A 56,021-nucleotide genomic window follows, 5' to 3' on the forward strand; every position below is an offset into this window, starting at 1 on the left:
GCGGGCTGCGACAGCAGGCGGCCGTTCTGGTCGACAATCGACACATTGTTGACCGTCAGCTCGGGCACGCTCGACGCCACCAGCCAGGCGATCGAGGAGACCTGGCCGTCACCCAGGCTGCGGCCCGGGTACAGATTCAGCAGAACCGACGCGGTGGGGGCCTGGCGATCGCGCACGAACAGCGTCTGGCGCGGGATGGCCAGGTGCACGCGGGCGTGTTGCACCGTGTTCACCGACTCGATGGAGCGCGCCAGTTCGCCTTCGAGGGCGCGCTGGTAGTTGATCTGTTCAGTGAACTGGCTGGCGCCGAACTTGTTCTGATCCAGCAGTTCGAAGCCGACCGAACCGCCGCGGGGCAGGCCTTGTGCGGCCAGCTGCAGACGCGTGTCGTAGACCTTTTCCTGGGGCACCAGCAGGGCCGTGCCGCCATCGTTGAAGCGATAGGGCACGTTCATCTGGTTCAGGGACGCCACAATGGCACCCCCGTCGCGGTCGTCCAGATTGGAGAACAGCACTTTGTAGTTCGGGTCTCGGCTCCACATGGTCGCGGCGACCACCAGAGCGGCGACCGCGGCGATGGCGCCGATCAGCGCGGGTTTAGGAATCGCGCGCAGCCGTTCCAGCACGGGGAATCGGGCCATGAGGGAGGAGGATAGAGTCGCCTGCTGATTCATCGGATGCCCCCGCTCGCCGTGAGGCGCGAGTGACGGGGAATGCTGAAGGTGGGCAAGTTACACATGCAACGTGCTTCTGGTCTGGGAGCGTGGATTATTGCCTTGTATGCGACAAGCCCAAATGCCGAAAAAACCGCATTTTTGGTGCTATTTGTTTTCTATGAGTACCAAGCGCTATGACCATTGGGTCAAGCTGGCGAAATATCGGGATATTTGCCGTCATTTGTCGGCTATGCGCGACAGCATGAGGCGTTAGTCTTGCGAGCATTCATAAGCGTCCCTGACAATAAGGAAAACTTGCCATGGCAGTATCCGGAATGACTGGCATCGAATCCATGCTCGCGCAGATGCGCGCGGTAGTGCATGCCGCTGAAGGCGGAAGCGCCACTTCGTCTGTCGGCATGGCTTCGAATCCAGCCGCTGGAAGTTTCGCTACCGAACTCAAGGCATCGCTGGAACGTGTATCGTCGGCACAGATGTCGGCGAAGGCGCAAGCCAGCGCCTATGAGTTGGGTGCGCCCAATATTTCACTGAATGACGTAATGATCGACCTGCAAAAAGCGAATATCGGTTTCCAAACCGCGGTGCAAGTGCGCAATCGCCTCGTGGCGGCATACAAGGAAATCTCGTCGATATCGGTGTGATACTTGCTATCTTGTGCAAGAATCCAGGCGCTGCGGCACGCTTCGGACTAATTCCGTTATCGCCGTTTACGGTGTGCGATGCTTGACACTCTTACATTGCTGGTCGTAGCCGTAATCCAATTCGAGATAATTGGCGTCACGATGCTGATGACCTGGTTCATTTCCCGGCGTGCCCGGGGAGTGCTGGGCGGCGGCGGTGGCGTTGCGGTGGTGGTGGCCTTGTGCCTGCTGCCTGCCTGGTATCTATGGGATACCGGGACCGCGACCATTGCTGGTTTTCATTGGATACTGCTTACGCTCATTGTGCTGGTTCCCACCGGCATACTGCTGTTTTTGGCCATCCAGCTGGTACGCTCGGAAGCCATCCTGCGGACGGTGCGCATTACGCGCAGCGGCCAGAGCGTGCTTGGCCTGTCCCAGGTGGCCGACGCCGAAGCCCTGGAAGACGACCTGCGCGAAGCCATGCAGGAAGCCGGCCAGCTGTATGTGCACTATCAGCCTATCTATAGCGCCGAGACGCGTAGCGTCGTGGGTTTCGAAGCGCTGTTGCGCTGGAACCATCCCGTGCGCGGACTGGTTGCGCCCATGCAGTTCATTCCGCTTGCCGAACAGACCGAACTGATCGTGCCCTTGGGCGCCTGGGTCCTGGAGACCGCCTGCGCGGAAGCCGCGACCTGGCCCGAGCCCTGGTATCTGTCGGTCAACCTGTCGCCGGTGCAGCTGGAAAAGATCCATCTCGTGCGCGAAGTGCGCGGGGCGCTGGACCGCACCGGCCTGGCCGCCGAACGGCTGGAACTGGAAATCACCGAAGGCGTGCTGGTGGCGGCCGAAGGCGGAGAGATCTCCCGCCTGGCGGAATTGCGCCGCGCGGGTGTGCGCATCGCCATCGACGATTTCGGTACGGGTTATTCCAGCCTGGGCTATTTGCGCCAATTGCCGTTCGATACCATCAAGATCGACCGTTCCTTCGTGCGCAACCTCGAAAGCGATTCCAGCGCGCAGGCGATTGTCGGTACCATCGTCGAGTTGTCGCGCCGCCTCAATCGCGAGATCGTCGCCGAAGGGGTGGAGACCGAAGGGCAGTTCGCGATCCTCAATGCATTGCAGTGCCATCGCGTGCAAGGCTGGCTATTGGGCAAGCCCATGCCACCGGAGGAAATCGCCTCGACCTACTTCCCCCCGTTGTTGCAGGAAGGCGCCGCGGATCGCGTGCTGTCGTGGGCAGAGAATCCCGGCGCGGCAGAATAAGGCCTCCCGGGGGGGGGCGGCACCGGCTGGCGCGGTGTCCCCGATCTTCGGCGTTCTTCCGTCAGGCCGGTTCGATATGAAACGACAAGGGCGGCCACATGTGGGCCGCCCTTGTCGTTTGCGGGTTGACCGTTCGCGCTGACGCCGTCAGTTAGGCACCGCCCGTGCCTTTTCCAGCCGCCAGACCACCTGTTGCAGCCAGGTCTCCTGACGGCCATCCAGGATCAGAAAGGCCGCGCCGATGTGGGTGAGGGGATCCTCGCCCTTGGCGCGCGCGGGCGTTACCGGCGCGGGTTTCGGCGCCACTGCCGGCGCTGCCGCCGCCGCATCATCCGCCTGTGCCGCCTCTTCGTCCTGCGCCGGCTTGAGCGGCTGGCCCGCCAGGGGAATCAGCGTGCGGATTTCCAGGTCGGTGGTGATGTTGCCAAAGTCGCCGAAGTCCAGGTAGACGTCTTCCATCTTCGACCCCGGAGCGGGCAGATCGGCGACCGCGCGATTGATGCGCAGTCCGACACCATCCACGGAAATATCTCGCAGCGTGAACATGGTGGGCTTGGCGCCGGGTGTCGAGCGCCAATGGCCGCCACAGCGCACGCTGTTGCCGGAGATCGACGCGCGGAACATCTTGCGGCGCTGGATGCGCGACAGGCGTTCCGGATAGGGCGATACCAGCGCGGCGCTGCCGTCGCCGAAGTTCACCACTTCGGGGCGCGGCACGCGGAAATGGATCTGCACGCCGCCGTAGCCATTCGCATGGAACTGCAGCACGCTGCTTGAACGCAGGCCGTTGGCGTCGCTTTTGTCGAAGTCGGCGCCGGCGTAATCGCGCGGCCGCCAGAAGAAATGGCGGGTCTGCTTGTCGGCACCCAGCACGACGACCGCCATTTCGCGATCGGCGGCATCGCGCACGAGGATCTGGCATTCCGGGTGGGTCAGCTCGAACAGGGCGGAGCGGATTTCTTCCGGGCGCGTCAGCAGAAAATCGGGATCGGACTCTTTGGGGCTCATGATGCTTGTGGGTTCTCGCCGACGGGGGGATGCGCGTTTTCGGGGGGGGCCGAGCGTTGGGCCATGCCAGCGAGCAGGGCATGCTTGGCCGCTTCGGCGCCACCGGACTCGACTCGATACAGCCAGGCCAGCAATTCCGCCACCGCGACGTACAGTTGCGGGGGGATTTGCGCGTCCAGATTAACCTGCATCAGCAGGCCCACGAGCTCGGGTGATTGGTGGACGTACAGGCCGTTCTCTTGCGCCGTGCGGATGATGGTGTCAGCCAGGGTACCGTAGCCCTTGGCCACCACGCGCGGCGCGGCTTGCGTGTCGTCATAGGACAGCGCAACGGCAACCTGGCGTTCGGCGCCGGCATCCTGCTGCTTGGTGGCGGCGTTCAAAACAATTCCTCCAGGGCCGGTGCATGCGCGGCCACCGTCAGGTCGGACAGGGTCAGCCCGGCGGCATGCATGCGTTGGCGCAGCGCGATGCCGGCCTGGGATATTTCGGTGTCGCTTTGCGGCGCGACGATGTTCATGACCAGCTGGTTGCCGGCCAGGTTCATGCGCACTTCCACCGTGCCCAGGCGGGGCAGGTTCAGCACCAGGCGCGTAGCCCAGCTTTGGCCGGCTTCCACTGGATTGCTGCCCGGTATCGTGTCGTCCTGCTCACGGCGGATTTCCCACCACATGGGCGCGCCTTGCCAGGCCGTGCCTTCCCAGGCCAGGGTCTGGTTGGCGAAGACTTCCAGCTGCTGGCGCACCAGCAGCGCGGCGTCCGGATGGATGCCGGGCGGCGTCGTCGGCGCCTGGCCGGGCTGCGAGCCGGACCACGTGACGGCGGTGCCGTGGGTGGGCTGGCCATCGGCCTGGAAGGTCATCGGCGATGACGTGGTGGGCAGGCCGAAGCGCAGATTGTCCGCCAGCAGCGAACGGTTTTCACCGGCCGGATTGATGCGCGGCATGACGTCCGGATTCAGGCGGGCTTGCGGCTCGCGCGCCAATTCAGCGGCGTCGCGTTGGCCGAAGGCCATGTCGGCCAGATGCGATTCGTAGAACAGGCCGCTCTGCTGCAGGGTCTGCTTGAGCGCCTGCGCCAGCTGGGCCGGCTGCGGGCCGGCGCCGGGCATGGCGGGCGCGCGGCTGGCCAGTGTCGCCAGCGCGGCATCGGCCAGGCGGGCGCGGCTGGCGGCAGCGGCCTGTGCACCGGCTTGTGCGCCGTCGGCGCCCTCGGCGGCTTCGCCTGCCAGGGCGGCCGTGTTGGCACGCGTGGCCGCGGCTTCGTCCTGCGCATCGGCGGCACCGGCCTGGCCGGCCGGATTGCCGGCGACGCCGCGGCCATTTGCATTCGCGGTTGCGTTTGCATTCGCGGCCGCTGTTCCAGCCGCCGGCGCCGAGGCAGGAGCCTGGCCGCGCGTCGCCCCGCCACCTTCGGCCTGGCCGTCGGGGGTGTCCAGCGCGCCTTCAGGGGCGTCCTCGCCTTCGGCCCAGAGCGCATTCTTGCCGGCCAGCGCCGGCGCGGTGTCCGGGTACTGCGCCAGCAATGTCAGGATGGTGCGAGCGGTCTGCCCCAGGATGGTGGGGGCCGAACCGGTAATGTCGGCGCTGAGATAGCGCGCGCGCGTGGCGGCATTCAGTTCCGCCTTGGCGACGATTTCCTGAATGGCCTTGTTCTGCGGGCCTTGCTGAGTAACGTCCCCGTCCGCGCCGATATCGACGGCGCTGCCCGGCGGGGTGACGGCGTCCAGGCGCGTATTGTCCTTGCCCTGCTGTGCCAGCTGGGTTCCAAGAACCGCATCCAGCCGCTGCACCAGTACCGAACTGAGCGCGGTGGGACCGATGCTCATATGGCGCGCGCCTTAAGGCCGCCATAGGCGCGCAGGGCACCTTGCTGGCGCTTCATGCGGCCCAGCAGGTCGCTCATGCGCGCCAGTTCGGGCATGGCCAGGTCACGCGTATGCGCATCGTTTTCCAGGATCTGGACCAGCATGTCGTGCTTCAGGCGGCGCTCGTCATCGTCCAGCGGTTCGCTGATGCCGATGTGGCGAAGCCGTTCCACGACCTCGCAGTAGGACTGTCCATGGGTCAGGACACTGTTCCAGTCTTCTGTTCGCGCCGCGTTGAGCATCGAAGCAGTTACGGCAACGATCTCCCGATAAAGCTCCAGTATCTGCGGGGAATGGGCAGTCATAAAAGACCTTGTGCCGGTCGGCGGCGTAATTCTTACTAGTGTGGATAAAACAACTTATACGGCGGCGGCGGGTTGATCGACCGCCGTCTGCCAGGCATCTTGCAGATCGGCCAGCAGGCGGTCGGCCTCGTCCAGCCCGGCCACGTCACCCTTGATGTTGGCGGTGACGAGTTGACGCAGGATGTAGTCGTAGAGGGAATCGAGATTGGCGGCCAGCTTGTCTTCCTGGGGATTGGCCAGGGCCTGCTTCAGTCCTTCGTCGACCAGGCGCATGGCGTGGCTGATGGAGCTGGCGCGGCCCGTCACATTGCCTTGTTCCAGGTGTTGCTTGGCCTGGCCGATAGCAACCCGCGCGCCACTATAGAGCAGGGAGATAAGCCGTTCCGGCGAGGCGCTGAGGACCTGGGTCTCCAGGCCCACGTCCTTGTAGGAACGGACCGAATAGGTAGCGTCGGGGCGGCGGGATGCGTAAGACATGATGGCTTATGAAGTCGATTTGGTCAGCGCTTCGAACTGCTGGGTCAGGTAGCTGCTGGTGCTGTTCATCTGTGCGACGAACGCGTCCAGGGCAACGAACTGGGCGCGCATGGTGGCGATGTCGGCATCGATGCGGTCCTTCCTGCTGTCGTAGGTGTCCTGCAGGGAGTCGTACGTCGATTGCAGGCCGTCCGTACGGTTGTCGATCAGGCCGCCGGTCTGCAGTATCGAGGTGGTGGACGTGGTGAACGTCGCGCCCAGGCCGCTGGTGCCGAACAGCAACGTCTTGACGTCGTCGGGGTGGTTGACCAGCGCCTCCGTCATGACGTTGACGTCGAGCTTCAGCGTGCCGTTCTTGGCATCGGCGTCCGTGGTGATGCCCAGATCGGCCAGGGAGGCGATGTCGCCGCCGCTGTTTGTCACGCGCAGGGCGGCCGCCAGCGACTGCTGGATGGTGCGTACCGTGCTGTCGCCGGTCAGCACCGACCCGCTCTCGGACGTCGTGTCGTAGGCGGTGGCGGTGGAGATCAGCGAGGCCACGGTGTTGTAGGCCGTGACGAAGGACTGGATTGCGGTGGCCTGGGCCGTCGTGTCGGTGGTGATGCGCAGCGAGCCGGCCGTGTCGGTGACTTCGTTCAGCGTCAGCGTGATGCCGTCGATGGCGGAATCCACGGTGTTCGAGGCGCTGGTCACCACGATGCTGCCGTTGATGGTGATCTGCGCGTCGGTCGCCGGGTCGCCCACGCGGCTGACGTTGGAGCTGGTGACGCCGCTGCCGTAGTTCAGCGCGGTCGCCAGGGTGGCGTTGCCGGTCACGTTCAGGCCCGTCACGGCGGCCTTGGTGCCCGTCGCGCTGGACGTGATCATCAGGTAGCTGTTGCCGCTGCCATCGTTGATGATGGAGGCCTTGATGCCCAGCTTGCTGTTGCCGTTGATGGCGCTGGCGACGCCGTTGAGCGACGTGTCGCTGCTCAGGTCGACCGAAGCCGTGGTGCCGTCGGCCAGCGTGACCGTCAGCGAGCCGCCCGTGCCATTGGCATCCGTGCGGCTGCTGAAAGCGCCGGTCTTCAGCGTTTCCGCGGTGGCCAGCGCGTCGACCTGGATGCTGTAGGTGCCCGTGATGGCGCTGGACTGGGCGGTGGCGGTGAAGCCGTCGCCCGTCACGACGGCCTTGGCCGCGTTATACGTATCCGCGCTGGTCAGCGCCTTGGCGGCGGTCTGCAGCGTCGAGATGGCACTCTGGATCGTCCCATAGGCGGTGATCTTGCTCTGGATCTCGCTCTGTTGGGTCTGGATATTGGTAAGCGCTACTTCCTCGTTCGCCTGCAGCTTGTCGAGGATGTCCTGCAGGGGAAGGTTCGACCCTGATCCCAGCGACGAGACGGCGGGGAGGGCGGCGCTGGAAGTTGAACTGGTTGTAGCCATGGAAGTTTCCTTCTTTAGATGCGTATTCTGGCAAATTCCCGGAACTGCCTATGCCTCGGGAAATGGGCATAACTCGGTCTAGTTTGGCGCTTTCGTACCGCCTGCGCGCGCCCGGCATCGGCCCGGGGCGGCAACGCCTGCACGAAGGCGTCCGGTGTCAGGCCGAGGTCCTGATGGCGGAGCCCTGGAATTCAGTGATCATCTTGGCGATCTGCAGGACGGTTTCACTGGGTATCTTCTTGATGGTGTCCCCGGTTTTGGTGTCCTTGATCGAGACGACCACGCGCTTGGTGTCCTCATCGATGGAGAAGGACATCTGGGTGGACCAGGCTTCCATCTGCTCGTTCATCTTGTCCAGGGCCTGATCGATGGGCAGCTTGCTGGCGCCCTGGCCGGACGTGGACGTGTCCGTGCTGCCATCCTTGGCCGCGGCGCCGATGGGCAGGACGGGGATGTCCGCGGCGACGGCAGCGGTGGGCGAGGGGACCTGCGCGGGTGCTACGGGGGCTTGCTGCACGGGCAGGGCCGCGGTACCGATAGGGCTGACAGCCATAAAGACTCCACTTACGCTGCGTCGCGTCGACGCGTTGATCTGGTTTTCCGTACTGCATAACGGCATCCTGAACAGGAACTTTAGGGGGATGGCCGTGCTCGGGTTTTCCCGCCTCAGGGCTGCTAAAATTCGCGGGCCCGATTTCGTCCCGCCTTTGTGTTGCGCCTTGATGTCATCCGACCTTTCATCCAACGTTCCACCCAACTCGTCATCGAATTCCCCGACGAATTCGCGACTGGATGCCTCCAGTTCGCTGGCCGCCTGGCTGGCTTACCTGGAAGCCCTGCATCCCAAGACCATAGAGCTGGGCCTGGACCGCGTGCGCGCCGTCGCCGAACGGCTTGGGCTGTCCCTGGATTGCGTGAAGATCGTGGTGGGCGGCACCAACGGCAAGGGTTCGACCTGTGCCATGCTGGAAGCCATCCTGCTGGCGGCCGGTTACCGGGTCGGCCTGTACACCTCGCCGCACCTGATCGATTTCAATGAGCGCGCCCGCGTCAACGGTGAAATCGCCAGCGACGCCGCCCTGGTCGAGCAGTTCGTCGCGGTCGAAGCCGCCAGGGGCGATACGTCGCTGACCTATTTCGAATTCTCCACGCTGGCCATCCTGCGCCTGTTCGCTGGCGCGCGGCTCGATGCGGTGGTGCTGGAAGTGGGCCTGGGCGGCCGCCTGGACGCGGTCAACCTGGTGGACGCCGACTGCGCCATCGTTACCAGCGTGGACCTGGACCATACGGATTGGCTGGGCGATACGCGGGAAAAGATCGGCTTTGAGAAGGCCCATATCTACCGCGCGGGCCGGCCTGCCATCTGCGCCGACCCCGTGCCGCCGCAGACCCTGCTGGACCATGCCGCCGCCATCGGTGCCGATCTGTGGCTGTTCGGCCGCGATTACAACTACTCCGGCGATCGCCAGCAGTGGAATTACGGCGGGCGCGAGCAACGCCGCGGCGCCTTGGCCTATCCGGCATTGCGCGGCGCCAACCAGTTGCTCAACGCCTCCGCCGCGCTGGCGGCGCTGGAAGCCCTGCGTGAACGCATCCCGGTGCCGCAACAGGCCGTGCGCCTGGGGCTGTCGCAGGCGACGCTGCCCGGCCGGTTCCAGATCCTGCCCGGCCAGCCCACGGTAATCCTGGACGTGGGCCACAACCCGCACGCCGCCGCGGTGCTGGCGCAGAACCTGGACAATATGGGCTTCCATCCGTATACCTACGCGGTATTCGGCATGTTGGGCGACAAGGATGTGGCCGGCGTGGTGGCCAAGCTGGCGGGCCGTTTCGACCACTGGTATTGCGCCGGCTTGCCGGGCCCGCGGGGCGGTTCCGGCGAGGGGCTGGCGCAACAGGTACGCGCGGCGCTACCCGCGCCGGCGTCCGAATCGGCCAAAGGAGAAGAGGCCGTCGGCATTTCCGCCTGCACCGACGCGGTCGAAGCCTATGCGCAGGCCCGTGCCCGGGCGGGCGAGGGTGATAGAATCGTGGTGTTTGGATCTTTCCTTACCGTGGCCGCCGTGCTTCAGTCGCTGGGCCGGAAATCCTAGTCCGGCATGGCCTTGAAATACGCGATGCCGTCTCGAAATACAGCTCAGCGCCGCAGCTTATGCGCGCCGACTGCAAGGAATTAGCTCTTCATGGGTTTGTTTACACGGAAAGACCCCGCCCCCGACGCTTCCGCGGGCAAGCCACGTCCATCCGTATCCAGCGAAGCGCAAGCCGCGCAATTACGCGCGCGGGCGCGTCGCCGGTTGGCCGGCGCCGTGGCGCTGGTACTCGCGGCGGTGATCATTCTTCCCATGGTGCTCGATTCAGAGCCTGCCCGCGTCAGCGACGACATTCCCATTCGCATCCCGGATCGGGGCTCATCCTACCAGCCGTCCGTGTCCGATCCGCAGGCGGCCCCGCCGCAGTCGGCCGACGCCGGCCAGGGTGGCAACGTGGCGCAACCGCCCGTGCCCGGGAATGGCACGGGTGCAGCGGGTGGGAACCCCGCGGGCAATGTGGCGGGTAGCGGCGCGGCCCAGGGCAATGGCGGCCAGATCGCCGCGGCGCCTCCGGTCACCGAGCCCACGCCGGGGACCCCGGCGCGCCAGCCCGCGAGTCGGCCTGAAACCCGGCCGGAGCCGACGCGTCCGGAAAGCCGCCCGGAATCCAAGCCGGAAAACAAACCCGAAACCAAGCCGGCCGCCAAGCCGGACGTGCAGCGTACCGATGACGGCGCGCGTGCCATGGCTTTGCTGGAGGGCCGTTCCGTCCCGCCCAAGGCGCCGGCCAAGCCGGCTGCCGATGCCAAGGGCAATTTCGTACTGCAGGTGGCGGCTTACACGTCGCAGGCGGACGCCCAGGCGCGCCGCGACAAACTGCATGCGGCGGGTGTGACCAATGCGTTCCTGCAGGAATTCACGGCCGGAGGCAAACAGCAGTACCGCTTGCGCGTGGGCCCGTTCCCGTCGCGCGAGGCGGCCCAGGCTGCCCAGGCCAGGTTGCGTACGCTGGGTTATGACAACGGCTTCATCGCTGCGCAGTGACCGGCTTCGATTTCGTCTTGCTGGCGATCCTGGGCGTTTCGGCGCTGCTGGGGCTGGTGCGCGGCCTGTTGAAGGAGGTGCTGTCGCTGCTGGCGTACGGCCTGGCCTTCGTGGCGGCGATCTGGTGGGGGCCGACGGTTTACGGCTGGCTGGCCAGCATGATCGAGACCACCATGCTGCGCATGGGCGTGGCGTATGCGGCGGTGTTCATCGTGGTGCTGCTGCTGGTGGGATTGGTCAATATGACGCTGGCGGCGCTGATACGCACCACCGGCCTGACGCCGGCGGACCACGGCCTGGGTGCCTTGTTCGGCTTGCTGCGGGGTCTGCTGATCGTGCTGGTGCTGGTCGCCGTCGCTGGCTATACGCCGCTGCCGCAGGAACCGTGGTGGCGCGACGCGATGTTTTCTCATGCGGCCACAGAAGCCGTCATACATACCAAGAGCTGGCTGCCGCCGTCGTTGGCGTCATTGCTGCCTTATTGAATGCGTTCGAGGCAACGCATCCCTGAACGCATTCGGATCAACAGGAAATTGCCATGTGTGGAATCGTAGGTGTCATGGGGCGCGGCCCCGTCAACCAGTTGCTCTATGACAGCTTGCTGCTGTTGCAGCATCGGGGTCAGGATGCGGCGGGGATCGCCACCGCGCAGGGCAACCAGTTCAATATGTACAAGGCGCATGGCCTGGTGCGGGACGTGTTCCGCACCCGCAACATGCGTTCGCTGCCGGGTACCAGCGGCGTCGGCCAGGTGCGTTATCCCACCGCCGGATCGAGCGATTCCGAGGAAGAGGCGCAGCCCTTCTACGTCAATGCGCCGTTCGGCATCATGATGACCCACAACGGCAACCTGACCAACTGGCGTGAGCTGCGCGAGTCGCTGTTCCGCGTGGACCGTCGCCACATCAACACCAATTCCGACTCGGAAGTGCTGCTGAACGTGCTGGCGCACGAGCTGCAATCGGCCGCCAATGGCGTTTCGCTGGATGACGACGCCATCTTCCGTGCCGTCGGCTCCGTTCACCGCCGCGTCAAGGGCGCCTATGCGGTGATCGCGCAGATTGCCGGCTACGGCCTGCTGGGCTTCCGCGATCCCAACGGTATCCGTCCGCTGTGCCTGGGCCGCACTGAAACCGACGAGGGCGTCGAATGGATGCTGGCGTCGGAATCGGTGGCGCTGGAAGGCAGCGGCTTCAGCTTCGTGCGCGACATCGCGCCGGGCGAAGCGGTTTTCATCGACCTGGACGGCCGCATGGTCAGCCGCCAGTGCGCCGAGAACGCGCAATTGGTGCCCTGCATTTTCGAATACGTGTACTTCGCCCGTCCCGATTCGCTGATGGATGGCGTGTCGGTCTACGACGCGCGCCTGCGCATGGGCGAATACCTGGCCGACCACGTCGCCCGCAGCCTGCGCCTGGGCGACATCGACGTGGTGATGCCGATTCCCGATTCCTCGCGTCCGGCGGCCATGCAGCTGGCGGCCCGCCTGAACCTGGACTATCGCGAAGGCCTGATCAAGAACCGCTACGTCGGCCGTACCTTCATCATGCCGGGCCAGGCCGTGCGCAAGAAATCGGTGCGCCAGAAGCTCAATGCCATCGGCATGGAATTCAAGGGCAAGAACGTGCTGCTGGTGGACGACTCCATCGTGCGTGGCACCACCAGCCGGGAAATCGTCGACATGGCGCGCGCGGCGGGCGCCAACAAGGTGTATTTCGCGTCGGCGGCGCCTCCGGTGCGCTATCCCAATGTGTACGGCATCGACATGCCGACCCAAAAGGAACTTATCGCCACCGGCCGCAGCGATGAAGAAATCGCCCGTACCATCGGCGCCGACGCGCTGGTCTACCAGGACCTGAAGGATATGCAGCAGGCGGTGCGCGACCTGAACCCGGCGATGGCCCGCTTCGAAGCATCCTGCTTCGACGGCGACTACGTTACCGGCGACATCACGCCCGAATACCTGGAACGCCTGGGCCAAAGCCGCAGCGAGAATTCCGACCCGGAGAGCGGCGGCCTGCAGTTCAACATGGGCTACGCCGCGAACGACGCGTAATCGGTCAGGCAAAGCAGAAAGCAAAATGGGACGCCCATCTTGAAGATGGGCGTCCCATTTCTTTTCCGATCATGCCCGCTTGAACAGTGCCGCCAGTGACAGCAGTGCCAGCACGACGAACAAGGCCAGGCTCCACAGGGCGTATTCCACGCCCAGCACCTTGACCACGGCTTCCGCGCAGGTGGCGTAGGCGCCGAAGACTTGCGGCAGCAGGGTGTCCAGCCCCAGGCTGGCAATGAAGCGATCAGCGAAAGTCTGGGCGCAGGACAGCAGCTTGGACGCCACGGTGTATTGGTAATACGCGGCCCACACGCCGCAGGCGGCCAGCGCCAGGCCCAGCAGGGCTCCCAGGCGGCGCAGCACGCCGCTCCCCAGGGCCGTGAGCAGGCAGACCACACCCACCGCCAGATAGATCAGGCGCTGCAGCACGCAGTAGGCGCAGGGCTGCATATCGAACACGTATTGCGAAATCAGCGCCACGCCGACAGCGGCGAAGGACAACAGGGCAATCAGGATCAACAAACGTCGATTGGAAGCGAACATGGGGTTCCTACGTGGGGTGGCGCCTGGAGGGCAATGCCATGAGAGCGCCTTAGTGCGTCCGGAGTTCCAGAAGCACGCCGAGCAACAGCTCATGGACGCCGTCCCAGACGATTTGCACGCCCAGGCACAGCATGATGAAAGCAGACAGGCGCATGAACACGGAGGTGCCACTCTCGCCCAGCCGGTAGAGAAATTGCGCCGCGAAGCGCAGGCAAATATAAAGAATGAACGATACCAGCAAGACGCCGGGTAGCGAGCCGGCCAGGCGCACCAGGCTGGCCAAATGGTTCTGGTCACGCAACTGGGCGCCCACCGTGATGGCGGCGGCGATCGAGCCCGGGCCGCAGCTGATGGGAAAGGTGAGCGGATAGAAGGCGCGCGCCTTGGCCATTTCCGGCGTGAAGGATTCGGCCATGCGGGCGGCGCGTTCGTTGCCGCCGTCGGCGGAGTTGACCAGGCGCCACGCGCTGGCGATCACCAGCATGCCGCCGCCCACCCGCACGATGGCCAGTGACAGACCGAAGAAGGACAGCAGCACGTTGCCGGCCACCATGGCCACGATCAGCATCAGGGCCACGTTGACGGCCACGCGCTTGGCCAGCGCCAGGCGGGTGGCGCTGGACGCACCTTCGGTCAGGGTCCAGAAGATGGGGGCGATGGACGGCGGATTCAGGAAGGGCAGCAGGGTCGCCAGCGCGAACAGGAAACTGCGGCTGAAAACCAGCACATATTCGTTCGTCAGCATGGCCGGCAGGCTCTCTTCTTGGAAACCCCGGATTGTATGCGGGCCAGGCTATCCATGGATGGGCAGAAGGGGGCGGCGGCGCGGGCTATTTTGCGTCCATTTGTCGCAACCCCCTGCGGCAACCGTGCAATTCAGGCGGCCGCCTTTTGCGTGTTCTCACCCGCCAGTGCTTCCTGCACGTCCTTTTCAAACTGCATTTGCGTGCGCGGCCGTTCCAGTGCCGTGCCCTCCAGGATGAAAACGTCCTCCACGCGGTCGCCCAGCGTCATCACCTTGGCCATCTGCAGATTGACGGCGTGGCGCGCGAACACGCGTGCCAGCGCGTGCAACAGGCCGGACCGGTCGGTGGCGGTCACCTGCAGGCGCCACGACTTGCTGCGCTCGTCCGGTTGCAGTTCGACCTGCGGGGGCACCGGGAACATGCGCGACATGCGCGACAGGCGCGCACGGCCATACACCGCGCCCTGCGTAAGCGGCGCCTGGGCAGCCGCGCGGGCATCGCGCAGGCGCTCGGCCAACTCGTGCTCGACCAGGGTGGCCTGGGCGCGCAAGTCCTGCTGGCCGTCCGGCAGCAGCACGATGAAGCTGTCCAGTGCGTAGCCATGCCGGGTGGTATGGATGCGCGCGTCCTGGATGCTGAGCGACCGGGCGTCGAAGAAACCGCAGATCACCATGAACAGTTCAGGCACGTCGCGCGTGTAGACCATGACCTGCAGGCCTTCGCCCTGTTCGGTGGGGCGCGCCTTGACCACGGCGTCCGCGGGCGCGGGGCGATGATAAAGATGGCGCGTGTGCCAGGCGATGTCGGACGCGTCGTGGCGCAGGAAGTAGGCCACGTCCAGTTGCTTCCAGAACGCTTCGCGGGCGTCGTCGCGCAGCCCGGCCAGGCGTGTCAGGCGCGCGGCTTCGGCCTTGCGGTCGTTCAGCACGGTATGGGCGTCGGCCTGGCCGCCGCCCAGTGCGCGCAGCGTCAGCCGATAGAGGTCTTCCAGCAGCTTGCCCTTCCAGGCGTTCCACACCTTGGGGCTGGTGCCGCGGATATCGGCCACGGTCAGCAGGTACAGGGCTGTCAGGTGGCGCTCGTCGCCCACCGCGGCGGCGAAATCGCGCACCACGTCGGGATCGGACAGGTCGCGTTTCTGCGCCACCGTGGACATCAGCAGATGCTGGCGCACCAGGAACTCGACCAGCTCGGCATCGGCCGGCGCCAGGCCGTGATCGTGGGCGAAGCGACGCACCTCACGCGCACCCAGTTCGGAATGGTCGCCGCCGCGGCCTTTGGCGATGTCATGGAACAGGGCGGCTACATACAGCAGCCAATTATTGTCCAGTTCGGCAATCAGCTGGGTGGCGAGCGGATATTCCTGCGCGTGCTCGGGCATGGTGAAGCGGCGCAGATTGCGGATCACCTGCAAGGTATGCTGGTCCACGGTATAGACGTGGAACAGGTCGTGCTGCATCTGGCCGACGATGCGCCGGAACACCGGCAGATAGCGCGGCAGGATATTCAGCATCGTCATGCGGCGCAGTTCGTGCACGATGCCCGCGGGCTGCTGCAGGATCTGCAGGAACAGCTTGCGGTTGACCGGATTGCGGCGGAACTGCGCATCGATGCGGTCACGCGCATGCCAGATGGCGCGCAGGGTGCGTGCCGACATGCCCTTGAGCTGCTGATGCTGCTGCATCGTCAGGAAAGCCCGCAGCAGCAGGGTGGGATTGCGCTCGAAAGCGTCGTCCAGAATGATGTCCAGGCGGCCGTGCAGGCTGCGGAAATCGTCATCGATGGGCTGCGCGTCCTCGGCGGGGCGGGGGAACAGCCTTTCCTCGATGTTCTGCACCAGGATGGTATTGAGCTGGGTCACCAGGCGCGCGGCCCAGTAATAGCGCTGCATCAACAATTCGCTGGCGCGTCGTGTCGCGTTGGCCTTGATGCCATAGACCTCGGACAGCGCCGGCTGCAGGTCGAACAGCACGCGGTCCTCGCGGCGCTTGGCCAGTAGGTGCAATTCGATGCGCAGGCGCTTGAATGCCTGTTCGGCCTTGCGCAGGTCGCGCGCTTCGGACTCGGTGAGCAGGCCGGCCTTGGCCACCTCGCGCCAGCTTTCGCCGAAGCCGGCCGCGCGCGCCATCCACAGGATCACCTGCAGGTCGCGCAAGCCGCCGGGCGACTCCTTGCAGTTGGGTTCCAGCGCGTAGGGCGTGTCCTGGTAGCGCGCATGGCGCTGCTGCATCTCGATGCGCTTGGCGCGGAAGAACACGGCCGGGTCCAGGCGCGCGTGCATGGCGGCGTCGAAACGCTTCATCAGCGGACGGCTGCCCGCCAGCCAGCGCGATTCCAGCAGCGCGGTTTCCACCGTGATGTCGGCTTGTGCCTCGCGTTCGCAGTCCTCGATGGTGCGCACGCTATGGCCCGGTTCCATGCCCAGGTCCCACAGCGCCGCCACCAACTGGCCGATGGCCTCTTCGTCGGCCGCGGCGGGCGGGTGCGGCAGCAGGATCAGCAGGTCGACGTCGGAATAGGGATATAGCTCACCACGGCCATAGCCGCCCACCGCCGCCAGCGTGGCGCCGGCGGGCAGGGGGCATTGCTTGACCAGGTCCCGCAAAACGTTGTCCGTGATGCGGCGCAATTCATGCAGCAGCGTATCGGGCCGCTCGTGCTCGCGGAAGGCCTCGATGGCTTTCTGACGGCTTTCGCGCAGGCGCTCGCGTAGCATCGGGATGTCCGTGGCGGTCATGGTATATCGGTGAGTCGGTGTATCAGGGCTGCGGCGCAGGTACCGTTTCGGTAATGAACGACGGCGGCGCCGGCATTTCCGGCGACACGGTCAGTACCTCGTAGCCGGTTTCGGTCACCAGCACGGTGTGTTCCCACTGAGCCGACAGGCTGTGGTCGCGCGTCACCACGGTCCAGCCGTCGGACAGCTGGCGGATTTCACGGCGGCCGGCGTTGATCATCGGCTCGATGGTGAAAATCATGCCCGGCACCAATTTCACGCCGGTGCCCGGCTTGCCATAGTGCAGCACCTGGGGATCTTCATGGAAGCGCCGGCCGACACCGTGGCCACAGAATTCGCGCACCACCGAATAACCCTTGCCTTCGGCATACTTCTGGATGGCATTGCCGATGTCGCCCAGGGTGGCGCCACCGCGCACCTGCTGGATGCCCAGCCACATGCATTCATAGGTGGTTTCGGTCAGGCGGCGCGCCAGCACAGACGGCTCGCCCACGTAATACATGCGGCTGGTGTCACCGTACCAGCCGTCCTTGATGATGGTGACGTCGATATTGACGACGTCCCCGTTTTTCAGGACCTTGTCGCCAGGAATGCCATGGCAGACCTGATGGTTGACCGAGGTACAGATGGCGCCGGGGAAGGGCGGGTAGCCGGGCGGGGCGTAGCCCACCGTGGCCGATTTGGCCTGCAGCGTGTTGGTGACGTAATCGAGGGCCAGGCGGTCGAGTTCGCCCGTGGTGACGCCCGGTTTGACGAGTGGGGTCAGATAATCGAGTACGCGTGCGGCGCCCTGGCAGGCCAGGCGCATTTTGTCCAAATCGGTGGGGTCGGTGACTATGCCCATGTATCAGCTTGAGTTCGGTCGGCGAAAAATAGTAGAATTATAGGCTTACCCGAAAAACCAAGGGTAAGAGCGTCAAAGTAGTGAAGCAGTCGAGCGGCATTGGAAGGGCTTTAAACCCGAGAAGGGGCATTAAACCCGAAGACCGCTGCTCATCCAAATCGCGTGCTGTTGCCACCCAGGGTGTCGCAGGCGAGGCAGGTTCCGGTGTGTGCTGGCAAGACCAGACCCCAGGGCCGCCCGCTTTTCGATACAGGCGCAGTGCAAGACCCAACCCTCGGAGAGAACATTATGTCCCTCATGCGTGAAATGCTGGAAGCCGGTGTCCACTTTGGTCACCAAACCCGTTACTGGAACCCCAAGATGTCGCAGTACATCTTCGGTCAGCGTAACAAGATTCACATCATCAACCTCGAACAGACGGTTGGTAAGTACCAGGAAGCCACCAAGTTCGTGAAGCAGCTGGCTGCTCGCGGCGGCAACATCCTGTTCGTCGGCACCAAGCGCGCCGCCCGTGAAATCGTCGCGGCCGAAGCTGCCCGCGCCGGCATGCCCTACGTCGACGCCCGCTGGCTCGGCGGCATGCTGACCAACTTCAAGACGGTCAAGACCTCGGTCAAGCGCCTGAAGGACATGGAAACGGTCGTGGCCGAAGGTGGCGCCGAGCGTATGATCAAGAAGGAAGGCCTGCTGTTCCAGCGTGAACTGGACAAGCTGAACAAGTCGATCGGCGGTATCAAGGACATGAACGGCCTGCCCGATGCCATGTTCGTCATCGACGTCGGCTACCACAAGATTGCCATCGCCGAAGCGCGCACGCTGGGCATCCCGGTCGTGGCCGTGGTCGATACCAACCACTCGCCCGACGGTATCGACTACGTCATCCCCGGTAACGACGACTCCGCCAAGGCCATCGCGCTGTACGCCAAGGGCATCGCCGACGCCGTGCTGGAAGGCCGCGAACAGAACATCAACGGTCTGGTCGAAGGCGCTGGCGAAGAAGGTCAGGAAGAGTTCGTGGAAGTGCAGGAAGGTCAGGCCTAAGCCGTCCTTCGTCCAAGACGGCGTGGCGCCAGTGCGCCGCGCCGCCGTGGTGCCGGGTGTGAGCCCGGCCACGCTTCCAGCAGCAAACCCACATGCCCCGGCCCGCCGGGGCGTGTTTTAGAAAGAATGGAGCAAGCAATGGCTGAAATTACCGCTTCGATGGTCAAGGAACTGCGCGAGAAGACTGACGCGCCCATGATGGAATGCAAGAAGGCGCTGACCGAAGCCGAGGGCGACCTGGCCCGCGCCGAGGAAATCCTGCGCGTCAAGCTGGGTAACAAGGCGAGCAAGGCTGCCGCCCGCGTCACCGCCGAAGGCCTGATCGGTCTGTTCATCTCGGCCGATGCCAAGCAAGGCGCCGTCATTGAAGTCAACTGCGAAACCGACTTCGTGGGCAAGAATGCCGACTTCGTCGATTTCGTCAACAAGCTGGCCGAACTGGTCGCCGTGAAGAACCCGGCTGACGTGGCTGCCTTGGGCGAGCTGCCTTTCGCTGACGGTACCGTCGAATCGACGCGCGCCGGCCTGGTCGGCAAGATCGGCGAAAACATCTCGGTGCGCCGCTTCAAGCGCATCGAAACCACCGACAAGCTGGCCAGCTATGTGCATGGCGGCCGTATCGGTGTGTTGGTCGAGTTCGCCGGCGCCGACAGCGTGGGCAAGGACCTGGCCATGCACATCGCCGCTACCAAGCCCAAGGCCCTGAACGCCGAAGGCGTCCCGGCTGCTGATATCGCCGCCGAGCGCTCGGTTGCCGAGCAGAAGGCTGCCGAATCGGGCAAGCCGGCTGAAATCGTCGCCAAGATGGTCGAAGGTTCGGTGCAGAAGTTCCTGAAGGAAGTCGCGCTGGTGTCGCAGCCCTTCGTCAAGAACGACAAGCAGACCATCGAGCAGATGCTGAAGGCCGAGAACGCCAAGATCTCCCAGTTCGCCCTGTTCATCGTCGGCGAAGGCATCGAGAAGAAGGTTCTCGACTTCGCAGCCGAAGTGGCCGCGGCGGCGGCTGGCACGGCCTGATAGGCACTTAGTCCGGCTTTTCGCGTATCTTTACCAGCAGGCCGGCACTAGGCATAGTCTAGGCCGGCCTGTTTCTTGTCTTACACTTTCGTCGGATCGAACCTCAAAGGGATATCGCCTATGGCAACCAGATCGTACAAACGGGTTCTTCTCAAGCTTTCCGGCGAGGCCCTGATGGGCGAAGATGCCTTCGGGATCAATCGCGCGACCATCGCGCGCATGACCGAGGAAATCGCCGAGATCGTTGCCATGGGCATCGAACTCGCCATCGTCATCGGCGGCGGCAATATTTTTCGCGGCGTGGCGCCGGGTGCCCAGGGCATGGACCGGGCCACCGCCGACTATATGGGCATGATGGCCACCATCATGAACGCGCTGGCCCTGCAGGATGCGCTCAAGCATCGCAGCGTAGACACGCGCGTGCAATCGGCCCTGAACATCGAGCAGGTCGTCGAACCCTACATCCGTCCCAAGGCGCTGCGCTACCTCGAAGAGGGCAAGGTCGTCATTTTCGCGGCGGGCACCGGTAATCCCTTCTTCACGACCGATACGGCCGCTGCCCTGCGCGGCGCCGAGATTGGCGCGGAGATCGTGCTCAAGGCCACCAAGGTCGACGGCATCTACAGCGCGGATCCCAACAAGGATCCCGAAGCGACGCGCTATGCCCGCATCAGTTTCGATGAGGCCATCGTGCGCCGTCTGGAGGTCATGGACGCCACCGCCTTCGCCTTGTGCCGCGATCAGAAGTTGCCCATCAAGGTCTTTTCCATCAACAAATCGGGAGCCTTGAAGCGCGCCGTTAGCGGCGAAGACGAAGGCACGCTGGTCCACGTTTGAATATAAGGAGTCGCCATGAGCGTCGCAGACACCAAAAAATCGGCTGAATCCCGCATGAGCAAGTCCATCGAGACGCTCAAGGTGAATTTGTCCAAGATTCGCACCGGGCGCGCCCACACCGGCATCCTGGATCACGTGCAGGTCGAGTACTACGGCTCGCCCGTGCCCGTCGGCCAGGTCGCCAACGTCAACCTGGTGGACGCCCGCACCCTCAGCGTGCAGCCCTACGAGAAGCAGATGGCCGGCCCGATCGAAAAGGCCATCCGTGAGTCGGACCTGGGTTTGAACCCGGTGTCGATGGGTGAAACCATCCGCGTGCCGATGCCCGCCCTGACCGAGGAACGTCGCCGCGACCTGACCAAGGTCGTGCGTAACGAAGGCGAGGACGCCAAGATCGCGGTGCGCAACCTGCGCCGCGAGGCCAACGACTCGCTGAAGAAACTCGTCAAGGACAAGACGATTTCGGAAGATGACGAGCGCCGCGCCCAGGACGACGTGCAGAAGCTGACGGACCGTTGCGTCGCCGACATCGACAAGATGGTCACGCAGAAAGAAGCGGAGATCATGACCGTCTGACGACGGCGTGCCTATCATGGGTTTACTCAGCTCCACCCAGGCCGTGCCCGAGATCTCGGCGGTCCCCAATCACGTTGCCATCATCATGGATGGCAACGGCCGTTGGGCCACGCGGCGGCATTTGCCGCGCACGGCCGGCCACGCCAAGGGCGTGCAGGCGGTGCGCCGCGTTGTCGAAGGCTGCGGGCGGCTGGGCGTGCGTTACCTGACGTTGTTCGCGTTCAGTTCCGAGAACTGGCGCCGGCCGGCGGAAGAAGTATCGCTGCTCATGCGCCTGTTCGTGCAGGCGCTGGAGCGTGAGGTCGACAAGCTTGATGGGCAGGGCGTGCGCCTGCGCGTGGTGGGCGACCTCACTCCGTTCGAGCCGCGCTTGCGTGATCTGATCGAGCAGGCGCAGGCGCGTACCGCCCACCATGACCGCCTGCATCTGTCGATCTGCGCCAATTACGGCGGCCGTTGGGACGTCTTGCAGGCGACCCGGCGCATGCTGCTGGACAACCCCCAGTTGGCGCAGCAGCCCGAGGGCATAGACGAAGCCACGCTGTCGCGCTACCTTTCCATGGCCTGGGCGCCCGAGCCCGACCTGTTCATCCGCACCGGCGGCGAGCAGCGCATATCCAATTACCTGATCTGGCAATTGGCGTATACGGAACTTTACTTCACCGACCGTTACTGGCCGGATTTCGGCGCGGCCGAACTTGAAGCGGCCTTCGAGTGGTATCGCACCCGCGAGCGCCGCTTCGGTCGCACCAGCGCGCAGTTGGACAAGCGCTGACGCCTCTGTCGGCGGTCCGCGATCACCAGGAGATTTCCCCCGCATGCTAGGTCAGCGTATCGCCACCGCCATCGTCTTATTGATCGTGCTGGGCTTGGCCATGAGCCTTGCCACGCCTTGGCCTTTCCTGGCTTTGCTGGCCCTGGCCACCGGTTGCGCCGGCTGGGAGTGGCTACGTTTGACCTTGCCGGGCACGGCCAGGCGCGCCGGCGCGGAGGGTGCCGGTGGCGCTGGTGCCCGTGACGCGAACTACGGCGCCGTCCTTGGCGGCGTGCTGCTGGCGCTCATCAGCCTGGCCCTCGCTTTCCTGTGGTTGCAGACGCCCACGGCCGAGCCCAGCTTGCGCTCCCTGGGCGTCATGTTCCGTTTCGTGGTCCCCCTGGCCGTCATCCTGTGGATCGTCGTCGCCATCCCGACCGTGGTGCGGGGCCGCGCCGACGCCGCCCCGGGCAGCATCGGCCTGAGCCTGTTCGCCGTGCCGGCGCTGCTGGCGGCCTGGGCGGTGCTGGCCATTCTTTTCGTACAGCGCGGGCCGTGGTTCGTGCTGTCACTGCTGGCGGTGGTGTGGGTGGCGGATATCGCCGCCTATTTCACCGGCCGCGCCTTCGGCCGCCGCAAGCTGGCGCCCCGTGTCAGCCCGGGCAAGACCATCGAGGGCGCCCTGGGTGGCGTCCTGGCCGTGCTCGTCTGGATCGCGGTCAGCAGCCTGTGGGCACCCAGCTTCGGCGCGGCCCTGGTGGCGCGCTGGGGGTGGGGCGGCGCCTTGCCGCTGGCCGCCGTATTGGCCGCGCTGTCCATCATCGGCGACCTGTTCGAATCCCTGCTCAAGCGCCGCGCCGGCCGCAAGGATTCAAGCGCCTTGCTGCCAGGCCACGGCGGCGTATACGATCGGATCGATGCCGTCCTGCCGGTCGCGCCGCTGGCATTCATTCTTATCGGAGTCTGGTCTTGAGGGCATTTCAACGCATCGCCGTACTGGGCTCGACGGGCTCCGTCGGGGATAGCACGCTGGACGTCATCGCGCGTCATCCTGAGCGCTTGGGCGTCTATGCCTTGTCGGCGTTCAGCCGCATGGACAAGCTGGCCGAGCAGGCCGCCGCGACCGGCGCCGCCGTGGTCGTGGTGCCGGACGATGCCGCCGCGGCCCGCTTCCGGCAAGCGTGGCGGGGCGCCGGTGCCCGGCCGGAGATCCGCGTCGGCGTCCAGGCCCTGGCCGACACCGCCGCCGACCCGGCTTGCGATACCGTGGTGGCGGCCATCGTCGGCGCCGCCGGCTTGCCGTCGTCCTTGGCGGCAGCGCGGGCGGGCAAGCGTATCCTGCTGGCCAACAAGGAAGCCCTGGTTGCCGCCGGCTCCCTGTTCATGGCCGCGGTGCGCGACAACGGCGCCGAACTGCTGCCTATCGACAGCGAACACAATGCCATCTTCCAGTGTATGCCGCACGGTGCCCGCGCCAGCGCGCCCACCGAGCCGGCCGCCGGGGTGCGCCGCCTGCTCATCACGGCCTCCGGCGGGCCGTTCCGCGGCCGCGATCCCGACACCCTGCATGAAGTAACTCCCGACCAGGCCTGTGCGCATCCGAACTGGAGCATGGGCCGCAAGATTTCCGTCGACTCCGCCACCATGGTCAACAAGGGCCTGGAAGTGATCGAGGCGCACTGGCTGTTCGCCATGCCGGCGGACCGCATCGAAGTGCTGATCCATCCGCAAAGCGTGGTGCACTCGATGGTCGAGTACCACGACGGCTCGGTGCTGGCGCAGTTGGGCCAGCCGGACATGCGTACACCCATCGCCTATGGGCTGGGGTTTCCCGACCGCGTTGAAAGCGGGGTGGGGATGCTGGACCTGGTGCGCTGGGGGCGGCTCGATTTCGAAGCGCCCGACCTGCGCCGTTTCCCCTGCCTGGGGGTCTGTTTCGACGCCTTGCGCGCGGGGCAGGGCGCCTGCATCGCGCTGAATGCCGCCAACGAGATTGCCGTGGCGGCTTTCCTGGCCGGCAAGCTGGCCTATACCCGCATCGCGCCGGCCATCGCCCAGGCCTTGCAGTGGCAGGCCGGCCAGCCATCTGTTACGCTGGGCGGCCTGGAAGATGTCCTTGCCCTGGATGCGGAAGCCCGCGCCCTCACGGCCGAATGGATAAGCCGGGCAGCGCTGACCCCGGCAGCCCCTGCAGCCTCTGCAGCCCCGGTCTCCGCTCAGTCCCTGGCTGGCGGTGCCCGACTGCACGCCGGCCAGCATTCCCTTCCCCGGAATACTTGAAATGCTCTTGACCCTGCTCGCCTTTGCCGTTGCGCTCGGCATCCTCATTACATTCCACGAGTTGGGCCATTACTGGGCGGCGCGTGCCTGCGGTGTCATCGTGCACCGGTTTTCCATCGGTTTCGGCAAGGTCCTGTTGCGCCGCACCGACCGGCACGGCACGGAATGGGCCATCTCGGCCATCCCGCTGGGCGGCTACGTCAAGATGCAGGACGATCCCGCGCCGGGCGCCACGCCCGAGCAGGCGGCCCGTGCCTTCAATGTCCAGCCGGTGCGCAACCGCATTCTCATCGTCGCCGCCGGTCCCGTTTTCAATCTGATCCTGGCCGTACTGCTGTACGCCGGCCTGAACCTGGCTGGCGTGCAGGAACCCGCGCCGCTATTGGGCCAACCGGCCGCCGGCACGCCCGCGGCGACGGCCGGCTTCCAGTCGGGCGATCGCATCATCGCCATCGACGACAAGGCCGTGGCTTCCTGGAATGATGCGCGCTGGGCCCTGATGGACCGGGTCAGCGAAGGCGGCAAGGTCGAAATCGAGGTGACGGCGGCAACCGGCGGCACGCAACGCCGTTCGCTGACGCTGGATGGCAGCCGCATGGACCCCTCGCAAGGCGATCCCCTGGCCGCCAGCGGCCTGCGCCTGCTCGAACCCAAGCCGGTGGTGCGCGGCGTGGTGCCTGGTGGCGCCGGCGAGCGCGCCGGCCTGCGCAATGGTGACGTCATCGTCGGCGTGGGAGGGCAGAGCACCCCCGATGCCGGTCGCGTGGTGGAGATCGTCCAGCAATACGCCGACAAGGCGCTGCCCCTGCAGGTGCGGCGCGATGGCGCCGAGCTGACGCTGTCGGCGGTGCCGCAGGCCGATCACGATGCCAGCGGCCGCGTCATCGGCCGCATCGGCGTGCAACTGGGCGCCGACATCCCCATGGTCACGGTGCGCTACGGCCTGGGCGAAAGCCTGTGGCAGGGCGTCACCCGTACCGCCGACACCGCCTGGTTTTCCCTGCGCATGATGGGCCGCATGGTCACCGGCGCCGTGTCCTGGCGCAATATCAGCGGCCCGGTCACCATCGCCGACTACGCCGGCCAGACCGCCCGGCTGGGCCTGGCTGCCTATATTTCCTACCTGGCCCTGATCAGTATCAGCCTGGGGGTACTCAATCTGCTGCCGATTCCCATGCTGGACGGGGGGCACCTGCTGTACTATCTCATCGAAATTTTGCGCGGCAGCCCGCCGCCATCGCGTTGGCTGGATATCGGGCAGCGCGCGGGGCTGGGGTTGCTGGCAGGTTTGATGGGGCTTGCGCTTTTCAATGATTTTGCGCGGCTTTTCACATAGCCGCGTGCCACACATACGCTTTGTGCCTTAAAATCCTCCGCCATTCGTACGACCAAGGACTATCCAGGATGCTTTTCCGCAGGCTGTTTCAAAACAAGAAGGGATTGTGGGCGAGCCTTCTTGCCATGCTGCTGTTGCCAGCGCTGGCTCACGCCTTCGAACCCTTCGTCGTGCGGGACATTCGCGTTGAAGGCATCCAACGGATCGACGCCGGTACGGTCTTCGGTTATCTGCCCGTGAAAGTCGGGCAGAAATTCACCGAGGACGACGCCACCGAGGCAGTGCGCCGCCTGTACGGCAGCGGCTTCTTCAGCGATGTCAGCGTCAATACCGATCGCGATGTCGTCGTCGTGAACGTGCAGGAACGCGCAACCATCGCATCCATCAGCTTCAACGGCATGCGCGAGTTCGACTCCAAGGCGATCACGACCTCCCTGCAGCAGGTGGGTTTTGCCGAAGGCCGGATCTTCGACCGCTCCATGCTGGAGCGCGCCGAGTTCGAACTCAAGCAGCAGTACATGACCAAGGGCAAGTACGGCGTCGAAGTGACCTCGACCGTCACGCCGCTGCCGCGTAACCGGGTCGGTATCAGCTTCGATATCTTCGAAGGTGAAGTGGCGCGCATCCGCGAGATCCACTTCGTCGGCAACAAGGCCTTCTCCGAAAGCGAGCTGCTGGACCAGATCAAGCTGACCACGCCGGGCTGGCTTACCTGGTACACCGATACCGACAAGTACTCGCGCGAGAAGCTGGAAGGCGATGTCGAAAGCATCCGCTCCTTCTATCTGGACCGCGGTTTCCTCGAATACACCGCCGAACCGCCCCAGGTGACGATTTCGCCGGACCGCAAGGACATCTTCATCACTTTCACGGTGCATGAAGGCCAGCCCTACAAGGTGCGCAGCGTCAAGCTGGCCGGCAACCTGCTGGGCCTGGACACCGAAATCAACAAGCTGGTCAAGGTCAAGGCCGGTGACACGTTCTCCGCCGCCGAAGTCAACGACACCAACAAGGCCATCACGGACTACCTGGGTGAGTTGGGTTATGCCTTCGCCAACGTCAACCCCAACCCGCAGATGGACCGTGCCAAGCACGAGGCCGACCTGACGTTCTACGTCGACCCCAGCCGCCGTGTGTACGTGCGCCGCATCCAGATCGGCGGCAACACCCGCACCCGCGACGAAGTGGTGCGCCGTGAAATGCGCCAGCAGGAAGCCGCGTGGTATGACGCCGGCGACATCAAGATGTCGCGTGACCGGATCGACCGCCTGGGCTACTTCAACGACGTCAACGTCAAGACCGATCCGGTCCCGGGTTCGCCCGACCAGGTCGACGTCAACGTCGACGTGAAGGAAAAGCCCACCGGCATGATCAACCTGGGTGTGGGTTACGGCTCGACCGACCGCGCCATCCTGTCCGCCGGTATCAGCGAAGACAACGTGTTCGGCAGCGGTACCAACCTGACGCTGCAGTTGAATACCAGCGCCACCAACCGTGCCGCCGTGCTGTCGCACACCGATCCGTACTGGACCAAGGACGGCATCAGCCGCACTACGTCGCTGTACTACCGCCAGACCAAGCCTTTCCTGGACAACGACGGCGAATACCGCGTGAAGTCGTACGGCCTGGGCATGAACTTCGGTATTCCCATTTCGGAATACGACCGCATCACGCTGGGCGGTACGTTCGAACGCAACCAGATCTACCTGTACGACGATTCGCCCGCTGCCTACCGCAACTTTGTCGACCAATACGGCGACAAGACCGACGCCTTCATCCTGTCGACTGGCTGGCAGAAGGACACCCGCGACAGCGCCCTGGCGCCGAACAAGGGTTACTTCAGCAAGCTGCAGGCGCAAGGTTCGACGATGGACCTGAAGTACACCATGCTGTCGGGCCAACAACAGGTCTTCCTGCCGCTCAGCCGCAACTACACCCTGGCGCTGAATGGCCAGGTGGACTGGGGCAATTCGTACGGCAGCAAGGACTTCCCGGTCATCAAGAACGTGTACGCGGGCGGTATCGGCACGGTGCGCGGTTACGAAGGTTCGTCCTTGGGGCCGCGTGACTCGCTCACGGGTGACTACCTTGGTGGTGCGCGCCGCATCGTGGCCAACGCCCAGCTGTACCTGCCTTTCCCGGGCGCCAACAAGGATCGCACGCTGCGCTGGTTCATCTTCACCGATGCGGGCCAGGTCAAGCCGGGTTCCGGCATGACTTGCACCACCGGCAAGGCCAGCGATCCTGTGACCGATCCTTGCGGCTGGCGTTTCTCCGCTGGTGTCGGCCTGTCGTGGCAGTCGCCGCTCGGCCCGCTGCAGTTGTCTTACGCTCGCCCGCTCAACCAGAAGCCGGGTGACGATTCGCAGAGCTTCCAGTTCCAGATCGGTACTGGTTTCTAAAAGCTAGCCAGTTACGGCTAATGGTGGCCGGATGTTTCCGGCCGCCTGTTACGACTCTGGTTTAGTGGCACAATACCGTTTTGCTTTACCTATCGAAGGTGAGATTTTCATGATGTCTGATTTCGCACGCAAACTGTCCCGTATCTCCCGCGCGGCATCCGTCAACCTGATGGGCACGCTGGTGGTGGCGGGCGCGCTGCTGGCGGGCGGTGCTTATGCGGCTCCCGCCGCGGCGCAAAGTACCAAAATCGGCTTCGTCAATACCGAACGCATCCTGCGTGAATCGGGTCCGGCCAAGGCTGCCCAAGCCAAGATCGAAGCTGAATTCAAGCGCCGTGACGACGACCTCCAGCGCGCTACCTCAACGCTGCGCGCCCAGGCCGAAAAGTACGACAAGGACGCGCCCGTCCTGTCCGAAGGCGATCGCGTCAAGCGCCAGCGCGACCTGAGCAACAGCGATGCCGATCTGCAGCGCCGTCGCCGCGAGTTCCAGGAAGACTTCAACCGTCGCCGCAACGAGGAATTCTCCGCCATCGTGGAGAAGGCCAACGCCGCGATCAAGCGCATTGCCGAAACGGAAAACTACGACCTGATCGTGCAGGACGCGGTGACCGTCAACCCGCGCGTCGACATCACCGACCGCGTGATTCAGGCATTGGGCAAGTAAGCTTCACGTATGCCCATCCTGCTGGATCTCGACCATGCACCGTCGCTCGACGAGCTGTTAGGCGCCACCGACACCACGGGTCTTGAATGGCGGCTCAGCGCCGCTGCCGGCAGGACACTTCCTCGCATCCAGGGGCTGGGCACCTTGTCCAGCGCCGGTGCGACGGAAATCAGCTTCCTCGCGAATCCCCGGTACCAGAGCCAATTGCCAAGCACCCAGGCGGGTGCGGTGATCGTCACTCCGGACGTGGAGCAGGCCCTGGCGGCGGCGGATGCCGCGGGCGACGGGGTTGCCCCGGCGACTTTCGCCCGGGTGGTCTGCAAAAATCCTTATTTGCTTTATGCGCGGGTGGCGCAGTGGTTCGAGCGTGCGCGCCGTCCCGCGGCCATCGCATCGATACACCCCAGCGCCGTCGTGGCGGCTGACGCGGTGATCGGCGCCAACGTCCGCATCGGCCCGCATTGCGTGGTGGAAGCGGGCGCGCGTATCGGCGCCAACAGCATTCTGGGCCCAGCCTGCGTCATCGGCGCCGGCTCGGCCATTGGGCCGGACAGTCTGTTGCATGCCCGGGTTACCTTGTATGCGGGCGTAACCGTGGGCGCCCGCGCCATCCTCCATTCGGGCTGTGTGCTGGGCGCGGATGGCTTCGGTTTCGCGCCCGATCCGGCGCAAGGCAGTCGCGGAGCCTGGGGCAAGATCCCCCAGTTCGGCGGCGTCAGCGTGGGTGACGACGTGGAAATCGGCGCGAATACGACGATTGACCGTGGCGCGTTGGAAGACACGGTCATCGCCCACGGCGTCAAGCTGGACAACCAGATCATGGTCGCGCACAACGTGCGTATCGGCGCCTACACCGCGGTGGCGGCCTGCGTCGGTATCGCCGGTTCGACCACGATCGGGGAACGATGCACGATCGGCGGTGCCTCGATGCTGTCGGGGCATCTGACCTTGGCCGATGACGTCCATATCTCGGGCGGCACCGCCATCACGTCGAATATCTCCCGACCGGGCCGGTACACTGGCGTGTATCCGTACGCGGAACACGGAGACTGGCAACGCAACGCCGCCGTGATACAACAGCTGGGACAATTACGTCGCCGTTTGCGCGACGTTGAGAAAAAATAGGGCAGGATGCCGCCTGTGCCGCCGGGGATAAACTGGCGCCGGCGGGCGCCAGCCCACATCACCCTTCGTACTGCAGGAATATCAAAGACATGGAACTCGATATAAAGGGGATCCTGGACCGTTTGCCGCACCGCTATCCGATGCTTCTGATCGATCGCGTGCTCGACATCCAGCCTGGTAAATCCATCGTGGCGCTGAAGAACGTCTCGATCAACGAGCCGTTCTTCACGGGCCATTTCCCCCACCATCCCGTCATGCCCGGCGTCCTCATCCTGGAAGCCATGGCGCAGGCCGCCGCGTTGTTCTCGTTTGCCGACGAAAAGGCGCTGCAGAAGGACGACAACTCGACGGTCTACTATTTCGTGGGTATCGATGGCGCGCGTTTCCGCCGCCCGGTGGTGCCTGGCGACCAATTGCGCATCGAAGTCGATGCCGAGCGCCTGAGCCGCTCGATCTGCAAATACTCCGGCCGTGCGCTGGTCGATGGCCAACTCGTGGCCGAGGCCAAGCTCATGTGTGCCATCCGCAGCCTGGAAGTTTAAATGTCCGGAAATATCCATCCCACCGCCGTCGTCGACCCGGCGGCCGATATCGACAGTTCAGCCGTCATCGGCCCGTACAGCGTAATCGGACCCAATGTGCGCATTGGCGCGGGGACGGAGATAGGGCCGCACTGCGTCATCGATGGCGTCACCACGATCGGACGTGACAACCGTTTCTACCGGTTTTGCTCGATCGGCGGGATGCCGCAGGACAAGAAGTACGCCGGCGAAGCGACGCGCCTGGAAATCGGCGATCGCAACACGGTCCGTGAATTCGTCACCTTCAACACGGGGACGGTGCAGGACGGCGGTGTCACGACCATAGGCAGCGACAACTGGGTCATGGCCTATGTCCACGTGGCCCATGACTGCCACATCGGCAGCAACACCATCCTGGCCAATGCGGTGCAACTGGGCGGACACGTACGCGTGGGCGACTGGGCCATCATCGGCGGCCTGGTGGGCGTGCATCAATTCAGCCGCATCGGCGCGCACAGCATGACCGGCGGCAACAGCTCGCTGATGCAGGACACGCCGCCCTACGTGCTGGCCGCGGGCAATCCCTGCCGGCCGGTGGGCATCAATACCGAAGGCCTGAAGCGACGCGGGTTCTCCCCTGTGATGATCTCGGCGCTGCGCGACGCGTACAAGTCGATCTACCGCCGTGGCCTGTCCTTGCAGGAAGCCTCCGCCGAAATCCGCGCCCGCCAGGACCAGGAGCCGGAGACGCGCGAGTCGCTACAGGTGCTGCTGGATTTCATCGATGTCAGCAACCGCGGCATCATCCGGCCGTGAGTGTCGACAAGACGCCCGTGGCAACACCGGCAGTGCACGGGGATGGCCGCTCCAACCATATCGGCATGGTGGCCGGCGAACCGTCCGGCGATATGCTGGCCGCCCGCATCATGCAGGGGCTGCAGCAACGCACCCCTGGCGTCATCTGCCAGGGCATAGGCGGGCCGCGCATGCAGGCCCAGGGTTTCGAGTCCTGGCACCCCATGCACGCGCTGACGGTGTTCGGCTATGTCGACGCGCTCAAGCGTATTCCCAGCCTGCTGTCGATATACGGTGACACCAAGCGGCGCCTGCTGGCCGCGCCGCCTTCGGTGTTCGTCGGTATCGACGCACCGGATTTCAATCTGAAGCTGGAGCTGCAATTGCGGCAGGCCGGCGTGCCGACGGTGCATTTCGTCGGGCCGTCGATCTGGGCCTGGCGCTACGAGCGCATCCACAAGATACGCGAGGCGGTCTCCCATATGCTGGTGCTCTTCCCGTTCGAGGAAGAGATCTACCAGAAGGAAGGCATTCCGGTTACCTACGTCGGCCACCCCCTGGCTGGCACCATTCCCATGCATCCCGATCGCGCCGCGGCGCGCGCGCGCCTGGGCCTGGAGCAGGGCGCCCGCGTCCTGGCCATGTTGCCGGGCAGCCGTTCGTCCGAGATCAAGGTGCTGGCGCCGCGTTTCCTGCAAGCCCTGCAAAAGCTGCAGCAGCGTGATCCGGCCCTGCAATGCGTGGTGCCCATGGTCAATGCGCAGCGTCGCGCCGAATTCGACGAGTTCTTGCGCCAGTATCCGGTCGCCAATCTGCGCATCGTTACGGCGGACGACGTCGCCCCGGGCGGCCTGGCGGCCGCAGGCAGTGAACGGCGCAACGGCGCAGGCAACGGCCCGGTCAACGGTGCAGCCGATGGCCAGGGTGCGCCCGCGCCGGTGGCCTGGAGCGTGATGGAGGCGGCCGATGCGGTGCTGGTAGCCAGCGGCACGGCCACGCTGGAGGCGGCCCTGTTCAAGCGCCCCATGGTGATTTCGTACTACCTGCCGACGTGGATGCGCCGTATCATGTCGTGGAAGTCGAAACAGCAGCGTCCCTATCTGCCGTGGGTGGGCCTGCCCAATGTGCTGCTGCGCGATTTCGCCGTCCCGGAACTGTTGCAGGACGACGCCACGCCGGAGAAGCTGGCCGAGGCCACGTGGACGGCGCTGACCGATGACGCAAACGCGGCACGGGTCGAGGCGCGTTTCACGGCCATGCACCAGGAACTGTTGCGTGACACGCCGGCGCTGGCCGCGCAGGCGATCATCGAGGTGTCTTCCCGTGGATCAGTCTGACTTTTTCGGCATGGATGGCCTGGCCGACGTCATCGTGGCTGGTGTGGACGAGGCGGGCCGTGGCCCCCTGGCCGGCGCCGTGTATGCCGCCGCCGTCATCCTGGATCCCAACCGGCCGGTCGCCGGGTTGGCGGATTCCAAGATATTGACCGCCGAACGGCGCGATGAGCTGGCGCCGTTGATCCGCGCGAATGCCCACGCCTGGTTCATCGCCAAGGCCAGCGTGAAGGAAATCGACAAGCTCAACATCCTGCGTGCCACGATGCTGGCCATGCAGCGCGCCGTCGCCGGCCTGGCCATCAAACCGGGCCTGGCCCTGGTCGACGGCAACCAGGCGCCCAAGCTGAAGTGCGGCGTGAAGACCATCATCAAAGGCGATGCGCTGGTGCCGGCGATCTCGGCGGCTTCCATCCTGGCCAAGACCGCGCGCGATGCCGACCTGGTGCGCCTGCATGGAATGTATCCGCACTACGGGTTCGACCAGCACAAGGGCTATGGCACCGCCATGCATCTTGAGCGTTTGCGCGAGCACGGACCTTGTCCGGAACACAGGCAGAGCTTCGCGCCGATCAAGGCGTGGGCAGGCGGCAGGGTCGATGTGACCATCGTCGAGACGTTTACCTCGCTCATCGCCGACTGATTCGCAACCTGGTTCCTGACTCAGGCGCGGCGTCTGCTCCGCGCCACGGTTACGCTTCTGTTTTCTCTTTCGACGTTTATGAAACACATCGCCTCGCGCGACAATCCGCTGGTCAAGGATCTGCACCGCATTGCCACTGCCGCGGGGCGGCGCGACGCGCCTGCCTTGCTCGATGGCGTGCACCTGTGCCAGGCCTGGCTGCAGCACCAGGGCTTGCCGCAGCGGGCGCTGTTCGATGCCGCGCGCCTGGACAAGCCGGAACTGGCGGACCTGGCCGCCCAGTTGCCGCCCGAGCTCTGTGTGTCCCTGGAGCCGCGTCTTCTGCATGGCCTGGCCAGCGTGGAAAGCGATCAGGGTGTGCTGTTCCTGGTGCAGCCCCCACGGCCCGAATTGCCGGGGCGGGTGGGGCAGGGTTGCGTACTGCTGGACCGTGTGCAGGATCCCGGCAATATCGGCACGCTGCTACGCACCAGCGCGGCGGCGGGTATCCGCCACGTGATGCTGTCCGAAGGTTGCGCGGCGGCGTGGTCGCCCAAGGTGCTGCGCAGCGCGCAGGGTGCGCATTTCGCCCTGCAGGTCTACGAAAAAGTGGATCTGGCGGCGCTGGTCGCGCGCCTGGACGTGCCGCTGGCCGCCACCACCCTGGATCGTTCGCAATCGCTGTACAAAGCCGCGCTGCCGCCTGCCTGCGCATGGGTCTTCGGTCACGAAGGGCAGGGCGTAGCGGCGGACCTGCTGGCCGCGGCGACCCTGCGCTTGCACATTCCCCACGACAGCGCGGCCGTCGAGTCCCTCAATGTCGCCGCCGCCGCAGCGATCTGCCTGTTCGAGCAGAAAAGACGTCACCTGCCGCGCGCGTAGGCGCTTTTGCCTGGAGCACTGGCCTTCCTGGTCGTGGACACCGCGGAGCTGGCTTTGCCAGTCCGCCGGTGTCGCCCCCTGGGAGCCGCTTACAGCGCCCGATCCAATCCCACTTCCTGCAGCACCGTCGTGGAAATTTCCTCGATGGACTTGGTCGTGGTCGACAGCCAGTCGATCCCTGCGCGCCGCATCATGCGCTCGGCTTCCATCACCTCGTAGCGGCACTGCTCCAGCGACGCGTACTTGCTGTTGGGCCGGCGTTCATTGCGCACTTCCGCCAGGCGATCGGGCTGGATGGTCAGCCCGAACAGCTTGTCACGATAGGGCGCCAGGGTCGAGGGCAGGGTGCCACGCTCGAAATCGTCCGGAATCAGCGGAAAGTTGGCCGCCTTGACGGCGTATTGCATCGCCAGATAAAGGCTGGTCGGCGTCTTGCCGCAACGGGAGACACCCACCAGGATCACGTCCGCCTCGGCCAGATTGGTGATGAATTGGCCGTCGTCGTGCGAAAGGCTGAAATTGATCGCGTCGATCCGGTTGCGGTACTTTTCGCTATTGGCGGCCATGTGCGAACGGCCGATCGAGTGGCTGGACTTCAGACCCAGGGCTTGTTCGATATGGCTTACAAACGTGCCAAACAGATCCAGAAAGATACCGTTGGCCTGGCGCACGCGCGCCATGATCTCGGGATGCACCAGCGTGCTGAACACGATGGGCTGCATGCCGGTTTCGGCCGCATTGCGATCGATGCGCAGGGCGGCTTCCTCCGCCTTTTGCAAAGTGTCGACGAAAGGCAGCCGAATCTGGCGGAAATTGACTTCCTCGAACTGCGCCAGGACCGAATGGCTGAAGGTCTCGGCCGTAATGCCGGTGCTGTCCGAGACGATGTAGACGGTGCGTTCGGTAGGGGTTGTGGACATATGTAAAAAATTCCGACGGGGCTGGAGGTAAGGAGAAGCTGACCGGGTACAATCGGACCCCGATAAGTCACCCCAAAAAGCGGTCCCAAGGCCAGTTTGGTCAGGGTATGTGGATGTCCTGACCAAACTCGCTTTCATTCCATTGTAAAAGGTGACTTCAATGTCGTATGTCGTTTCTTTCGAGCAGCTCCGCATGACGGACGTGGACTCGGTAGGAGGTAAGAACGCTTCTCTCGGCGAAATGATCAGCCAGCTGGCCGGCGCGGGTGTCCGCGTCCCGGGCGGCTTCGCCACGACCGCCCAGGCCTTCCGCGACTTTCTCCAGTCGTCGGGCCTGGACAAGCGTATCGCCGATCGCCTGTCCACCCTGAATCCGGAAGATGTCCGTGAACTGGCCCTGGCCGGCGCGGAAATCCGCCAATGGCTGGTCGACGAGCCGTTCTCGGCCGAATTCGAGAAGCAGATCCGCGACGCCTTTGCCCAGCTGGACAGCGACGGCAAGGGTACTTTCGCCGTGCGTTCTTCGGCCACCGCCGAGGATCTGCCGGACGCTTCCTTCGCCGGCCAGCAGGAAACCTTCCTCAACGTCGTCGGTATCGATGACGTGCTGGACAAGATCCGCCACGTGTTCGCGTCGCTGTACAACGACCGCGCCATCTCCTATCGCGTGCACAAGGGCTACGCCCACGCGGAAGTCGCCCTGTCGGCCGGCATCCAGCGCATGGTGCGCTCCGACAAGGGCAGCGCCGGCGTGCTCTTCACCATCGATACCGAATCCGGCTTCAAGGACGTGGTGTTCGTCACGTCGTCCTACGGCCTGGGCGAAACCGTGGTGCAGGGCGCCGTCAATCCCGACGAGTTCTACGTCTTCAAGCCCACGCTGGAGCAGGGCCACTATCCCATCGTCAGCCGCCGCATCGGTTCGAAGCTGATCAAGATGGAATTCGATCCCGAGCGTCCCGAAGGCCGCGCCGTGCGCACGGTCGACGTGCCGGTGTCGGAACGCAACCGCTATTCGCTGACCGACGAGGAAGTGATCGAGCTGGCTCGCTACGCCGTCATCATCGAAAAGCACTACAAGCGCCCGATGGACATCGAGTGGGGCCGCGACGGTGTCGATGGCAAGATCTACATCCTGCAGGCACGCCCGGAAACGGTGAAGTCGCAGCAATCGACCGCCGACGTGCAGCAGCGCTATCGCCTGAAGGCCACCGGCAAGGTGCTGGTCACCGGCCGTGCCATCGGCCAGAAGATCGGCTCGGGCCCGGTGCGCATCGTCGCCGACGTGTCGGAAATGGACAAGGTGCAGGCGGGCGACGTGCTGGTCACTGACATGACGGACCCCAACTGGGAACCGGTCATGAAGCGTGCCTCGGCTATCGTCACCAACCGTGGCGGCCGTACCTGCCACGCCGCCATCATTGCCCGTGAACTCGGTATTCCGGCCGTGGTCGGTTGCGCCACCGCCACCGACGACCTGAAGGAAGGCCAGTCGGTGACCGTGTCCTGCGCCGAAGGCGACGAAGGCCGTATCTATGACGGCCTGATCGAAACCGAGGTCGAGGAAGTGCGCCGCGGCGAAATGCCGCCGGTGGACGTGAAGATCATGATGAACGTCGGCAATCCACAGCTGGCTTTCGACTTCGCCCAGATTCCCAACGAAGGCGTGGGCTTGGCGCGTCTGGAATTCATCATCAACAACAACATCGGCATCCACCCCAAGGCGGTGCTGGATTATCCGAACGTTGACGGCGAGCTGAAGAAGGCGGTGGAATCGGCCGCGCGCGGCTATGCCAGCCCCCGTGCCTTCTTCGTCGAGAAGCTGGCCGAAGGTATCGCCACCATCGCCGCCGCCTTCTGGCCCAAGTCGGTGATCGTGCGCATGTCGGACTTCAAGTCCAACGAGTACCGCAAGCTGGTGGGCGGTTCGCGCTACGAGCCCGAGGAAGAGAACCCCATGCTGGGCTTCCGCGGCGCGTCGCGCTACATCGCCGCGGAGTTCGAAGACTGCTTCCGCATGGAATGCGAGGCGCTCAAGCGCGTGCGCGGTGAAATGGGCCTGACCAATGTCGAGATCATGGTTCCCTTCGTGCGTACCGTCAGCCAGGCCGAACGCGTGGTGGGCCTGCTGGGCAAGCATGGCCTGAAGCGGGGCGACAACGGCCTGCGCCTGATCATGATGTGCGAAGTGCCGTCCAACGCCATCCTGGCCGACGAGTTCCTGGTGCACTTCGACGGATTCTCGATCGGTTCGAACGACATGACCCAGCTGACCTTGGGCCTGGACCGCGACTCCGGCATGGAACTGCTGGCAGCCGACTTCGATGAACGCGACGAATCGGTCAAGTTCATGCTGCGCCGTGCCATCAAGGCTTGCCTGGCCGCCAACAAGTACGTCGGTATCTGCGGCCAGGGCCCCAGCGACCATCCGGACTTCGCGCAGTGGCTGATGGCCGAAGGCATCCTGTCGATGTCGCTGAACCCGGATACGGTGGTCGACACCTGGCAGCTTCTGGCCAAGGGATGACGCGGGGGCGGCGCTGGTGATTGCCAGCGCATCGCTCCGGCGGACACTGCAGCGGTAAATACAAAAAGGGCTGCCTCTTGCGAGAGGCAGCCCTTTTTTTTCGCCGCGACTATGCCGGCTGGGTGATTTTGTTTTGATTTTCGGTACTGGATAGTCCGGATGCCGTCCGGACGATCTTCCCTTCGCGCGTGATCAGTTCAAGCTTGCGGGCGACGCCCCAGCGGTAGCCGGCCAGGGCGCCGCTCTGCCGCACCACCCGATGGCAGGGAATCACCAGCGCCACCGGGTTGGTGGCGCAGGCGCGTGCCACCGCGCGCACGGCCGAGGGCGCGCCGATGCGCTGCGCCAGTTCGGTATAGGTAATCGTGGTGCCGGGTGGAATGGCACGCAGGGCCTGCCAGACCCGCTGCTGGAAGGCGGTGCCGCGCACGTCCAGCGGCAGATCCAGCCCTTGCGCCGGGTTTTCCACGTAGCCCACCACGGCGGCTACCCAATGTTTGAATTCGGCGTCCGCGCCTTCCAGGGTGGCCTGCGGATAGCGGTCCTGCAGCTCCCGTACCAGCATCGGGGCGTCGTCGCCCAGGGCAATCTCGCAGATGCCCTTGGCGGTGGCGGCTACCAGCAGGGCGCCCAGCGCGCACTGGGCGACCGCGAAGCGGATGTCCAGGCCGACCCCGCCACGGCGTCGCTCGGTGGGCGTCATGCCCAGCATGGCGGTGGTGTTTTCGTAGAAGCGGCCGCTGGAATTGAAGCCGGCGTCATAAAGCGCCTGGGTAATGCTGGCGCCCTGGTCCAGTTCGCGCCGGGCCCGCGCCGCGCGCAGGGCGCTGGCATAGGCCTTGGGCGTAATCCCGGTCATGGACTTGAAAACGCGGTGGAAATGGAAGCGGCTCAGGCCGGCCTGATCGGCCAGGGCCGCGAGGTCCGGCGTCTCGCCCGCCTCCATGGCGCGGCAGGCCTGTTCGACCAGGGCGGCATGGCGGGGGACGGGCATGGCGTTGTCGTTCATGGTTGAACTCCGTGCGGGCGCATGGTCATGCGCGATGGACACATCTTCGCAAACCGCGTCCGCCCCGGCACTCCGCTTATTGCGTTCAGGCCGCCAGGGGCTCGCGGGCGGCGTAGATATGGAGGAAACGGCGCAGCAGGCTGGCCGATTCCGGCGTCGGGCGCAGGTCGTCGGCCACCGCGCCGGCATCGATTTGCTCCCCGGCATAAAGGTCGGCGTACTGGCGCAAGTGCTCGCGCATGAAATCCACCGCGAACTCCGGATGGAACTGGGTGGACACGATATTGGGGCCCAGGCGCAGCAGTTGGCGGCCGTCCATGGCCGAACGCGCCAGGACCTGGGCGCCGGGCGGCAGATCCACCACGGTCTGTTCGTGCATGGTCTGCACCGGGAACGCCCGCGGCAGGCCTTCCAGCAGAGGATCGTCAGCGACGCATTCCAGCTGGCGGGTGCCGATTTCGCGGCCGGCGGGGTTGTAATCGACCCTTCCGCCCAGGGCATGCGCCAGCAATTGGTGTCCGTAGCAGATGCCGAACATGGGCAGTCCTTCCTGGGCGGCCTGGCGCAGCCACTGCGCCGTATCCTCGCCCCAGGGCGCGCGATCGGTCACATTGGCCGGCGATCCGGTGATCAGCGCGGCGCGGTAATGCCGCGGCGCATCAGGCCGTTCGCCCAGGTGGACGGCGACGATCCTGACGTCGGCGTCGTCCAGGCCGGCGGCCGCTTGCATGAATGCGGCATACCCGCCGAAGCGCTGTGTGAGGCTGGGGTTGGGATCGCCGGTATGGAGGATGAGAACGGGTAACACTGCGCTAACCTTTATAGTCTTCCCAAGTCAACGCCATGATAATCCAGCCATCGCATAGAGGCCCACAGGGATTAGCCCAAAATCGTACAATCGCTGACGATCGGGCCGGCGCCCGGTCTCGATGTCTCGCGGAGAAAAGAGCTATGTGGATCTGGTTCGGCTTGGCCGTCCTCGCGCTGATCGGGGAAATCGCCAACGGGACCACCTTTTATCTATTGCTGGTGGCTGTTGGACTGGCGGCAGGTGGGTTGGCCGCGCTTGCGGGTTGGAATATCGAAGCGCAGCTGTTGATCTGCTGCGGCGTCGCGCTGGCGGGCTTGTTGATCCTGCGGCGTACCGGTGTGTTGAAAAAACGGGAAGTGGATGCCACGCGCAATGCCGATGTCAATCTGGACATCGGCCAGGTGCTGCGCGTCGATGCCTGGGATGCGGGCGGTACCGCCCGTGCGCAATATCGCGGTGCCAGCTGGCAGGTGGAGCTGGCGCCGGGTTATCCGCCCCAAAGCGGTGAATTCGTGATCACGGCGGTACGCGGCAGCAGCTTGATCGTGACGCCCCGTCCGCTGGTCGCACGGTCCTGAATCCATACACATAAGGTGTTCCGTATGCTCGATCCCTCTTCCATCGTCCTGATCGTCCTGGTTCTGCTGGTGATCCTGATCATCGTGCGGGCGATTGCCATCGTGCCCCAGCAGCATGCCTGGGTGGTCGAACGCCTTGGCAAGTTCGACCGGGTGCTGTCGCCAGGGGCGGGCTTCGTGATTCCTTTCGTCGAGCGCGTGTCCTACAAGCATTCCCTCAAGGAAATCCCGCTGGACGTGCCCAGCCAGGTTTGCATCACGCGTGACAACACGCAGTTGCAGGTCGACGGTGTGCTCTATTTCCAGGTCACCGATCCGATGCGCGCCTCCTACGGGTCGTCGAACTATATTTCCGCCATCACCCAACTGTCGCAGACCACCCTGCGTTCGGTCATCGGTAAACTGGAGCTGGACCGCACTTTCGAAGAGCGCGAGTTCATCAATACCACCATCGTGGCCTCGCTCGACGAAGCGGCGCTGAACTGGGGCGTCAAGGTCTTGCGCTACGAGATCAAGGACCTGACGCCGCCCAATGAAATCCTGCGCGCCATGCAGGCCCAGATCACCGCCGAACGCGAAAAGCGGGCGCTGATCGCGGCGTCCGAGGGCCGGCGCCAGGAACAGATCAATATCGCCACCGGCGAGCGCGAAGCAGCGATTGCCCGTTCGGAAGGGGAGAAACAGGCCCAGATCAACCAGGCGCAGGGTGAAGCGGCTGCCGTGTTGGCCATCGCCGAGGCGACGTCGAAGGCCATCTCCCAGGTAGCGGAGGCGGTGCGCCAGCCTGGCGGCATGGAGGCCGTGAACCTGAAGGTGGCGGAACGGTACGTGGAGGCGTTTGGCAACGTTGCCAAGCAGGGCAATACCCTGGTGCTTCCCGCCAATGTGGCGGACATGGGCAGCATGATTGCCGCCGCCATGTCCATCGTCAAGGCGGCGCCGCGCTAGGGTCCCGCCCCCCGCGCGCACCACCATGATCGGAGTCACGACGCTATTCATTGTGATGGGGTTGGCCAGCCTGCTCATGCTGGGCGTGCTGGGCTCGCTCACGCGCAGCGGCATCCCGGGCGTCAAGGCTTGCATCCAGGCTTCCTTCACCACCGCGCTGGGTATCTTGCTGATTGCCGCCCAGCCGGTGTTGCCTCCGGTCATTGGCGTCATCGTCGCCAATATGCTGATGGGCCTGGGCATGGTCATGTACCTGGTGGCCGTGCGGCAGTTTTTCGGCCAGCGCCTGCCCGTGGCCAGCGCGGCCGCGCTGCTGTCATTGGAACTGATCGGGCTGGTGGTGCTGTGGTACGTGTGGCGCGATTTCACCAGCCGTGTCGTGCTGGTGTCCGTCATCTACTCGATACTGGCGGCGGCAGTGGGCATTACCGTCCTGCGCAACCGGCCTTACCACCGTCCGGGCTATCCCTATATGTTCACGGTGGGTGTGTCGATGTTCGTGGCGATGGGCTACGCCGTGCGGGCCGTGGTCTATCTTCTGCGTGTCGATAGCGTCGACTCGCTGGCGCAGTCTTCACCGGTGCAGGTCGCCTTTCTGGTGGTGGGCATCATGGCGCTGCCGGGCCTGACCTTGGCCATGATCCTGATGATCCACGACAGCATGCTGTCGGAGCGCGAGACCGAGGTGAACACGGATTACCTGACCGGGGTGCTGTCGCGCAAGGCCTGGTGGCTGCTGGCGGAAAAAATCGTGGCCCGCGCCGCGCGCAATGACCAGAGACTTTCCCTGTTGATGCTGGACATCGACCGGTTCAAGCAGATCAACGATACGTACGGGCACCTGATGGGCGATGGGGTGCTGCAGCACTTCGGCGCCACGGCCGTGGAGGTGCTACCCGACGAAGATATCGTGGGGCGCATCGGCGGAGAGGAGTTCGCCGTGCTGTTCCCGGATACCCGCATCGATGCGGCGCTGTTCGCCAGCGAGAGACTGCTTCATGTGGTGCGGGGGCGCCCATGCAACTACGGCAATTGGTCCATAGGCTATACGTTCAGCGCAGGCCTGGTGGAGTGGGATGGGGAGGAGAGCGCGCAGGCGATGGCCCAGCGCGCCGACCAGGCTTTGTATGCCGCCAAGGATGGCGGCAGGGATTGCATCGTGGCTAGCCGCTAGGCGATCGAGGTAGAACATGCCGACACCCGCGCTCCTGCTGGCTTCCTCGGCCCTGGTCTGCCTGCTGATGGTAGGGGTGTTGTGGTCGCTCGCGCGCAACAACGTTCCGGGCGTCAAGGCCTGCGCCTTGTCGGCGCTGCTGTTCTGCGGCTCCGCCTTGCTGCTGGCGGTGCAGCCCCACCTGCCGTGGCTGCTCGGCGTCATCGTTGCCAACACCATGCTGAGCACCGCCATGGCGCTGTATGTCGTGGCGATGCGGCAGTTCTTCGACCGTTCGGTGCCTGTCGTGGCCCTGGCTGCCGTGATCGTGGTGCAGATCGTGGGGCTGTTGTTGTTCTGGTGCGTCTGGCGTGACGTTGCCCTGCGCATCGTGCTGGTGTCGGGCGTGCTCAGTGGCCTGGCATGCGCCGCGGCGGCGACCGTCGTACGCTATCGGCCCCTGCATCGCCCGGCCTATCCCTACGTGCTGGCCGTGGCGATGCTGCTGTTGCTGGCGCTGATCCACGCCTTGCGCGCGACGGCCTATCTGTTGCACCTGGATCCCATCGAGTCGGTGGCGCAGGCGTCGATGTTGCAGACGGTGGTCCTGTCCATCGGCCTGCTGGCCAGGCCAGGGTTGATCCTGGCCATGATACTCATGGCTTACGACCGCATGCTGAGCGAGCGCGAGAGCGAAGCCAACACCGATGCCCTGACGGGTGTGCTGTCGCGCAAGGCGTGGTGGCTGCTGGCCGGCAAGACGGTCGCGGGCGCCGCGCGCAACGGCAGACGGCTGTCCTTGCTGGTCCTGGATATCGACCGCTTCGCCCACATCAACGAGACGTATGGCCCCCAGTTGGGCGATGCGGTGCTACGGCATTTCGCGATCCTGGCGACCGACGTCCTGCGGGAAGAGGATTTGATCGGACGCGTCGATGGCGAAAAATTCGCTGTGCTCTTTCCTGATACGCCCATCGATGCCGCTCGGCTGGCCAGCGAAAAATTGCTGCGGGCGGTGCGTGGGGAGGCCTGCTCCCATGGCAGCTGGTCCATCGGCTATACGTTCAGCGCCGGACTGGTGCAGTGGGATGGACAGGAGAGGGCGCAGGCCCTGGTGGAGCGTGCCCACCGGGCGCTGGCCGAGGCGAAGAACGGCGGACGGGATCGCATCATTGCACAACAAGAAGTAGAACCAGGCAAAAACCGGAGATAAAAATCATGCCTACACCTACGCTATGGCTCAGCATCGCTGTTTGCATCTGCCTGTTGATGACGGGGGTATTGTTCTCCCTCTACCGCAGTGGGATCGCGGGTGTCAAGACGAGCGCGTGGGCGGACGCCATCAGCCTGATCGCTGTGTCGTTCAATATGTCGATGCCGCTGAATCCCCTGATTCCGTGGCTGCCGTTCAATCTGTTCGGCAATACGCTGCTCGGCCTCGGCATGATGCTGACGTTCGTGGGCTTGCGGCAGTTCTTTCGTTTGAGCGTGCCGTGGCTGGCGCTGGGCGTGCTGGTGGTGGCGTATGTCGTGCCCTTGATCCTGCTCTGGTACGTCTGGCCGAATTGGCCCGTGCGCACGGCCATCGTTTCCGGGACGCGCGGGGTGATGTCACTGATCATCGCGGCGACGGTGTGGCGGTATCGGCCCAGGGATCGTGGGGCTTTTCCGTATCGCTTCATGGCGGTGATGGCGACCGGCCTTGGCCTGACGCTGACGTGGCGAGCCGCGATGTACCTGTTCGGCGTGGATTCGATCCTGACACTGCAGACGCCGTCCACGATCCAGAACATCTATTTCATCCTGGGCCTGGTGACATGGCCAGGCTCACAGCTTGGCGTCGTCATGATGGTGCACGATCGGCTGCTGGCTCAACGCGGCCCCAAGGTCCGTCTGGCCAACTGAACCGGGGGGAAAAGGACAATGCCTACACCGACCCTGTGGCTCATCGTCGTCCTGGTCATCTGCCTGCTGATGACGGGCGTGACCTTTTCGCTTTACCGGACCGGCATCGCCGGCGTTCGAATGTTCGCGTGGGCCGCAGCCGTGTCGTCCGCGGGGGTGGCGTTCAACACGGCGATACCGCTGAGCCCGGGCTTGCCGCTGGGGCTGGCGGGTAGCACGCTGTTCGGCGTCGGCATGCCGCTTTCCTTCGTCGCGTTGCGGCAATTCTTCGGCTTGAGCGTGCCGTGGCGGCCGTTGATCGCCTTGACGGTGGTATTCGTGGCCGCGCTGGTCCTGTACTACTACGTATGGCCGGATTGGGCGACGCGCACGGCCACCGTATCGGCCTTGCGCGGGCTGATGTCGCTTTTGATCGCGGTACTGGTGCTGCGACGCCGGCCCCGGCACCGCCCGGCCTTCCCCTATCTGTTCACCGTGGTGATGGCGGCCGGGCTGGGCCTGATGCACACGTGGCGGGCCAGCGTGTATTTTCTGCGGCTGGATGCGATCAACGCCTTGTCGCAAGGGTCGACGGTGCAGAACATCTACTTCATCGTGGGCCTGGTGACGCTGCCGGGCGTCTTGCTCGGCATCGTCATGATGGTCCACGACCGGATGCTGGACCAACGTGCGAACAAGGCTGCGACAGGGAGCACTGCGGGGGGGACCGGCGCAGCCGCGCGGCGCTGAAGCGGCTGTCAGTCGTCGCGGCGCGCGTTGCGGGTGTCGTGCTTCATGAGACGCTCTTTTTCGCGCGCCCAGTCCTTGTCGCGCGAGGTGTCCCGCTTGTCGTGCAGCTTCTTGCCACGGCCCAGCGCGAAATCCAGCTTGATGCGGCCGTTCTTGTAGTGAAGATTCAGCGGCACCAGGGCGTAACCGCGCTGTTCCACCTTGCCGATCAACTTGCTTATTTCCTCGGCCTTGAGCAGCAGCTTGCGCGTGCGCGTGGCATCCGGATGGACGTGGGTGGACGCCGTCGGCAGCGGGCTGACGTGCATGTTCAATAAAAACAGTTCGCCATTGCGCACAATGACATGGCTGTCGGCCAATTGGACCCGGTTGTCACGGATCGACTTGACCTCCCAGCCCTCCAGGACCAGGCCCGCTTCGTAGCGGTCCTCGATGAAGTACTCGTGGCTTGCTTTGCGGTTATCAATGATGCTCATGGGGGTCCGGCGCATGCCGGCGCGTATAGCCGGTAAAATCCTGTCATTCTAGCCATTTGCGATAGTCGATGCACAAAGTCCAAAGAACCGTCCTCGTGCCGTATAGCGACGCCCAGATGTTCGAACTGGTGGCCGGGGTGGAAAAATACCCTGAATTCATGCCCTGGTGCGGCGGCGCCGAAGTTCGTTCGCGCGACGAACACGGCATGGAGGCATCCATCGTGATCAGTTTCGCCGGCCTGAAGCAGCGATTCACTACGCGGAACAAGCACGATTTCCCCAAACAGATCGACCTGGAGCTGGTCGACGGGCCGTTTTCCATGCTGGTGGGGCATTGGTACTTCCAGGCCCTGTCGCCGGACGCCTGCAAGGTGCTGTTCACCATGGAATACGAATTTTCCAATCGCGCGCTGGAGCTGGTGGTGGGGCCGGTGTTCAACCGTATCGCCACCAGCTTCATCGACTCCTTCACCAAGCGGGCCCAGGCGGTTTATGGCGAATAAGCCGGAGCAGGGCGCGGGGAGCACCGGCGCTGCCGCGGCGGTAGATGCTGCACCCACGGTATCGGCAGCCGCGCAGGCAGCGGCCGCAGCATCGGCCACAGCATCGGCCACATCGGCACCCGCGGGCGCGGCGCCGCTGGTTTCAGTGGTGGTTTGCCAGGTCTGGCCGGGCCGCGTCTGGCAGGCCAGGCTGACGTTGCCGGCCGGCGCCAGTGTGGCCGACGCCCTGGCCGCGAGCGGCTACGAGCAGGCTTGCCCCGGCCAGGATCCCTGGCAGCACGGCGTCGGCATCTACGGCCACGCGGTGCGGGCGGAAGACGTCTTGCGCAATGGCGACCGGGTGGAAATCTATCGGCCGCTGACCTTCGATCCCATGGAGTCGCGCCGCCGCCGGGCCGCGCATCGCGGACGCAAGATGCCCGTCGCCAGGCCGCAGCGCACCCCCAAGGCCCGCCGCTGAAAGTCGTCCGGACGCCAGTTCGGCGCCTTGCCACCGCGTATGCTGTCCCTCATTCGGCCGATGTTTGACGTTTACGTCAACGTAAAGGCGAAGCTGGCGTAATATTCCAGCGTCACATTCCGACGTAAAAATGCAGCGTGGCCACGAGCCGCCAGAGGAGACGAACGTGGATATGGATCTCACCGAGGAACAGCAGGCTTACGCCCAGGCGGCGCGCGAATTCGCCCAGGGCGAGCTGGCACCGCATGCGGCGCGCTGGGATGCCGAGGGGATATTCCCCAAGGAGGTCTTCCACAAGGCGGGTGAGCTGGGATTTTGCGGCCTGTATGCCAGTGCGGATATCGGCGGCCTGGAGCTGCCCCGGCTGGACGCTACCTTGATATTCGAGGAAATGGCCGCCGTGGATCCGTCCACCACCGCGTTTCTGACCATCCACAACATGGCCACCTGGATGGTGGGTAAATGGGGCGGCGCCCGCTTGCGGGCGGCATGGGGCGAGGCGCTGTCGTCCGGCGTGAAGCTGGCGTCCTACTGCCTGACCGAGCCCGGCTCGGGTTCGGATGCGGCGTCGCTGCGTACCAGCGCCACGCAGTCGCCGGACGGCGCGCACTACCTCCTGAACGGCGCCAAGGCCTTCATCTCCGGCGGCGGTGACACGGATCTGCTGATCGTCATGGCGCGCACGGGCGGCAATGGCGCGGGCGGTGTCAGCGCTTTCGCCGTGCCGGCCGGGACCGCGGGCATCACCTACGGGCGCAAGGAAGACAAGATGGGCTGGAACAGCCAGTCCACCCGCGCCATCACCTTCGAAAACGTCCAGGTGCCGGCCGACTACATGCTGGGCGAACCCGGGCAGGGCTTCAAGCTGGCCATGAAGGGCCTGGACGGCGGCCGCATCAATATCGCCACCTGCTCGGTGGGGGCGGCCCAGGGCGCGCTGGACGCCGCCCGCCGCTATATGCTTGAGCGCCAGCAGTTCGGCACGCGCCTGGCCGAGTTCCAGGCCTTGCAGTTCAAGCTGGCCGACATGGCCACCCACCTGGTGGCGGCGCGCCAGATGGTGCGCCTGGCCGCCTGCAAGCTGGACGCGGGGGTGGCCGACGCCGGCACCTACTGCGCCATGGCCAAACGCTTCGCCACCGACATGGGTTTCCAGATATGCCTGGACGCGCAGCAGATTCATGGTGGTTACGGATATTTGCGGGACTATCCTCTGGAGCGTCTGGTGCGCGATACTCGCGTGCACCAGATTCTGGAAGGGACCAACGAGATCATGCGCGTGATCGTGGCCCGCCAGCTGTTGGAAAAAGGAGCTGAACTACGATGAGCGATTCCGTGTTGTATGAGGAACGCGCGACCCGCAATGGCATGAAGATCGGGGTGGCCACGCTGAATGCGCCGCAGACCCTCAACGGTCTGTCGCTGGAAATGGCGCGCAGCCTGACACACCGCCTGAACGAATGGGCGCAGGACCCGGACGTGGTGCTGGTGCTGCTGCAGGGGGCCGGCGACAAGGCGTTCTGCGCCGGCGGCGATTTGCACGGGCTGTACCGCAGCATGCGCGAGACGGCCGGGCAGGGTGCCTGGGCCAATGTTTATGCGCGCGAGTTTTTCGAAGTCGAGTACCGGCTGGATTATCAGATCCATGCCTATCCCAAGCCTATCCTGTGCTGGGGCCATGGTTACGTGATGGGGGGCGGCATCGGCCTGATGATGGGCGCCAGCCACCGTGTGGTCAGCGAACATTCGCGCCTGGGCATGCCGGAAGTGTCGATCGGCCTGTTTCCGGACGTCGGCGGCAGCTGGCTGCTGAATCGGATGCCGGGCAGCACCGGGGTGTTCCTGGGCCTGACCGGTGCCCAGTTGAATACGTCGGACGCCTTTTTTGCGGGCCTGGCGGATTTTTATGTGCGCCATCAGGATTGGCCGGCGCTGCTTGAGTCCTTGCTTGAGCAGCCGTGGGCCGGCGCTCGTGGCGGCGCCAGTACGGGCACGGAAGGGTCTTTCGCGCCCCGGTCGATCAACGACGGCCTGCTCCGCCGCGCCTTGATCGCGCTGGAACCCAGCGAGGGGCTGGAGCCTGGTCCGCTGCGCCAGCACTCCTACATGATCAACAACCTGTGTTCGGGTACGCGGCTGGATGAGATTTATGCCGAGGTGGCGGCGTTGGCGGATCATGCCGATCCCTGGCTGTCCAAGGCGGCCAAGACCATGCTGGCCGGATCGCCCGGTACGGTGCGCCTGGCGTTCACGCTGCAGCAGCGCCTGCGCCAGCGTTCGCTGGACGATGTGTTCCGTGCGGAGTACATAGCGGCGCTGGTGGCCACGGCGCATGGCGATTTCGCCGAGGGGATACGTGCGTTGCTGATCGACAAGGACCGGCAGCCGCGCTGGAACCCGGCGACGCTGGAAGAGGCCAGCGAGGTATGGGTCCAGAAGTTCTTCGACGAACCCTGGCCCTCGCACCTCTCCCATCCGCTCGCTGACCTGGGTACGTAAAGGGATGCCTTCCTTGTAAGGCTTCCCGTCGATCCTGGGGGAAGGTAGAAATAGAGGAAAGGGTCCCTTTTGGGATTTTTCCTTTGCTTGTTCGTTGTGGCTTCAGGGAAGTATCGGGCACAGGTAAAGGGAAAATCCCTTCAGGGATTCTTCCCTTTTTCCAACCGCCTCTGCGCAAGAAATCATTATAGAAAGCGTGCCGCGCCCTCAAGCGCGGACGCGCCTCCGACCGCAGCATGACATCGAGGAGACAAAACATGAGCAAGATCGCTTTCATCGGGCTGGGCAATATGGGCGGCCCGATGGCCTTGAACCTGATCAAGAGCGGACATGACCTGACGGTCTTCGATCTGGTGCCGGCCAGCATCCAGGCAGCCACGGCGGCAGGCGCGCATGCCGCCACTTCGGCAAGCCAGGCCGTGGCTGGCGCCGAGATCGTGATCTCCATGCTGCCGGCCAGCCAGCATGTGGAAAAGCTGTACCTGGGCGACGACTTGCTCCAGGCCATCGACGCGTCCGCGCTGGTCATCGAATGCAGCACCATCGCGCCGGACAGCGCGCGCAAGGTAGCGGCGGCGGCGCAGGCGCGCGGTATCGCGATGATCGACGCGCCCGTGTCGGGTGGAACGGGTGGCGCGGTGGCGGGCACGCTGACCTTCATCGTCGGCGGCGAAACAGCGGCGCTGGAGCGCGGCCGGCCCTTCCTGGAAAAAATGGGCAAGAACATCTTCCACGCGGGGGCGGCGGGTGCCGGACAGGTGGCCAAGATCTGCAACAACATGCTGTTGGGGATATTGATGGCCGGAACGTCGGAAGCGCTGGCCTTGGGCGTGGCCAACGGCCTGGATCCCGCGGTGCTGTCGGACATCATCGCCAAGAGTTCGGGGCGCAACTGGGCGACGGAACTCTACAACCCGTGGCCGGGCGTGATGCCGCAGGTCCCGGCGTCCAAGGACTATGCCGGCGGCTTCGGTACCGATCTGATGCTCAAGGACCTGGGCCTGGCCGCCGAAGCGGCGCTGTCGACACGTTCCGCCACCCCCTTGGGCGAACTGGCGCGCAATCTGTACGCGTTGCACAGCGCGGGCGGTCACGGCAAGCTGGACTTCTCCAGCATCGTGAAGCTGTATCAACCGAAGAAGTAGCCTTGCCGCGGGGCGTGGGGGGCGGCCTGCGAGCCCGTCCCGCCCCCGTGCTCTGAGCCTCAACAGGCTGATTTCCCCTGCGCGCTTTTCTGAAACTGCGCTGTAGCCGGCCGCGGCGGCCGGCACTGCTACCACCGTGGCCAGAGGGGCGCTAGCCCTGGAAAGGGGCAATGGGGGGGACCCCCCATTTGCAAAAAACCATCCTTTTAGAAATCACACCGTGACTGATCCAACGACGCCGTCTGGTGATGGCAGCGGCAACCGGCGGATGTAGAGCCCTTTTTGTCACGCCTCGTCCCAGTGGACCACGCGCGAACCGGGTAGTATCGCTGCGTGCCCACTTCCCGCGATCCGCCATGCCTTCGAAGGAACATCACCGAATTTTCCGCAGCAACTGGCTGCGCGCCGCCGTGCTGGGCGCCAATGACGGCATCGTCTCCACGGCCAGCCTGATCGCTGGCGTCGCAGCCGCGGCGGGTGGCCAGCATGTCATTCTCACGGCAGGCCTGTCTGGCCTGATCGCCGGCTCGCTATCGATGGCGGCGGGCGAATACGTCTCGGTCAAATCGCAGTCCGATGTCGAGCATGCCGATCTACGCCTGGAGCAGCGCTCGCTCAAGGGCAATTCGGCGGTGGAACTGGAAGAACTGACCGAGATCTACATCGACCGCGGCCTGCCTCGAGACCTGGCCGACCAGGTCGCCCGCGCGCTGACGGCGCATGATGCCCTGGACGCGCATGCACGCGACGAACTGGGTATTTCGATCAGCAGCCGTGCGCAACCGGTGCAAGCCGCCGTCGCGTCGGCCTGTAGTTTTGCGGCCGGCGCCTTGCTGCCGCTACTTCTGGCGTTGCTGCTGCCCACGCCCTGGCTGTTGCGCGGTGTCATCGCCGGTTCGGTGGCTGGCCTGGCCCTGCTGGGCGTGGTGGCTGCCTGGGCCGGCGGCGCGCCCAAGGGTATCGCCGCCCTGCGCGTAACGGTACTGGGATCCCTGGCGATGGCCATCACCGCCGGCGTCGGTACGCTGTTCGGCGGCGCCGCGTAGCCTTCACCAAATAAGAAGAGGGAAAATCCCCAATGGGATTTCCCCCTTTTTATATTCACTACCTCGGGCCAGGAAGCGATATCCCGGCAAGGCTCCGTCACCGCGTCAAGTGAACGAATAGGGCAGCGGCCGAACCTCGATCGCCGCACCGTCGACGGTACCGAGCCGCAGCCCGCCGGTTTCCAACGCCGCCAGCGTGGTTTCGAACAGGATGGCGGCATCCGGCGTGCCGGCGGCGTCGACCACGCGGCCGCAGGGCTCGTTCGGCTGGGCCGCATCGTAGACATCCGTGCCAGGAGCCACCCCGCCCGCGGCCACGCCAGCGACGACGCCATAAGCCATGCGGCGCTTCACCGTCCCGCGATAATGGCTGCGCGCGACAACTTCCTGTCCCGGGTAGCAGCCTTTGGTGAAGCTGACACCACCGACCAGATCCAGGTTGACGGTCTGCGGGATGAACATGTCCTGCGTAGAGGTACCCACCCAAGGCACGCCGGCCGCCAGGTCAGCGGCACGGCTATGCTCGGCATCCCCCAGCGCCAGGCTGTTCAGCAGCGCCCCGTCGGGTGATTCCAGGCGGTCGAGTTGCGCATCGCTGGCGATCCACCACCAGCGGGTGTCCGCGGCATCGGCGCCGGGCGCCGCGATCCAGGTGCCGCTGGGAAGATTGGCACGCTGCCAGGCGGCGCGCGGCAGTTCGCCGCCGGCGACACGGCCCAGGGCCTCGATGTCGGTCACGCCCCAGACGGCGGCCACCCGCAGCGGCGTAACGGCGATCTTGGCCTTGGCGCGCAGCACGAACATGCTCAGCCGCTTCACCAGCGCGGCCGCGACGTCCGCGCGCACCAGGGCATGAAACACCGCCGGCGCAGGAACCGCCGCCGCACCCGGCGCAGCCACGGCAGTGCCGGCGGCACCAGCAGCACCGCCGCCCACCGGCGCATGAACCTCGGCGCTTTCCGCCTCGCGCCACATCACCATGGTCGCCAGCAGGCGTCCCTTGGCAGTGCAATACCCGGCCAGGGCCGCGCGCGTGCTGTCCAGCCCGGTCAGGTCCTGGGTCAACTGGCCGTGCAGAAAGGAAATCGCATCAGCGCCGCTGGCACTGATCACTTGCAGGTCGGGCAGGGGAGCGCATTGCGCCAGGCGCTGGGCGGAATCGGGGATGGCTTCGAAAAATGCGTGCATGGTTTCGGCGGTATCGATCAGACAAGTGTTTCGTCTGAAACAAAAGACTGGGGGGAAGTGAACATGATACCCCCCACCCAGCAGGCGGCAGGGGCGCGCAATCCATTAAACTCCCCAGTCTGATGATGAAGCGACCGATTTACTATTTCCTGTTGTTCCTGCTCCTCGTCGTGGTGGCCCTGGCTGCTGCGTGCGGAGGCGCCTGGTTATGGATGAACCAACCCTTGCGGATGGCGTCCGACCGGGTCGACTTCGTGGTGGATCCAGGGTCCAGCCCGCGCGGCGTGGCGCATGCGGCCAACACGGCCGGAATCACCCTGTGGGAGGATGGTTTCGTCTGGATGGCGCGGCTCAGCGGGCGCGACAAGCTGATCAAGGCGGGCGGCTACGAAGCCATACGCGGCGATACCCCCTGGCTGCTGCTGGAACGCCTGGCGCGCGGCGACGTCAACCAGCGCCAGATCACCTTCGTGGAAGGCTGGAGCTACAAGCAGATCCGCCAGGCCCTGCGCGACAATCCGGATATCAAGCAGACCCTGGACGGTGTCGACGACGCCGAGATCTTGCGCCGCCTGGGCTCCAGCAATTCCAGCATGGAAGGCCTGGTGTTCCCCGATACCTATCTGTTCACGCCCGGCAGCACCGACTTCGACATCCTGCGTCGGGGTTACCAGGAAGGCCAGCGCATCCTGGCGCAGACCTGGGACAAGCGCCTGCCCAACGCGCCGGTCAGTACGCCCTACGAGGCCCTGGTGCTGGCGTCCATCATCGAGAAGGAAACCGGGCACGGCCCGGATCGCACCCGCGTGGCGGGCGTATTCGCCAACCGTCTCAAGGAAAACATGCCCTTGCAGACCGACCCTACCGTCATCTACGGCATGGGCGACAGCTACGAAGGCAAGTTGCGCAAGCGCGATCTGCAGGCCGACACGCCGTGGAATACCTACACCCGCACGGGCCTGCCGCCCACGCCCATCGCCAGTCCGGGGCGCCTTGCGCTGCTGGCGGCGGTGCAGCCGGAGCAGCACAAGTTTCTTTATTTTGTTTCGCGCGGCAATGGCACCAGCGAGTTCTCCGCCACCCTGACGGATCACAACCGCAACGTGTCGCGCTACATCCTTGGACGCGATCGACAGCAATGACCACACGGGGACGATTCCTGACGCTGGAAGGCGTAGACGGTGCCGGCAAAAGCACGCACGTGCAGTGGCTGGCCGACGAGCTGCGCCAAGCCGGCCTGACGGTGCGCGTGACGCGCGAGCCGGGCGGTACCGAGCTGGGCGAAAAATTGCGCGACCTGGTGTTGCACGAAGCCATGGGGCTGGACGCCGAGACCTTGCTGATGTTCGCGGGCCGTTGCGAGCACCTGCGCCAAGTCATCGAACCGGCCTTGGCGCAGGGGGAGTGGGTGCTGTGCGACCGCTACACCGACGCCACATACGCTTACCAGGGCGGCGGCCGTGAACTGGGCGCCGAGCGCGTCGCGGTACTGGAATCCTGGATGCGGCCGGCCCTGCAGCCGGACCGTACCTGGCTGTTCGACGTGCCATTGGAAGTGGCGCGCGCGCGCCTTGCCGATGCCCGCACGCCGGATCGTTTCGAACGCGAAGGCGCGGAATTCTTCCAGCGCACCCGCGACGCGTACCACGCCCGCGCGCGCCAGCAGCCGGACCGCATCCGGGTGATCGACAGCAGCCGTCCGCTCGCTGCCGTGCGTGAGCAACTGCGCGACGAAGTGCGCGCGTTGCTGGATGCCCGCGCATGATGGTGAACCGTCAGACTGCAACGGCAACGACGCCGGTGGAACCGGCAGGCAATCACGCGGCAGGCAATCACGCGGCAGGCAAATCCGTATCGGGCAAGTCCACGGCGGCCAAACCGACGAGCAGGGCCGCGACAGCCAGATCCGCCGGCAAGGCGGCAACCGAGGTGGCTGGCGCCGAAAGCAAGAACGCCAACGTCGCGCGCTTCCTGCCCTGGCAGGAGGACATCGCCCGGGCCTGGCTGCAGCAGGGCGAACGCTTTGCGCATGCATGGCTGATCCATGGCCTTGCCGGTATCGGCAAGCTGCAGTTCGGCGCGGCCGCTGCCGCCAGCCTGCTATGCGAATCGCCACGTGAAGGCCTGGCCTGCGGTGCCTGCCATGCCTGCACATGGGTCGCCGCCGGCAATCATCCCGACTTGCGCCGCGTGCGGCCCGAGGCCATTGCCCTGGAAGAGGGGGCCGAGGCCGCCGCCGAGTCAGGCGATGACACCGCCGAACCGGCGGCCACGGGCGGCAGCACCAAGCGCGCGCCGTCCAAGGAAATCCGGATCGACCAGTTGCGGTCGCTGGAGTCCTGGTTCAATACCGCGACGCACCGCGGCGGCTGGCGCGTGGCGCTGATTTATCCGGCGCAGGCCATGAACGTGGTCTCCGCCAATGCCTTGCTGAAGGTGCTGGAGGAGCCCCCGCCACGTACCATCTTCCTGCTGGTGGCGGATGCACCCGACCGCCTGTTGCCCACGCTGCTGTCCCGCTGCCGGCGCTTGCCGCTGCCTACGCCGGCGCCCGCGCAGGCGCGTGAGTGGCTGCAGGCGCAGGGGGTCGACGATGCCGATGACTGGTTGGCAGCGGCTGGTGGGGCGCCGTTGGGGGCGCTGCGCCTGGCGCAGTCGGGGGAGTCGGCCTGCCCGGCCTGGCTGGAACAGTTGCTGATGCCGCTGGCCAGCGGCAAGGGTAGCGATATCGGCGTGCTGGCCGATCAGCTGGAGAAAATGCCGGCGGCGCAGTGGATAGACGCCTTGCAAAGGCTATACGTCGACCTCATGTTGGCTGGAGCGGGGGCTGTGCCGCGTTATTTTCCCCGCTTGGCGGAGCCGGTGGCGCGCACCGCCGCGCGGGCCCAGCCGGCGCGTCTGGCCGAGACAGCCCGCTGGCTGACCCGCCAACGCGCCGTGGCCGGGCATCCCTTGAATGCCAAATTGTTCGCCCATGCTGCGCTGCAACGCGTGGTGCTATCCTGCCAGGCTTGAATGGTGGGCTAGAGTTTGACTGCGGAGTCGTTCGCACCCGCGGCTGAGGCGGCCAGGGGCCACAACGGTTCGGGCTAGGGCCCATGGGGCGCTAGCCCAAAAAAGAGGGGCGTGGGGGTACCCCCCCACATTAAAAACTCTCTTTGCCAGCAAGAAATGCCCCAAGCGCATGCTGCACCCAAACGCGGCGAAGAACGCTCTCCACAAGAACATCTGACTATCAGGCTCTACCGTTAACTATGTACGTCGACTCCCACTGTCATCTGAATTTCCCCGAGCTGGCAGCCGAGCTGCCCGCCATTCTCGACCGCATGGCGACAAACCAGGTAACCCACGCCCTGGTCGTCAGCGTCAACCTGCCGGAATGGCGTGGCTTGATGGACCTGGTGGCACCGCACAGAAACCTGTGGGCGTCGGTAGGCGTCCATCCCGACTATGAGGACACCCACGAGCCCACCGCCGAGGAATTGGCTGACCTGTCGCAGGACCCCAAGGTCGTGGCCATCGGCGAAACCGGCCTGGACTACTACCGCCTGAGCGAGCCCCTGGACTGGCAGCGGGAGCGCTTCCGCACCCACATCCGGGCCGCGCGCCAGACCGGTCTGCCGCTCATCATCCACACGCGCAGTTCGGCCGAGGACACGCTGAAGCTGATGCGCGAGGAGAACGCGGCGGAGGCGGGCGGTGTGATGCACTGTTTCACCGAAACCTGGGAGGTGGCGCAGGCCGCCATCGACCAGAATTTCTACATTTCGCTGTCCGGCATCGTCACGTTCAAGAACGCCACGCAGTTGCACGAAGTGGCGGCCAAGGTGCCTCTGGATCGCCTGCTGATCGAAACCGATTCGCCCTATCTGGCCCCGGTGCCGTATCGTGGCAAGGTTAATGATCCGTCCAAGGTGATCCACGTCGCGGAGAAGATCGCCGACTTGAGAGGGATACCGGTGGCGGAAGTCGCGAAGGCATCAACGGATAATTTCTTCAAATTATTCAATAAGATAGTAAAGTAAGTTAAGCCTGTTTCTTTAAAGTGATTTATTTAAAGTAATGTCTTAGGATAGGGTTCCATCCCGGCCCGGGCCCACCGCGGTTAGGGGCATTTACCAAGACTGCATTCAGGAGACCCACGTCTATGAACCGCTACCGTACTTCTTACCGCGTGGACCGTGCGCTTGCCGGTCTGGGCCTGACGTTGGCCTGCGCCTTCACCGCCGCGCCGCCCGCGCAGGCAGCCCGTGCCGCCGACGTCTGGATCTACGTCGTCAATGA

General features: G+C 64.8%; 57 protein-coding genes (2 of these 57 running past the window's edge). 40 read left to right on the forward strand and 17 right to left on the reverse strand.

All coding sequences use genetic code 11. From position 1 onward, the window contains the following. A protein-coding gene (gene fliF / locus CEY05_RS00685) for a flagellar basal-body MS-ring/collar protein FliF (RefSeq protein ID WP_088595478.1) crosses the window boundary here: on the reverse strand, window positions 1–674 show its 5' end (the start). Its footprint begins 1,021 nt before the window's first position; only the first 674 of its 1,695 coding nucleotides appear in the window; the start codon lies at window positions 672–674; its stop codon lies off the left edge, out of view. 302 nt (window positions 675–976) lie between these two features. Between fliF and fliE the strand changes: the two genes are divergently transcribed. Together fliE and CEY05_RS00695 are read left to right on the forward strand one after the other, a co-directional pair. Next, window positions 977–1,318 (forward strand): flagellar hook-basal body complex protein FliE, encoded by a 342-nt coding sequence (gene fliE / locus CEY05_RS00690; RefSeq protein WP_088595479.1) that lies wholly within the window; start codon window positions 977–979, stop codon window positions 1,316–1,318. A 141-nt stretch (window positions 1,319–1,459) separates the two neighbouring features. Further along, on the forward strand, window positions 1,460–2,566 hold the full coding sequence (locus tag CEY05_RS00695) for a bifunctional diguanylate cyclase/phosphodiesterase (protein WP_158219227.1): 1,107 nt from the start codon (window positions 1,460–1,462) through the stop codon (window positions 2,564–2,566). 147 nt (window positions 2,567–2,713) lie between these two features. Here the strand turns inward: CEY05_RS00695 and CEY05_RS00700 are convergent, their stop codons facing one another. From CEY05_RS00700 to CEY05_RS00730, 7 genes are all read right to left on the reverse strand, one after another. Beyond that, window positions 2,714–3,574, reverse strand: a complete 861-nt coding sequence (locus CEY05_RS00700) for a flagellar brake protein (RefSeq protein WP_088595481.1) — start codon at window positions 3,572–3,574, stop codon at window positions 2,714–2,716. Continuing rightward, a complete protein-coding gene (locus CEY05_RS00705) occupies window positions 3,571–3,957 on the reverse strand; it encodes an EscU/YscU/HrcU family type III secretion system export apparatus switch protein (protein ID WP_088595482.1) in 387 nt (128 codons plus the stop codon). The genes CEY05_RS00700 and CEY05_RS00705 overlap by 4 nt, the downstream gene beginning before the upstream one ends. Next, complete coding sequence (locus tag CEY05_RS00710; RefSeq protein WP_088595483.1) at window positions 3,954–5,402, reverse strand: flagellar hook-length control protein FliK; 1,449 nt, start codon at window positions 5,400–5,402, stop codon at window positions 3,954–3,956. The genes CEY05_RS00705 and CEY05_RS00710 overlap by 4 nt, the downstream gene beginning before the upstream one ends. Continuing rightward, entirely contained in the window at window positions 5,399–5,746 is a 348-nt protein-coding gene (locus CEY05_RS00715; RefSeq protein ID WP_088595484.1) for a flagellar protein FliT, read from the reverse strand. The genes CEY05_RS00710 and CEY05_RS00715 overlap by 4 nt, the downstream gene beginning before the upstream one ends. A 54-nt stretch (window positions 5,747–5,800) precedes the next feature. Then, window positions 5,801–6,223, reverse strand: a complete 423-nt coding sequence (gene fliS, locus CEY05_RS00720) for a flagellar export chaperone FliS (protein WP_088595485.1) — start codon at window positions 6,221–6,223, stop codon at window positions 5,801–5,803. Between the two features lie 6 nt (window positions 6,224–6,229). Continuing rightward, window positions 6,230–7,648 carry a flagellar filament capping protein FliD gene (fliD, locus tag CEY05_RS00725; RefSeq protein WP_088595486.1) on the reverse strand — a complete coding sequence of 473 codons (1,419 nt, stop codon included), beginning with the start codon at window positions 7,646–7,648 and terminating at the stop codon, window positions 6,230–6,232. Window positions 7,649–7,805: 157 nt separating this feature from the next. Next, window positions 7,806–8,201 carry a flagellar protein FlaG gene (locus CEY05_RS00730; protein WP_088595487.1) on the reverse strand — a complete coding sequence of 132 codons (396 nt, stop codon included), beginning with the start codon at window positions 8,199–8,201 and terminating at the stop codon, window positions 7,806–7,808. Window positions 8,202–8,370: 169 nt separating this feature from the next. Between CEY05_RS00730 and folC the strand changes: the two genes are divergently transcribed. From folC to purF, 4 genes are all read left to right on the forward strand, one after another. Further along, window positions 8,371–9,741, forward strand: a complete 1,371-nt coding sequence (folC, locus tag CEY05_RS00735) for a bifunctional tetrahydrofolate synthase/dihydrofolate synthase (RefSeq protein WP_088595488.1) — start codon at window positions 8,371–8,373, stop codon at window positions 9,739–9,741. Window positions 9,742–9,831: 90 nt separating this feature from the next. Next, window positions 9,832–10,725, forward strand: coding sequence for an SPOR domain-containing protein (locus tag CEY05_RS00740; protein ID WP_088595489.1), 894 nt, complete (start codon window positions 9,832–9,834; stop codon window positions 10,723–10,725). Then, window positions 10,722–11,210: a CvpA family protein gene (locus CEY05_RS00745; protein ID WP_088595490.1), complete on the forward strand. Its 489-nt coding sequence runs from the start codon at window positions 10,722–10,724 to the stop codon at window positions 11,208–11,210. The genes CEY05_RS00740 and CEY05_RS00745 overlap by 4 nt, the downstream gene beginning before the upstream one ends. A gap of 53 nt (window positions 11,211–11,263) precedes the next feature. After that, window positions 11,264–12,781, forward strand: a complete 1,518-nt coding sequence (gene purF, locus CEY05_RS00750; RefSeq protein WP_088595491.1) for an amidophosphoribosyltransferase — start codon at window positions 11,264–11,266, stop codon at window positions 12,779–12,781. Window positions 12,782–12,850: 69 nt separating this feature from the next. Here the strand turns inward: purF and CEY05_RS00755 are convergent, their stop codons facing one another. The 4 genes from CEY05_RS00755 to map all read right to left on the reverse strand — a co-directional run bounded on the left by CEY05_RS00755 (window position 12,851) and on the right by map (window position 17,651). Beyond that, on the reverse strand, window positions 12,851–13,324 hold the full coding sequence (locus tag CEY05_RS00755; protein ID WP_088595492.1) for a disulfide bond formation protein B: 474 nt from the start codon (window positions 13,322–13,324) through the stop codon (window positions 12,851–12,853). 49 nt (window positions 13,325–13,373) lie between these two features. Next, window positions 13,374–14,069 (reverse strand): MarC family protein, encoded by a 696-nt coding sequence (locus CEY05_RS00760; protein ID WP_088595493.1) that lies wholly within the window; start codon window positions 14,067–14,069, stop codon window positions 13,374–13,376. A 131-nt stretch (window positions 14,070–14,200) separates the two neighbouring features. Beyond that, the gene (locus CEY05_RS00765; protein ID WP_088595494.1) at window positions 14,201–16,807 is read right to left on the reverse strand and encodes a [protein-PII] uridylyltransferase; all 2,607 of its coding nucleotides are present in this window, start codon (window positions 16,805–16,807) and stop codon (window positions 14,201–14,203) included. Between the two features lie 22 nt (window positions 16,808–16,829). Continuing rightward, window positions 16,830–17,651, reverse strand: coding sequence for a type I methionyl aminopeptidase (map, locus tag CEY05_RS00770; protein ID WP_088595495.1), 822 nt, complete (start codon window positions 17,649–17,651; stop codon window positions 16,830–16,832). Between the two features lie 288 nt (window positions 17,652–17,939). On the opposite strand from map, the gene rpsB reads away from it, so the two are divergent. The 16 genes from rpsB to CEY05_RS00850 all read left to right on the forward strand — a co-directional run bounded on the left by rpsB (window position 17,940) and on the right by CEY05_RS00850 (window position 33,840). After that, the gene (gene rpsB / locus CEY05_RS00775) at window positions 17,940–18,692 is read left to right on the forward strand and encodes a 30S ribosomal protein S2 (protein ID WP_088595496.1); all 753 of its coding nucleotides are present in this window, start codon (window positions 17,940–17,942) and stop codon (window positions 18,690–18,692) included. A 138-nt stretch (window positions 18,693–18,830) separates the two neighbouring features. Beyond that, a complete protein-coding gene (gene tsf, locus CEY05_RS00780; protein ID WP_088595497.1) occupies window positions 18,831–19,709 on the forward strand; it encodes a translation elongation factor Ts in 879 nt (292 codons plus the stop codon). 120 nt (window positions 19,710–19,829) lie between these two features. Beyond that, complete coding sequence (gene pyrH, locus CEY05_RS00785; protein WP_088595498.1) at window positions 19,830–20,546, forward strand: UMP kinase; 717 nt, start codon at window positions 19,830–19,832, stop codon at window positions 20,544–20,546. Between the two features lie 15 nt (window positions 20,547–20,561). After that, window positions 20,562–21,122, forward strand: a complete 561-nt coding sequence (gene frr / locus CEY05_RS00790) for a ribosome recycling factor (protein ID WP_088595499.1) — start codon at window positions 20,562–20,564, stop codon at window positions 21,120–21,122. A gap of 16 nt (window positions 21,123–21,138) precedes the next feature. Then, window positions 21,139–21,897, forward strand: coding sequence for a polyprenyl diphosphate synthase (gene uppS, locus CEY05_RS00795; RefSeq protein ID WP_088595500.1), 759 nt, complete (start codon window positions 21,139–21,141; stop codon window positions 21,895–21,897). Between the two features lie 43 nt (window positions 21,898–21,940). Next, window positions 21,941–22,849 carry a phosphatidate cytidylyltransferase gene (locus CEY05_RS00800; RefSeq protein WP_088595501.1) on the forward strand — a complete coding sequence of 303 codons (909 nt, stop codon included), beginning with the start codon at window positions 21,941–21,943 and terminating at the stop codon, window positions 22,847–22,849. After that, complete coding sequence (locus CEY05_RS00805; protein WP_088595502.1) at window positions 22,846–24,156, forward strand: 1-deoxy-D-xylulose-5-phosphate reductoisomerase; 1,311 nt, start codon at window positions 22,846–22,848, stop codon at window positions 24,154–24,156. Before CEY05_RS00800 ends, CEY05_RS00805 begins: the two co-directional genes overlap by 4 nt. Window position 24,157: 1 nt before the next feature. Then, the gene (gene rseP, locus CEY05_RS00810) at window positions 24,158–25,492 is read left to right on the forward strand and encodes an RIP metalloprotease RseP (protein ID WP_088595503.1); all 1,335 of its coding nucleotides are present in this window, start codon (window positions 24,158–24,160) and stop codon (window positions 25,490–25,492) included. Between the two features lie 68 nt (window positions 25,493–25,560). Further along, window positions 25,561–27,894: an outer membrane protein assembly factor BamA gene (gene bamA / locus CEY05_RS00815; RefSeq protein ID WP_088595504.1), complete on the forward strand. Its 2,334-nt coding sequence runs from the start codon at window positions 25,561–25,563 to the stop codon at window positions 27,892–27,894. Window positions 27,895–28,003: 109 nt separating this feature from the next. Then, complete coding sequence (locus CEY05_RS00820; protein WP_088595505.1) at window positions 28,004–28,561, forward strand: OmpH family outer membrane protein; 558 nt, start codon at window positions 28,004–28,006, stop codon at window positions 28,559–28,561. 9 nt (window positions 28,562–28,570) lie between these two features. Beyond that, on the forward strand, window positions 28,571–29,686 hold the full coding sequence (lpxD, locus tag CEY05_RS00825) for a UDP-3-O-(3-hydroxymyristoyl)glucosamine N-acyltransferase (protein ID WP_088595506.1): 1,116 nt from the start codon (window positions 28,571–28,573) through the stop codon (window positions 29,684–29,686). A gap of 89 nt (window positions 29,687–29,775) precedes the next feature. Then, window positions 29,776–30,228: a 3-hydroxyacyl-ACP dehydratase FabZ gene (gene fabZ / locus CEY05_RS00830; protein WP_088595507.1), complete on the forward strand. Its 453-nt coding sequence runs from the start codon at window positions 29,776–29,778 to the stop codon at window positions 30,226–30,228. Continuing rightward, window positions 30,229–31,023, forward strand: a complete 795-nt coding sequence (gene lpxA / locus CEY05_RS00835; protein ID WP_088595508.1) for an acyl-ACP--UDP-N-acetylglucosamine O-acyltransferase — start codon at window positions 30,229–30,231, stop codon at window positions 31,021–31,023. A 65-nt stretch (window positions 31,024–31,088) separates the two neighbouring features. Further along, the gene (gene lpxB / locus CEY05_RS00840; RefSeq protein ID WP_088596166.1) at window positions 31,089–32,339 is read left to right on the forward strand and encodes a lipid-A-disaccharide synthase; all 1,251 of its coding nucleotides are present in this window, start codon (window positions 31,089–31,091) and stop codon (window positions 32,337–32,339) included. Further along, entirely contained in the window at window positions 32,326–32,979 is a 654-nt protein-coding gene (gene rnhB / locus CEY05_RS00845; protein ID WP_369825863.1) for a ribonuclease HII, read from the forward strand. Before lpxB ends, rnhB begins: the two co-directional genes overlap by 14 nt. A 78-nt stretch (window positions 32,980–33,057) precedes the next feature. Continuing rightward, window positions 33,058–33,840 carry an RNA methyltransferase gene (locus CEY05_RS00850; protein ID WP_088595509.1) on the forward strand — a complete coding sequence of 261 codons (783 nt, stop codon included), beginning with the start codon at window positions 33,058–33,060 and terminating at the stop codon, window positions 33,838–33,840. A gap of 89 nt (window positions 33,841–33,929) precedes the next feature. On the opposite strand, the gene CEY05_RS00855 is transcribed toward CEY05_RS00850, so the two are convergent. Then, a complete protein-coding gene (locus tag CEY05_RS00855; protein ID WP_088595510.1) occupies window positions 33,930–34,760 on the reverse strand; it encodes a pyruvate, water dikinase regulatory protein in 831 nt (276 codons plus the stop codon). Window positions 34,761–34,920: 160 nt separating this feature from the next. Between CEY05_RS00855 and ppsA the strand changes: the two genes are divergently transcribed. Further along, complete coding sequence (ppsA, locus tag CEY05_RS00860) at window positions 34,921–37,287, forward strand: phosphoenolpyruvate synthase (RefSeq protein ID WP_088595511.1); 2,367 nt, start codon at window positions 34,921–34,923, stop codon at window positions 37,285–37,287. Between the two features lie 109 nt (window positions 37,288–37,396). Here ppsA and CEY05_RS00865 read toward each other — a convergent pair whose 3' ends face one another. Beyond that, window positions 37,397–38,485 carry a bifunctional transcriptional activator/DNA repair enzyme AdaA gene (locus CEY05_RS00865; RefSeq protein WP_369825864.1) on the reverse strand — a complete coding sequence of 363 codons (1,089 nt, stop codon included), beginning with the start codon at window positions 38,483–38,485 and terminating at the stop codon, window positions 37,397–37,399. Further along, entirely contained in the window at window positions 38,382–39,104 is a 723-nt protein-coding gene (locus CEY05_RS00870; RefSeq protein ID WP_233161295.1) for a glutamine amidotransferase, read from the reverse strand. The genes CEY05_RS00865 and CEY05_RS00870 overlap by 104 nt, the downstream gene beginning before the upstream one ends. A gap of 143 nt (window positions 39,105–39,247) precedes the next feature. Here CEY05_RS00870 and CEY05_RS00875 point away from each other — a divergent pair, with 143 nt between their 5' ends. From CEY05_RS00875 to CEY05_RS00900, 6 genes are read left to right on the forward strand one after another with little or no spacing between them, the layout of a single operon-like run. After that, complete coding sequence (locus CEY05_RS00875) at window positions 39,248–39,685, forward strand: NfeD family protein (protein ID WP_088595514.1); 438 nt, start codon at window positions 39,248–39,250, stop codon at window positions 39,683–39,685. 24 nt (window positions 39,686–39,709) lie between these two features. Next, window positions 39,710–40,633 (forward strand): SPFH domain-containing protein, encoded by a 924-nt coding sequence (locus CEY05_RS00880; protein WP_088595515.1) that lies wholly within the window; start codon window positions 39,710–39,712, stop codon window positions 40,631–40,633. 25 nt (window positions 40,634–40,658) lie between these two features. Further along, on the forward strand, window positions 40,659–41,807 hold the full coding sequence (locus tag CEY05_RS00885) for a diguanylate cyclase (protein ID WP_088595516.1): 1,149 nt from the start codon (window positions 40,659–40,661) through the stop codon (window positions 41,805–41,807). 16 nt (window positions 41,808–41,823) lie between these two features. After that, window positions 41,824–42,999: a GGDEF domain-containing protein gene (locus CEY05_RS00890; RefSeq protein WP_088595517.1), complete on the forward strand. Its 1,176-nt coding sequence runs from the start codon at window positions 41,824–41,826 to the stop codon at window positions 42,997–42,999. Between the two features lie 5 nt (window positions 43,000–43,004). Beyond that, on the forward strand, window positions 43,005–43,691 hold the full coding sequence (locus CEY05_RS00895) for a hypothetical protein (protein WP_143220245.1): 687 nt from the start codon (window positions 43,005–43,007) through the stop codon (window positions 43,689–43,691). An 18-nt stretch (window positions 43,692–43,709) separates the two neighbouring features. Next, window positions 43,710–44,420 (forward strand): hypothetical protein, encoded by a 711-nt coding sequence (locus CEY05_RS00900; protein ID WP_088595519.1) that lies wholly within the window; start codon window positions 43,710–43,712, stop codon window positions 44,418–44,420. Window positions 44,421–44,428: 8 nt separating this feature from the next. Here the strand turns inward: CEY05_RS00900 and smpB are convergent, their stop codons facing one another. Continuing rightward, on the reverse strand, window positions 44,429–44,896 hold the full coding sequence (gene smpB / locus CEY05_RS00905) for an SsrA-binding protein SmpB (RefSeq protein WP_088595520.1): 468 nt from the start codon (window positions 44,894–44,896) through the stop codon (window positions 44,429–44,431). Between the two features lie 68 nt (window positions 44,897–44,964). Between smpB and CEY05_RS00910 the strand changes: the two genes are divergently transcribed. From CEY05_RS00910 to CEY05_RS00935, 6 genes are all read left to right on the forward strand, one after another. Further along, window positions 44,965–45,399 (forward strand): type II toxin-antitoxin system RatA family toxin, encoded by a 435-nt coding sequence (locus CEY05_RS00910; RefSeq protein ID WP_088595521.1) that lies wholly within the window; start codon window positions 44,965–44,967, stop codon window positions 45,397–45,399. Window positions 45,400–45,544: 145 nt separating this feature from the next. Then, window positions 45,545–45,859: an RnfH family protein gene (locus CEY05_RS00915; RefSeq protein WP_369825884.1), complete on the forward strand. Its 315-nt coding sequence runs from the start codon at window positions 45,545–45,547 to the stop codon at window positions 45,857–45,859. A gap of 166 nt (window positions 45,860–46,025) precedes the next feature. Beyond that, the gene (locus tag CEY05_RS00920; RefSeq protein ID WP_088595523.1) at window positions 46,026–47,186 is read left to right on the forward strand and encodes an acyl-CoA dehydrogenase family protein; all 1,161 of its coding nucleotides are present in this window, start codon (window positions 46,026–46,028) and stop codon (window positions 47,184–47,186) included. After that, the gene (locus CEY05_RS00925; protein WP_088595524.1) at window positions 47,183–48,358 is read left to right on the forward strand and encodes an enoyl-CoA hydratase/isomerase family protein; all 1,176 of its coding nucleotides are present in this window, start codon (window positions 47,183–47,185) and stop codon (window positions 48,356–48,358) included. Before CEY05_RS00920 ends, CEY05_RS00925 begins: the two co-directional genes overlap by 4 nt. 257 nt (window positions 48,359–48,615) lie before the next feature. Then, entirely contained in the window at window positions 48,616–49,503 is an 888-nt protein-coding gene (mmsB, locus tag CEY05_RS00930; protein WP_088595525.1) for a 3-hydroxyisobutyrate dehydrogenase, read from the forward strand. A gap of 356 nt (window positions 49,504–49,859) precedes the next feature. Further along, the gene (locus CEY05_RS00935) at window positions 49,860–50,549 is read left to right on the forward strand and encodes a VIT family protein (protein ID WP_088595526.1); all 690 of its coding nucleotides are present in this window, start codon (window positions 49,860–49,862) and stop codon (window positions 50,547–50,549) included. 105 nt (window positions 50,550–50,654) lie between these two features. Here the strand turns inward: CEY05_RS00935 and CEY05_RS00940 are convergent, their stop codons facing one another. Beyond that, the gene (locus tag CEY05_RS00940; protein WP_088595527.1) at window positions 50,655–51,737 is read right to left on the reverse strand and encodes a folate-binding protein YgfZ; all 1,083 of its coding nucleotides are present in this window, start codon (window positions 51,735–51,737) and stop codon (window positions 50,655–50,657) included. 122 nt (window positions 51,738–51,859) lie between these two features. On the opposite strand from CEY05_RS00940, the gene mltG reads away from it, so the two are divergent. The 5 genes from mltG to CEY05_RS00965 all read left to right on the forward strand — a co-directional run. Beyond that, window positions 51,860–52,879, forward strand: coding sequence for an endolytic transglycosylase MltG (gene mltG / locus CEY05_RS00945; RefSeq protein ID WP_088595528.1), 1,020 nt, complete (start codon window positions 51,860–51,862; stop codon window positions 52,877–52,879). Then, window positions 52,876–53,502, forward strand: a complete 627-nt coding sequence (gene tmk, locus CEY05_RS00950) for a dTMP kinase (protein ID WP_088595529.1) — start codon at window positions 52,876–52,878, stop codon at window positions 53,500–53,502. Before mltG ends, tmk begins: the two co-directional genes overlap by 4 nt. Further along, window positions 53,499–54,752, forward strand: coding sequence for a DNA polymerase III subunit delta' (holB, locus tag CEY05_RS00955; RefSeq protein WP_233161296.1), 1,254 nt, complete (start codon window positions 53,499–53,501; stop codon window positions 54,750–54,752). Before tmk ends, holB begins: the two co-directional genes overlap by 4 nt. 239 nt (window positions 54,753–54,991) lie before the next feature. Beyond that, window positions 54,992–55,762, forward strand: a complete 771-nt coding sequence (locus CEY05_RS00960) for a TatD family hydrolase (protein ID WP_088595530.1) — start codon at window positions 54,992–54,994, stop codon at window positions 55,760–55,762. A gap of 122 nt (window positions 55,763–55,884) precedes the next feature. After that, a protein-coding gene (locus CEY05_RS00965; RefSeq protein WP_088595531.1) for an ankyrin repeat domain-containing protein crosses the window boundary here: on the forward strand, window positions 55,885–56,021 show its 5' portion. 727 nt of this gene lie beyond the right edge of the window; only the first 137 of its 864 coding nucleotides appear in the window; the start codon lies at window positions 55,885–55,887; the stop codon falls past the right edge of the window.

The sequence above is a fragment of the Achromobacter sp. HZ34 genome, from assembly GCF_002209485.1.
GTDB lineage: Bacteria > Pseudomonadota > Gammaproteobacteria > Burkholderiales > Burkholderiaceae_B > Bordetella_C.

Bases quoted from the DNA above. Each gene is read 5' to 3' on its own strand.
- fliE (WP_088595479.1), top strand. From the start codon at position 977: ATGGCAGTATCCGGAATGACTGGCATCGAATCCATGCTCGCGCAGATG.
- CEY05_RS00695 (WP_158219227.1), top strand. From the start codon at position 1,460: ATGCTGATGACCTGGTTCATTTCCCGGCGTGCCCGGGGAGTGCTGGGC.
- CEY05_RS00700 (WP_088595481.1), bottom strand. From the start codon at position 3,574: ATGAGCCCCAAAGAGTCCGATCCCGATTTTCTGCTGACGCGCCCGGAA.
- CEY05_RS00710 (WP_088595483.1), bottom strand. From the start codon at position 5,402: ATGAGCATCGGTCCCACCGCGCTCAGTTCGGTACTGGTGCAGCGGCTG.
- CEY05_RS00715 (WP_088595484.1), bottom strand. From the start codon at position 5,746: ATGACTGCCCATTCCCCGCAGATACTGGAGCTTTATCGGGAGATCGTT.
- fliS (WP_088595485.1), bottom strand. From the start codon at position 6,223: ATGTCTTACGCATCCCGCCGCCCCGACGCTACCTATTCGGTCCGTTCC.
- fliD (WP_088595486.1), bottom strand. From the start codon at position 7,648: ATGGCTACAACCAGTTCAACTTCCAGCGCCGCCCTCCCCGCCGTCTCG.
- CEY05_RS00730 (WP_088595487.1), bottom strand. From the start codon at position 8,201: ATGGCTGTCAGCCCTATCGGTACCGCGGCCCTGCCCGTGCAGCAAGCC.
- folC (WP_088595488.1), top strand. From the start codon at position 8,371: ATGTCATCCGACCTTTCATCCAACGTTCCACCCAACTCGTCATCGAAT.
- CEY05_RS00740 (WP_088595489.1), top strand. From the start codon at position 9,832: ATGGGTTTGTTTACACGGAAAGACCCCGCCCCCGACGCTTCCGCGGGC.
- purF (WP_088595491.1), top strand. From the start codon at position 11,264: ATGTGTGGAATCGTAGGTGTCATGGGGCGCGGCCCCGTCAACCAGTTG.
- CEY05_RS00755 (WP_088595492.1), bottom strand. From the start codon at position 13,324: ATGTTCGCTTCCAATCGACGTTTGTTGATCCTGATTGCCCTGTTGTCC.
- CEY05_RS00760 (WP_088595493.1), bottom strand. From the start codon at position 14,069: ATGCTGACGAACGAATATGTGCTGGTTTTCAGCCGCAGTTTCCTGTTC.
- CEY05_RS00765 (WP_088595494.1), bottom strand. From the start codon at position 16,807: ATGACCGCCACGGACATCCCGATGCTACGCGAGCGCCTGCGCGAAAGC.
- map (WP_088595495.1), bottom strand. From the start codon at position 17,651: ATGGGCATAGTCACCGACCCCACCGATTTGGACAAAATGCGCCTGGCC.
- rpsB (WP_088595496.1), top strand. From the start codon at position 17,940: ATGTCCCTCATGCGTGAAATGCTGGAAGCCGGTGTCCACTTTGGTCAC.
- tsf (WP_088595497.1), top strand. From the start codon at position 18,831: ATGGCTGAAATTACCGCTTCGATGGTCAAGGAACTGCGCGAGAAGACT.
- pyrH (WP_088595498.1), top strand. From the start codon at position 19,830: ATGGCAACCAGATCGTACAAACGGGTTCTTCTCAAGCTTTCCGGCGAG.
- frr (WP_088595499.1), top strand. From the start codon at position 20,562: ATGAGCGTCGCAGACACCAAAAAATCGGCTGAATCCCGCATGAGCAAG.
- uppS (WP_088595500.1), top strand. From the start codon at position 21,139: ATGGGTTTACTCAGCTCCACCCAGGCCGTGCCCGAGATCTCGGCGGTC.
- CEY05_RS00800 (WP_088595501.1), top strand. From the start codon at position 21,941: ATGCTAGGTCAGCGTATCGCCACCGCCATCGTCTTATTGATCGTGCTG.
- rseP (WP_088595503.1), top strand. From the start codon at position 24,158: ATGCTCTTGACCCTGCTCGCCTTTGCCGTTGCGCTCGGCATCCTCATT.
- bamA (WP_088595504.1), top strand. From the start codon at position 25,561: ATGCTTTTCCGCAGGCTGTTTCAAAACAAGAAGGGATTGTGGGCGAGC.
- CEY05_RS00820 (WP_088595505.1), top strand. From the start codon at position 28,004: ATGATGTCTGATTTCGCACGCAAACTGTCCCGTATCTCCCGCGCGGCA.
- lpxD (WP_088595506.1), top strand. From the start codon at position 28,571: ATGCCCATCCTGCTGGATCTCGACCATGCACCGTCGCTCGACGAGCTG.
- fabZ (WP_088595507.1), top strand. From the start codon at position 29,776: ATGGAACTCGATATAAAGGGGATCCTGGACCGTTTGCCGCACCGCTAT.
- lpxA (WP_088595508.1), top strand. From the start codon at position 30,229: ATGTCCGGAAATATCCATCCCACCGCCGTCGTCGACCCGGCGGCCGAT.
- lpxB (WP_088596166.1), top strand. From the start codon at position 31,089: ATGGTGGCCGGCGAACCGTCCGGCGATATGCTGGCCGCCCGCATCATG.
- CEY05_RS00850 (WP_088595509.1), top strand. From the start codon at position 33,058: ATGAAACACATCGCCTCGCGCGACAATCCGCTGGTCAAGGATCTGCAC.
- CEY05_RS00855 (WP_088595510.1), bottom strand. From the start codon at position 34,760: ATGTCCACAACCCCTACCGAACGCACCGTCTACATCGTCTCGGACAGC.
- ppsA (WP_088595511.1), top strand. From the start codon at position 34,921: ATGTCGTATGTCGTTTCTTTCGAGCAGCTCCGCATGACGGACGTGGAC.
- CEY05_RS00865 (WP_369825864.1), bottom strand. From the start codon at position 38,485: ATGCCGGCGCGGTGGCCGACGACCTGCGCCCGACGCCGGAATCGGCCA.
- CEY05_RS00875 (WP_088595514.1), top strand. From the start codon at position 39,248: ATGTGGATCTGGTTCGGCTTGGCCGTCCTCGCGCTGATCGGGGAAATC.
- CEY05_RS00880 (WP_088595515.1), top strand. From the start codon at position 39,710: ATGCTCGATCCCTCTTCCATCGTCCTGATCGTCCTGGTTCTGCTGGTG.
- CEY05_RS00885 (WP_088595516.1), top strand. From the start codon at position 40,659: ATGATCGGAGTCACGACGCTATTCATTGTGATGGGGTTGGCCAGCCTG.
- CEY05_RS00890 (WP_088595517.1), top strand. From the start codon at position 41,824: ATGCCGACACCCGCGCTCCTGCTGGCTTCCTCGGCCCTGGTCTGCCTG.
- CEY05_RS00895 (WP_143220245.1), top strand. From the start codon at position 43,005: ATGCCTACACCTACGCTATGGCTCAGCATCGCTGTTTGCATCTGCCTG.
- CEY05_RS00900 (WP_088595519.1), top strand. From the start codon at position 43,710: ATGCCTACACCGACCCTGTGGCTCATCGTCGTCCTGGTCATCTGCCTG.
- smpB (WP_088595520.1), bottom strand. From the start codon at position 44,896: ATGAGCATCATTGATAACCGCAAAGCAAGCCACGAGTACTTCATCGAG.
- CEY05_RS00910 (WP_088595521.1), top strand. From the start codon at position 44,965: ATGCACAAAGTCCAAAGAACCGTCCTCGTGCCGTATAGCGACGCCCAG.
- CEY05_RS00925 (WP_088595524.1), top strand. From the start codon at position 47,183: ATGAGCGATTCCGTGTTGTATGAGGAACGCGCGACCCGCAATGGCATG.
- mmsB (WP_088595525.1), top strand. From the start codon at position 48,616: ATGAGCAAGATCGCTTTCATCGGGCTGGGCAATATGGGCGGCCCGATG.
- CEY05_RS00935 (WP_088595526.1), top strand. From the start codon at position 49,860: ATGCCTTCGAAGGAACATCACCGAATTTTCCGCAGCAACTGGCTGCGC.
- CEY05_RS00940 (WP_088595527.1), bottom strand. From the start codon at position 51,737: ATGCACGCATTTTTCGAAGCCATCCCCGATTCCGCCCAGCGCCTGGCG.
- mltG (WP_088595528.1), top strand. From the start codon at position 51,860: ATGATGAAGCGACCGATTTACTATTTCCTGTTGTTCCTGCTCCTCGTC.
- tmk (WP_088595529.1), top strand. From the start codon at position 52,876: ATGACCACACGGGGACGATTCCTGACGCTGGAAGGCGTAGACGGTGCC.
- holB (WP_233161296.1), top strand. From the start codon at position 53,499: ATGATGGTGAACCGTCAGACTGCAACGGCAACGACGCCGGTGGAACCG.
- CEY05_RS00960 (WP_088595530.1), top strand. From the start codon at position 54,992: ATGTACGTCGACTCCCACTGTCATCTGAATTTCCCCGAGCTGGCAGCC.